Source organism: Halomonas jincaotanensis (genome assembly GCF_018448785.1).
In the GTDB taxonomy this organism is placed as follows: domain Bacteria; phylum Pseudomonadota; class Gammaproteobacteria; order Pseudomonadales; family Halomonadaceae; genus Halomonas; species Halomonas jincaotanensis.
In genome coordinates this window covers 56315-112594 of sequence record NZ_JAHCLU010000014.1, presented here as the reverse complement: position 1 = coordinate 112594, position 56280 = coordinate 56315, and the positions used below count along the sequence as shown (strand labels likewise).

56 protein-coding genes and 1 pseudogene (3 of these 57 cut by a window edge) are annotated in these 56280 nt (G+C 64.1%); 30 read left to right on the top strand and 27 right to left on the bottom strand.

All coding sequences use genetic code 11. The features are described from left to right. Positions 1 to 103 carry the 3' portion of a 5-deoxy-glucuronate isomerase gene (gene iolB / locus KG088_RS13720; protein WP_213826228.1) on the top strand. Its footprint begins 701 nt before the window's first position, so 103 of the gene's 804 nt are visible here — the last part of the coding sequence; its start codon lies beyond the left edge, outside the window; its stop codon occupies positions 101 to 103. An 83-nt stretch (positions 104 to 186) separates the two neighbouring features. On the opposite strand, the gene KG088_RS13715 is transcribed toward iolB, so the two are convergent. Next, entirely contained in the window at positions 187 to 930 is a 744-nt protein-coding gene (locus tag KG088_RS13715) for a sulfite exporter TauE/SafE family protein (protein WP_213826226.1), read from the bottom strand. Positions 931 to 1054: 124 nt separating this feature from the next. Further along, positions 1055 to 2056 (bottom strand): type I glyceraldehyde-3-phosphate dehydrogenase, encoded by a 1002-nt coding sequence (gap, locus tag KG088_RS13710; protein WP_213826224.1) that lies wholly within the window; start codon positions 2054 to 2056, stop codon positions 1055 to 1057. Positions 2057 to 2409: 353 nt separating this feature from the next. On the opposite strand from gap, the gene pyk reads away from it, so the two are divergent. Beyond that, on the top strand, positions 2410 to 3882 hold the full coding sequence (gene pyk / locus KG088_RS13705) for a pyruvate kinase (protein ID WP_213826222.1): 1473 nt from the start codon (positions 2410 to 2412) through the stop codon (positions 3880 to 3882). Continuing rightward, positions 3875 to 4351 (top strand): methylglyoxal synthase, encoded by a 477-nt coding sequence (locus tag KG088_RS13700; protein ID WP_213826220.1) that lies wholly within the window; start codon positions 3875 to 3877, stop codon positions 4349 to 4351. The genes pyk and KG088_RS13700 overlap by 8 nt, the downstream gene beginning before the upstream one ends. A 19-nt stretch (positions 4352 to 4370) precedes the next feature. On the opposite strand, the gene KG088_RS13695 is transcribed toward KG088_RS13700, so the two are convergent. Continuing rightward, entirely contained in the window at positions 4371 to 4763 is a 393-nt protein-coding gene (locus KG088_RS13695; RefSeq protein ID WP_213826218.1) for a fluoride efflux transporter FluC, read from the bottom strand. Further along, complete coding sequence (locus KG088_RS13690; RefSeq protein ID WP_213826216.1) at positions 4760 to 5152, bottom strand: fluoride efflux transporter FluC; 393 nt, start codon at positions 5150 to 5152, stop codon at positions 4760 to 4762. The genes KG088_RS13695 and KG088_RS13690 overlap by 4 nt, the downstream gene beginning before the upstream one ends. Before the next feature lie 218 nt (positions 5153 to 5370). On the opposite strand from KG088_RS13690, the gene ybiO reads away from it, so the two are divergent. Continuing rightward, a complete protein-coding gene (ybiO, locus tag KG088_RS13685) occupies positions 5371 to 7701 on the top strand; it encodes a mechanosensitive channel protein (RefSeq protein WP_213826214.1) in 2331 nt (776 codons plus the stop codon). A gap of 115 nt (positions 7702 to 7816) precedes the next feature. Here the strand turns inward: ybiO and KG088_RS13680 are convergent, their stop codons facing one another. From KG088_RS13680 to hemC, 4 genes are read right to left on the bottom strand one after another with little or no spacing between them, the layout of a single operon-like run. Then, the gene (locus KG088_RS13680; RefSeq protein WP_213826212.1) at positions 7817 to 9058 is read right to left on the bottom strand and encodes a heme biosynthesis HemY N-terminal domain-containing protein; all 1242 of its coding nucleotides are present in this window, start codon (positions 9056 to 9058) and stop codon (positions 7817 to 7819) included. Next, the gene (locus tag KG088_RS13675) at positions 9055 to 10728 is read right to left on the bottom strand and encodes a uroporphyrinogen-III C-methyltransferase (protein WP_213826210.1); all 1674 of its coding nucleotides are present in this window, start codon (positions 10726 to 10728) and stop codon (positions 9055 to 9057) included. The genes KG088_RS13680 and KG088_RS13675 overlap by 4 nt, the downstream gene beginning before the upstream one ends. A 6-nt stretch (positions 10729 to 10734) precedes the next feature. Beyond that, positions 10735 to 11529: a uroporphyrinogen-III synthase gene (locus KG088_RS13670; RefSeq protein WP_213826208.1), complete on the bottom strand. Its 795-nt coding sequence runs from the start codon at positions 11527 to 11529 to the stop codon at positions 10735 to 10737. Further along, positions 11529 to 12470, bottom strand: coding sequence for a hydroxymethylbilane synthase (gene hemC, locus KG088_RS13665; RefSeq protein ID WP_213826206.1), 942 nt, complete (start codon positions 12468 to 12470; stop codon positions 11529 to 11531). The genes KG088_RS13670 and hemC overlap by 1 nt, the downstream gene beginning before the upstream one ends. A gap of 245 nt (positions 12471 to 12715) precedes the next feature. On the opposite strand from hemC, the gene argH reads away from it, so the two are divergent. The 7 genes and pseudogenes from argH (at position 12716) to KG088_RS13630 (ending at position 18922) form a co-directional block, all read left to right on the top strand. Beyond that, positions 12716 to 14146, top strand: coding sequence for an argininosuccinate lyase (gene argH, locus KG088_RS13660; protein WP_213826204.1), 1431 nt, complete (start codon positions 12716 to 12718; stop codon positions 14144 to 14146). Continuing rightward, positions 14146 to 14256, top strand: a pseudogene (gene lptM / locus KG088_RS19625) (LPS translocon maturation chaperone LptM); the annotation flags it as partial. The gene argH and the pseudogene lptM, both read left to right, overlap by 1 nt. An 80-nt stretch (positions 14257 to 14336) precedes the next feature. Then, positions 14337 to 15620, top strand: a complete 1284-nt coding sequence (gene lysA / locus KG088_RS13650; RefSeq protein WP_213826200.1) for a diaminopimelate decarboxylase — start codon at positions 14337 to 14339, stop codon at positions 15618 to 15620. After that, positions 15620 to 16453 (top strand): diaminopimelate epimerase, encoded by an 834-nt coding sequence (gene dapF, locus KG088_RS13645; RefSeq protein WP_213826198.1) that lies wholly within the window; start codon positions 15620 to 15622, stop codon positions 16451 to 16453. The genes lysA and dapF overlap by 1 nt, the downstream gene beginning before the upstream one ends. Positions 16454 to 16492: 39 nt before the next feature. Beyond that, positions 16493 to 17212, top strand: coding sequence for a DUF484 family protein (locus tag KG088_RS13640; protein ID WP_213826197.1), 720 nt, complete (start codon positions 16493 to 16495; stop codon positions 17210 to 17212). Beyond that, positions 17205 to 18185, top strand: a complete 981-nt coding sequence (locus KG088_RS13635; protein WP_213826195.1) for a tyrosine recombinase XerC — start codon at positions 17205 to 17207, stop codon at positions 18183 to 18185. Before KG088_RS13640 ends, KG088_RS13635 begins: the two co-directional genes overlap by 8 nt. Next, positions 18182 to 18922 carry an HAD family hydrolase gene (locus tag KG088_RS13630; RefSeq protein ID WP_213826193.1) on the top strand — a complete coding sequence of 247 codons (741 nt, stop codon included), beginning with the start codon at positions 18182 to 18184 and terminating at the stop codon, positions 18920 to 18922. Before KG088_RS13635 ends, KG088_RS13630 begins: the two co-directional genes overlap by 4 nt. Here the strand turns inward: KG088_RS13630 and yihA are convergent. Continuing rightward, positions 18919 to 19563 (bottom strand): ribosome biogenesis GTP-binding protein YihA/YsxC, encoded by a 645-nt coding sequence (gene yihA, locus KG088_RS13625; protein ID WP_213826191.1) that lies wholly within the window; start codon positions 19561 to 19563, stop codon positions 18919 to 18921. The genes KG088_RS13630 and yihA overlap by 4 nt on opposite strands. Positions 19564 to 19813: 250 nt before the next feature. Here yihA and KG088_RS13620 point away from each other — a divergent pair, with 250 nt between their 5' ends. The 6 genes from KG088_RS13620 (at position 19814) to KG088_RS13595 (ending at position 25470) form a co-directional block, all read left to right on the top strand. After that, the gene (locus KG088_RS13620; protein WP_213826189.1) at positions 19814 to 20434 is read left to right on the top strand and encodes a c-type cytochrome; all 621 of its coding nucleotides are present in this window, start codon (positions 19814 to 19816) and stop codon (positions 20432 to 20434) included. 159 nt (positions 20435 to 20593) lie between these two features. Then, on the top strand, positions 20594 to 21226 hold the full coding sequence (locus KG088_RS13615; RefSeq protein WP_213826187.1) for a thiol:disulfide interchange protein DsbA/DsbL: 633 nt from the start codon (positions 20594 to 20596) through the stop codon (positions 21224 to 21226). 1 nt (position 21227) lies between these two features. Next, positions 21228 to 22034, top strand: a complete 807-nt coding sequence (locus KG088_RS13610; RefSeq protein ID WP_213826185.1) for an endonuclease/exonuclease/phosphatase family protein — start codon at positions 21228 to 21230, stop codon at positions 22032 to 22034. A 166-nt stretch (positions 22035 to 22200) separates the two neighbouring features. Beyond that, on the top strand, positions 22201 to 22764 hold the full coding sequence (locus KG088_RS13605) for a TRAP transporter small permease subunit (protein WP_213826183.1): 564 nt from the start codon (positions 22201 to 22203) through the stop codon (positions 22762 to 22764). Beyond that, the gene (locus tag KG088_RS13600) at positions 22764 to 24167 is read left to right on the top strand and encodes a TRAP transporter large permease (protein ID WP_213826181.1); all 1404 of its coding nucleotides are present in this window, start codon (positions 22764 to 22766) and stop codon (positions 24165 to 24167) included. The genes KG088_RS13605 and KG088_RS13600 overlap by 1 nt, the downstream gene beginning before the upstream one ends. Positions 24168 to 24363: 196 nt before the next feature. Further along, a complete protein-coding gene (locus tag KG088_RS13595) occupies positions 24364 to 25470 on the top strand; it encodes a TRAP transporter substrate-binding protein (protein WP_213826179.1) in 1107 nt (368 codons plus the stop codon). A 164-nt stretch (positions 25471 to 25634) separates the two neighbouring features. On the opposite strand, the gene nuoN is transcribed toward KG088_RS13595, so the two are convergent. The 13 genes from nuoN to ndhC form a co-directional block, all read right to left on the bottom strand. After that, positions 25635 to 27071, bottom strand: a complete 1437-nt coding sequence (gene nuoN, locus KG088_RS13590) for an NADH-quinone oxidoreductase subunit NuoN (RefSeq protein WP_213826177.1) — start codon at positions 27069 to 27071, stop codon at positions 25635 to 25637. Continuing rightward, positions 27071 to 28630 carry an NADH-quinone oxidoreductase subunit M gene (gene nuoM, locus KG088_RS13585; RefSeq protein ID WP_213826176.1) on the bottom strand — a complete coding sequence of 520 codons (1560 nt, stop codon included), beginning with the start codon at positions 28628 to 28630 and terminating at the stop codon, positions 27071 to 27073. Before nuoM ends, nuoN begins: the two co-directional genes overlap by 1 nt. An 86-nt stretch (positions 28631 to 28716) precedes the next feature. Next, complete coding sequence (nuoL, locus tag KG088_RS13580; RefSeq protein WP_213826174.1) at positions 28717 to 30570, bottom strand: NADH-quinone oxidoreductase subunit L; 1854 nt, start codon at positions 30568 to 30570, stop codon at positions 28717 to 28719. A 10-nt stretch (positions 30571 to 30580) separates the two neighbouring features. Further along, a complete protein-coding gene (nuoK, locus tag KG088_RS13575) occupies positions 30581 to 30889 on the bottom strand; it encodes an NADH-quinone oxidoreductase subunit NuoK (protein ID WP_213826172.1) in 309 nt (102 codons plus the stop codon). Next, the gene (gene nuoJ / locus KG088_RS13570) at positions 30886 to 31419 is read right to left on the bottom strand and encodes an NADH-quinone oxidoreductase subunit J (protein ID WP_213826170.1); all 534 of its coding nucleotides are present in this window, start codon (positions 31417 to 31419) and stop codon (positions 30886 to 30888) included. Before nuoJ ends, nuoK begins: the two co-directional genes overlap by 4 nt. A 16-nt stretch (positions 31420 to 31435) precedes the next feature. Then, positions 31436 to 31975: an NADH-quinone oxidoreductase subunit NuoI gene (gene nuoI, locus KG088_RS13565; RefSeq protein WP_213826168.1), complete on the bottom strand. Its 540-nt coding sequence runs from the start codon at positions 31973 to 31975 to the stop codon at positions 31436 to 31438. A gap of 14 nt (positions 31976 to 31989) precedes the next feature. Further along, on the bottom strand, positions 31990 to 32976 hold the full coding sequence (gene nuoH, locus KG088_RS13560; protein WP_213826167.1) for an NADH-quinone oxidoreductase subunit NuoH: 987 nt from the start codon (positions 32974 to 32976) through the stop codon (positions 31990 to 31992). After that, positions 32973 to 35762, bottom strand: coding sequence for an NADH-quinone oxidoreductase subunit NuoG (gene nuoG, locus KG088_RS13555; protein ID WP_213826165.1), 2790 nt, complete (start codon positions 35760 to 35762; stop codon positions 32973 to 32975). The genes nuoH and nuoG overlap by 4 nt, the downstream gene beginning before the upstream one ends. Before the next feature lie 20 nt (positions 35763 to 35782). Then, a complete protein-coding gene (gene nuoF, locus KG088_RS13550; protein WP_213826161.1) occupies positions 35783 to 37108 on the bottom strand; it encodes an NADH-quinone oxidoreductase subunit NuoF in 1326 nt (441 codons plus the stop codon). Next, positions 37105 to 37614, bottom strand: coding sequence for an NADH-quinone oxidoreductase subunit NuoE (nuoE, locus tag KG088_RS13545; protein WP_213826159.1), 510 nt, complete (start codon positions 37612 to 37614; stop codon positions 37105 to 37107). The genes nuoF and nuoE overlap by 4 nt, the downstream gene beginning before the upstream one ends. Position 37615: 1 nt before the next feature. Then, complete coding sequence (gene nuoC / locus KG088_RS13540) at positions 37616 to 39397, bottom strand: NADH-quinone oxidoreductase subunit C/D (protein WP_213826157.1); 1782 nt, start codon at positions 39395 to 39397, stop codon at positions 37616 to 37618. A gap of 48 nt (positions 39398 to 39445) precedes the next feature. Then, a complete protein-coding gene (locus KG088_RS13535) occupies positions 39446 to 40132 on the bottom strand; it encodes an NADH-quinone oxidoreductase subunit B (protein ID WP_213826155.1) in 687 nt (228 codons plus the stop codon). A gap of 59 nt (positions 40133 to 40191) precedes the next feature. Beyond that, entirely contained in the window at positions 40192 to 40599 is a 408-nt protein-coding gene (ndhC, locus tag KG088_RS13530) for an NADH-quinone oxidoreductase subunit A (RefSeq protein ID WP_213826153.1), read from the bottom strand. Positions 40600 to 40854: 255 nt separating this feature from the next. On the opposite strand from ndhC, the gene thiD reads away from it, so the two are divergent. The 4 genes from thiD to dtd all read left to right on the top strand — a co-directional run bounded on the left by thiD (position 40855) and on the right by dtd (position 43731). Next, positions 40855 to 41667: a bifunctional hydroxymethylpyrimidine kinase/phosphomethylpyrimidine kinase gene (gene thiD / locus KG088_RS13525; RefSeq protein WP_213826151.1), complete on the top strand. Its 813-nt coding sequence runs from the start codon at positions 40855 to 40857 to the stop codon at positions 41665 to 41667. Positions 41668 to 41764: 97 nt separating this feature from the next. After that, on the top strand, positions 41765 to 42610 hold the full coding sequence (locus KG088_RS13520) for a universal stress protein (protein ID WP_213826149.1): 846 nt from the start codon (positions 41765 to 41767) through the stop codon (positions 42608 to 42610). Positions 42611 to 42687: 77 nt separating this feature from the next. Continuing rightward, positions 42688 to 43257: a chalcone isomerase family protein gene (locus KG088_RS13515; protein WP_213826147.1), complete on the top strand. Its 570-nt coding sequence runs from the start codon at positions 42688 to 42690 to the stop codon at positions 43255 to 43257. A 36-nt stretch (positions 43258 to 43293) separates the two neighbouring features. Then, entirely contained in the window at positions 43294 to 43731 is a 438-nt protein-coding gene (gene dtd / locus KG088_RS13510) for a D-aminoacyl-tRNA deacylase (RefSeq protein WP_213826145.1), read from the top strand. A 31-nt stretch (positions 43732 to 43762) separates the two neighbouring features. Here the strand turns inward: dtd and KG088_RS13505 are convergent, their stop codons facing one another. Continuing rightward, positions 43763 to 45706, bottom strand: coding sequence for an ATP-binding cassette domain-containing protein (locus KG088_RS13505; protein WP_213826143.1), 1944 nt, complete (start codon positions 45704 to 45706; stop codon positions 43763 to 43765). A gap of 62 nt (positions 45707 to 45768) precedes the next feature. On the opposite strand from KG088_RS13505, the gene KG088_RS13500 reads away from it, so the two are divergent. The 7 genes from KG088_RS13500 to KG088_RS13470 all read left to right on the top strand — a co-directional run bounded on the left by KG088_RS13500 (position 45769) and on the right by KG088_RS13470 (position 51888). After that, positions 45769 to 46299: a TIGR02444 family protein gene (locus tag KG088_RS13500; protein WP_213826140.1), complete on the top strand. Its 531-nt coding sequence runs from the start codon at positions 45769 to 45771 to the stop codon at positions 46297 to 46299. 91 nt (positions 46300 to 46390) lie between these two features. Further along, a complete protein-coding gene (locus KG088_RS13495) occupies positions 46391 to 47407 on the top strand; it encodes a TRAP transporter substrate-binding protein (protein WP_213826138.1) in 1017 nt (338 codons plus the stop codon). A 211-nt stretch (positions 47408 to 47618) separates the two neighbouring features. After that, positions 47619 to 48197, top strand: a complete 579-nt coding sequence (locus KG088_RS13490; RefSeq protein ID WP_213826136.1) for a TRAP transporter small permease — start codon at positions 47619 to 47621, stop codon at positions 48195 to 48197. 30 nt (positions 48198 to 48227) lie between these two features. Continuing rightward, on the top strand, positions 48228 to 49511 hold the full coding sequence (locus KG088_RS13485) for a TRAP transporter large permease (RefSeq protein ID WP_213826134.1): 1284 nt from the start codon (positions 48228 to 48230) through the stop codon (positions 49509 to 49511). 34 nt (positions 49512 to 49545) lie between these two features. Further along, positions 49546 to 49989, top strand: a complete 444-nt coding sequence (locus KG088_RS13480; protein WP_213826256.1) for a universal stress protein — start codon at positions 49546 to 49548, stop codon at positions 49987 to 49989. Between the two features lie 142 nt (positions 49990 to 50131). Further along, complete coding sequence (locus KG088_RS13475) at positions 50132 to 50818, top strand: FKBP-type peptidyl-prolyl cis-trans isomerase (protein ID WP_213826132.1); 687 nt, start codon at positions 50132 to 50134, stop codon at positions 50816 to 50818. Positions 50819 to 50826: 8 nt separating this feature from the next. Beyond that, positions 50827 to 51888, top strand: a complete 1062-nt coding sequence (locus KG088_RS13470) for a prolyl oligopeptidase family serine peptidase (protein ID WP_319941438.1) — start codon at positions 50827 to 50829, stop codon at positions 51886 to 51888. Positions 51889 to 51926: 38 nt separating this feature from the next. On the opposite strand, the gene KG088_RS13465 is transcribed toward KG088_RS13470, so the two are convergent. Then, complete coding sequence (locus tag KG088_RS13465) at positions 51927 to 52532, bottom strand: SCO family protein (RefSeq protein WP_213826129.1); 606 nt, start codon at positions 52530 to 52532, stop codon at positions 51927 to 51929. Further along, positions 52532 to 53038, bottom strand: a complete 507-nt coding sequence (locus tag KG088_RS13460; protein ID WP_213826127.1) for a hypothetical protein — start codon at positions 53036 to 53038, stop codon at positions 52532 to 52534. The genes KG088_RS13465 and KG088_RS13460 overlap by 1 nt, the downstream gene beginning before the upstream one ends. A gap of 112 nt (positions 53039 to 53150) precedes the next feature. On the opposite strand from KG088_RS13460, the gene KG088_RS13455 reads away from it, so the two are divergent. Then, positions 53151 to 54065, top strand: coding sequence for an AEC family transporter (locus tag KG088_RS13455; RefSeq protein WP_213826125.1), 915 nt, complete (start codon positions 53151 to 53153; stop codon positions 54063 to 54065). Positions 54066 to 54297: 232 nt separating this feature from the next. Here the strand turns inward: KG088_RS13455 and KG088_RS13450 are convergent, their stop codons facing one another. Continuing rightward, entirely contained in the window at positions 54298 to 55182 is an 885-nt protein-coding gene (locus tag KG088_RS13450; RefSeq protein WP_213826123.1) for a LysR substrate-binding domain-containing protein, read from the bottom strand. A gap of 92 nt (positions 55183 to 55274) precedes the next feature. Here KG088_RS13450 and KG088_RS13445 point away from each other — a divergent pair, with 92 nt between their 5' ends. Beyond that, a protein-coding gene (locus KG088_RS13445; RefSeq protein WP_213826121.1) for a DMT family transporter crosses the window boundary here: on the top strand, positions 55275 to 56280 show its 5' portion. 56 nt of this gene lie beyond the right edge of the window; 1006 of the gene's 1062 nt are visible here — the first part of the coding sequence; it begins with the start codon at positions 55275 to 55277; its stop codon lies beyond the right edge, outside the window. Next, positions 56263 to 56280 carry the 3' portion of a tRNA (guanosine(46)-N7)-methyltransferase TrmB gene (gene trmB, locus KG088_RS13440; protein WP_213826118.1) on the bottom strand. The gene runs 726 nt beyond the window's last position, so only the last 18 of its 744 coding nucleotides appear in the window; its start codon lies off the right edge, out of view; it ends in the stop codon at positions 56263 to 56265. The genes KG088_RS13445 and trmB overlap by 74 nt on opposite strands.

Here is a 56280-nt window from a genome sequence, read left to right as displayed (position 1 = left end):
CCCCCACGGCTACGAGCTCTACTATCTAAATGTGATGGCCGGCCCCAAACGGATCTGGAAATTCAGCAACGACCCGGACCACGAATGGATCACCCAGCAGTGAACGAGGTATTCCCTCCCCGCTGAATTCAGTCACGACGCCTCTTCGCCCCGCCACCAGCGGGGCTTTTTGTTCTGCAAGTCGGTCTACCCCAGCGACTTCACGATCAACTGCACGCCCACTACGGCCATCGCCGCCGTCACCAGGCGATAGAAGAGCGCTTCGCTGACCCGGTGCTGCAGCCACAAGCCACTGCGCACGCCGAACCAGGCCAGCGGTACCAGCAGCAGCGAGGCCCAGGCGCTGGTCAGGTTGATCTCACCGAGCCAGAGGTAAGGGCCGAGCTTCATCAGATTGACGGTCGCAAAGACGATCGCCACGGTGGCGATGAAGGCTTCCTTGCTCAGCCGCCGAGGGATCAGATAAAGATTGACCGGTGGCGCCCCAGCGTGGGCCAAAAAGCTGGTAAAGCCGCAGCCGATACCGGCGGGCAGCGACCACCAGGCAGAGATTGGTCGCGATACCGCTGGACGCAACAGCATGTAGACAGCGAAGACCAGCGACAGCACTCCAAGCAGGAAGCGCACGCCATCCTCGTTCAGACTGCCGATCAGTAATGTTCCCAACAGCACGCCGACCGCCAGGCCAGGAATCAATCGCCGCACCTCGGCGGCATCGTGATGCCCCCACCAGGCCTTGACGGTGAAGACATCCATGACCAGCAGCAGGGGTAACAACAGGCCAGCCGCCTCGACAGGTCCGATGGCCAGCGCCATCAGCGGTACCGAGAGCGTGCCGAAACCGCCGGCGAAACCTCCCTTGGAGACCCCAGTCAGATAGGTGGAAAGGGCGATCAGTGCCCAGGCGGACCAGGCATACTCGGGTAGCATGGTAGCTTTCCTGTAGCGAACATGAAGACACCGGAGCGGTTTCCCACTCCGGTGTCCATGCATCTGAGACCCGATACATCTCGAGGTCAAGCCGTCCGCTCGGCCCGGACGGCTAAACGGCTCGTCATTTGGCGGTGTGCATTGCCAGGCCGGTATCCAACATGCGATTGGAAAAGCCCCATTCGTTGTCATACCAGGCCATTATCTTGACCAGACGCCCATTTACGCGGGTGTGATTGGCATCGAAGGTCGAGGAGTTGGCATCATGGTTGAAATCGATGGACACCAGCGGCTCGGCATTGACCGCCAGCACTGGGGAATCGGCAGCGGCCTTCTCGACGATGGCGTTGATCTCTTCCCTGGTGGTGTCACGCCCGGCGGTAAAGGTCAGGTCCACCAGCGACACGTTGATCACTGGTACGCGAATGGCCAGGCCATCGAACTTGCCGGCCAGCTCCGGCAGCACCAGGCCCACCGCCGCCGCGGCGCCGGTCTTGGTCGGGATCATCGACTGCGTCGCGCTGCGCGCCCGGTAGGGGTCCTTGTGGTAGACGTCGGAGAGGTGCTGGTCATTGGTGTAGGCATGCACGGTTGTCATCAGGCCGTTCTCGATGCCCACACTGTCGTTGAGCGCCTTGGCCACCGGCGCCAGGCAGTTGGTGGTGCAGGACGCGCAGGAGACCACCGTATGGTCGGCGGTCAGCGACTGGTCGTTGACGCCATAGACCACAGTGGCATCGGCGTCGGGGCTCGGCGCGGAGATCAACACGCGAGCGGCGCCGGAAGTGATGTGCTGAGCCGCGGCCTCGCGCTTGGTAAACAGTCCGGTACACTCCATGACGAGATCGACGCCCAACGTTTCCCAGGGCAGCTGGCTGGGGTCGCGCTCCGAGAGAATGGCGATACGGTCGCCATCCACCGTCAGGCTCTCGTCATCGTGCTCGACGGCAAAAGGAAAATGACCATGCACGGAATCGTGACGAAGAAGGTGTGAGTTAAGCGCAGGGTCGCCGAGGTCATTGATGGCAACCACCTGCACGCGATCCCGGTAACCGTTCTCGTAAAGCGCGCGCAGTACGTTGCGACCGATGCGGCCAAAGCCGTTGATAGCTATCTTGAGCATCATGACGTGGTGTCTCCTCGTTCCAGTGAAATTTTTAGCGGCACTGATCGAGCCGTCGATAGGTTACAAGCATTGTAGATCACTGCGGTCGTACGCCTGCGGCTCTGTGCATGAGCACAATGTGACGCAGGAGCGCCACGGACTCAAGAATTTTTTAGTAACTTTACAACATATTAGCCAGATGCCCAGTTCCTTACGGTACAACATTTATGCCATTTTCGATTCATTGGCCTCGAAAACACATGTTGCGTGCGGCATCGCAGCAAGATAGGTACAATCAAACTATGTAGTAAAATTACGTCAAAAGCACTAATGTGACCTTATAACAAACCCTTGCTAAAACGAAGGAGATCAACATGCCGACCAATTCCTCGCACATGCCCATCCGCCGCACCAAGATCGTCGCCACCTTGGGCCCGGCCAGCGACCGCGAAGGTGTACTCGAAGCGATGCTGAAAGCCGGCGTCGATGTGGTGCGCCTTAATTTTTCGCATGGCTCGGCGGACGACCATCGCCAGCGCCTGACGCGCGTGCGCGAGATCGCCGATCGCCTGGGCCGCAGCGTCGCTGCCCTGGGCGATTTGCAGGGGCCCAAGATTCGCATTGCGCGTTTTAAGAACGGCGCGGAGGTGCTGGCGGAAGGTCAGGCCTTCGTACTCGACATGGCGATGGACGGCGACGCCGGCACCAGGGAGCGGGTCGGCTGCGATTACAAGACGCTGGCCGACGACGTCACCTCCGGCGACCGCCTGCTGCTCGATGATGGCCGTCTGGTGCTTGACGTTACCCGCGTGGTGGGCAAGGAGATCCACACCAGCGTGGCCGTGGGCGGCAAGCTCTCCAACAACAAGGGTATCAACAAGCAGGGCGGCGGCCTGTCGGCGCCGGCACTGACCGACAAGGACAAGGCGGACCTCAAGACTGCGGTGGACATCGGCGTGGACTATCTGGCCGTCTCCTTTCCCCGTAGCGCCGCCGACATGCAGGAAGCCCGCGACCTGCTCGGCGAGGCCGGCGCCGAGATTGGCCTGGTCGCCAAGCTCGAGCGCGCCGAAGCCGTCGCCGACAACGCCACGCTGGATGGCATTATTGAGGCCTCTGAGGCGGTCATGGTGGCACGCGGCGATCTGGGCGTAGAGATTGGCGACGCCCAGTTGATCGGCACCCAGAAGCGCATCATCAAGCAGGCCCGTACGCTGAACCGCGCGGTTATCACCGCCACGCAGATGATGGAATCGATGATCGAGTCGCCCCTGCCCACCCGCGCCGAGGTGTTCGACGTGGCTAACGCCGTGCTCGACGGCACCGACGCGGTCATGCTCTCCGCGGAAACCGCTGCCGGCGACTTCCCGGTGGAGACCATCGAAGCCATGGACCGCGTCTGCCTCGGCGCCGAGCGTGAGCGGGTCATCCAGGAGTCCGGCCACCGCATCCATGAGGGCTTCAGCCAGATTGACGAGACGATTGCCCTGTCGGCCATGTACGCCGCCAACCACCTCACGGGAGTGGGCGCCATCGCCTGCATGACGGCCTCGGGCTATACGCCGCTGATCGCCTCGCGCATCAGCTCCGGGTTGCCCATCGTCGGCCTCGCGCACAATCCGGTCGCCCAGCGGCGAATGGCGCTGTATCGCGGCGTGGTGTCGTTGCCCTTCGATACCAGCGACATGGCCGCGAACGATCTCAACGACCATGCCCTGGCACGACTGGTCACCCACGGGATCGTCAAGCCCGGCGATCACGTCATCCTGACCCGCGGCGACCACATGAACGCCCATGGCGGCACCAACACCCTGAAAATACTGGATGTGAGTCACGACCATGAATGACCTCCGACCGCGGCGGGACGTCCGTCGCACCCTGCCGGCTCGCAAGCGCATCGCGCTGATTGCCCACGACGGCAAGAAGGATGAAATGCTCGAATGGGCCGAGCGCTGGCAGGCCACCCTGGCCGAGCACATCCTGATCGGCACTGGCACCACGGCGAGCCGTATCTCGCGCCAGCTCGGCCTGACGGTCGAGGGGTTGATGAGCGGGCCATTGGGCGGCGATCAACAGATCGGCGCACGCATCGCCGAACAGCGCCTCGACCTGCTGGTCTTCTTCTGGGACCCCTTTGCACCACAGCCCCACGACCCCGACGTGAAGGCCTTGCTGCGTCTGGCCGCGCTGTGGAATATTCCCGTGGCCTGCAATGCGGCCAGCGCCGACTTCCTGATCAGCTCGCCCTGGCTCGATCAAGACTACGAGATGACAATACCCGACGCCGGCGCCTGGATATCCGCTCGCGCCGAGTGAGGGCGTGCCGGCCGTATTCTCACCGCCTGGCTAACGCCAGGCGGCGACCCCAGCGATCCCCATGCCAGGCACCCGCCAACCAGAGCGTTACGCTGATCCCCACATAGATCGGTGCCAGCCAGTAGCGCTCCTGATCGAACAGGTACAGCGTCTCCAGGCCAAAGAGCGAAAAGGTAGTAAAGCCGCCGCAGAAACCCGCCAGGAGAAACGGCTGCCAGCGCGCCACACGGCCATCGAGCCGCCGGCTCGCATAAGCCGCGAAGGCCGCGATCAACCAGGAACCCAGGATATTGACCAGCAAGGTTGCCCAGGGGAACGTGCTACCGAGCAGCCACAATGACGTCAGGTAACGCAGCGAAGCGCCAAGCGCACTACCCAGCCCCACGGCCGCATGGTGTTGCCAGATATTCATGTGAGACCACCTGCCAGCCACACGCCGAGGCCCAGCGCGGCGAAACCCGCCAGCAAGGTAGCCAGCACATTGACCAGGGCGGCGCCTGTGCGGCCCTGATGCCAAAGCAGCAGTGTCTGCAGGCTGAACGAGGAGACCGTCGTGTAGCCGCCCAACAGCCCGACCGCCAGAAGCGCCCAGCCGGGACTCGGACCTTCGGGCCCCGGCAGCCCCACCGCGCCCGCCAGCAACCCCATCAAGAACGCACCACTGAGATTGACCGCTAGGGTACCCCAGGGAAAGCCGGCGCCAAGCCATTTTGCCACGCCGTTACCTACCGCCAGGCGACTCATGCCGCCCACAGCACCGCCGGCTGCCACCATCAGCAGGCTCATCAGCTCAATGTCCATGCATTCTCATTCTTGATGCTTGCCTGTTCCCGGCCCTGACGGCCCAGGACGACACTGCAAACGTGTCGTGACATTCACGAAGGTATTAGCAAGTATGTCATGCCGTATCGTCAGTAAGAGCATGCATAGTCGTGATCCATTCCTAAAATCCGTATCATGCTGATGCTTGACTCCCCCTGACACGCACTATCCACACGCCAAGAGACGGAGGTCACCGCGTGAACCCGAAGCGATCCCTTGCCCTGATACTGGGTTGGCTGCTGCTGGCTTTAACGGCATTCGCCATACCCGCTCAGGCCCAGCAGGAGCCTAGTGGAGAAGCGCCACCGGCCTACTCCACCCTGGCCGACCTGCTCGAGAACGAACAGACCCGGCAGCAACTGATCGACCAGTTGCGTAGCTTGGCCGATGACCCGGCGAGCGCCGAAACCGCCGCGGAGGATCCTATTCGGCTCGATCTCTCGCTGCCGCGTCAGCTGGCACAGGCCACCAGTCGCATTGCCGGCGATGTCGGCGACCAGTTCGAGAATCTTATCGGCGTGGTCTCATCGCTGGTGACCGGTGGGCTTGCGAGTCAGGACAGCGTCTTCGATATGGCAGCCTTCTCCACGGCGGCCATTAACCTCGGTCTGGTGATCGTGGCGACCTTCCTGCTGTTCGCAGTCGTACGCCGCCTGGCCAAGCCGCTGTTTACGCGTATCAGTCAGTGGTCACTCAATGGCAATGGTCTCACACCGATCCTGCGCCTGGTCATCTGTGTCGCTATCGCGGCGCTCATCGACGTTCTGATCGTGGCGCTTTCCTATATTGGCGGCAACCTGACCGCCACCTTCGCCATCGGTGAAACCGGCGAACTGACCACCCAGGCCTCGCTGTTCCTCAACGCCTTCCTGGTGATCGAGTTGATCAAGGCCGCCATTCGCATGCTCTTTTCGTCTCGCTATGAAGGCCTGCGCCTGCTGCCGATCACTCCCGAGGAAGCCTCTTACTGGAACCGCTTTCTCGCCCGTCTGATCGGCCTGGTCGGCTATGGCCTGATGGCCGTCGTGCCACTGATCAGCGCCAATGTGTCACCGACCCTGAGCCAGAGCATCGGCACGCTGATCATGTTCGCTGCCTTCATCTACGCGGTCATCGTGGTGCTCAAGAATCGCCAGCGCCTGCGTGATGCCCTCAACGTCAGAGCGCAACAGACCACCATGGCGGCTAGCCGCGTCTCGCTGCAGATGTTCGCGCGCACCTGGCATCTGTTCGCCTTGGCGTATTTCCTGATGGTGCTGGTACTGACGTTGACGCGGCCTGTGGATGCCCTGCCCTTCGTGCTCTTCGCGACGCTCAAGACGCTTGCCGCGGTGGTCATCGGCATGCTCGCCTCAAGCCTGCTGACCCAGACCATCGGGAGGCGCATCCGGCTTTCCGACGACCTGCGGCGTAAGCTGCCCCTGCTGGAACCGCGCCTGAACAGCTATGTGCCCAACGCTCTGCGGGTCATTCGCACGCTGATCCTGATTGTTGTCGTGATGATCGTCTTCAATGCCTGGGGCGCCTTCGACCTGGCCGGCTGGTACAACTCCGAGGCGGGTCGCGGCCTGGTCGGCAAGTTGATCAGCGTGGCGGTGATCCTGGTGGTCGCCATTGGCGTGTGGCTGGGCCTGGCCAGCCTGATCGAGCACAAGCTCAATCCCGAGACCGGCAAGGGAGAACCCTCGTCGCGGGCCAAGACGCTGCTGGCACTGTTTCGTAACGCCCTGGCCATTGCCCTGATCACCATGACAATGATGATCTTGCTTGCCGAAATCGGCATCAATATCGGGCCGCTGATCGCTGGTGCCGGTGTGCTGGGCCTGGCCATCGGCTTTGGTTCCCAGAAACTGGTACAGGACATCATCACCGGCGTGTTCATCCAGATCGAAAATGCCATGAATACCGGCGATGTCGTCACCGTGGGCAACGTTACTGGGGTGGCCGAAAAACTCAGTATCCGCTCGGTGGGTATCCGCGACCTAAACGGTACCTACCATCTCGTACCGTTCTCCAGCGTGGATACCGTCTCCAACTATATGCGCGAGTTCGCCTATCACGTCGGTGAATATGGCATCGCCTATCGCGAGAGCATCGATGAAGCCATCGTGGCACTGCGAGAAGCGTTCGACGAACTCTCCCAGGATGACGAGCACAAGATGAACCTGCTCGCGCCGCTGGAAGTGGCCGGGGTCATCGCCCTGGCCGACAGCTCGGTCAACATCCGGGTGCGCATCAAGACCGCGCCGGGCACCCAATGGGCCACCGGCCGCGCCTACAACCGCCTGGTCAAGCTGCACTTCGACGCCAAGGGCATCGAGATTCCCTTCCCGCACACCACCCTGTACTTCGGGGTCGGCAAGGAAGCCGAAGCGCCGCCCGCCAACCTGCGGGTCATGCAGCAACACTTCGATATCAACGGACGCCCGGGAGGCCAGCCAAGCTCCGGTGAGCAGAGCCGCGAAGGGGAGGACGATCCTCGCTCACGGCCCAACCCCGCCCACAATGGCGACTTCGACGAAGACTGACTGAGCCAATCGAAGCATTGCAAAAAAACAGCGGGGCTGCCCATCATGGGCAGCCCCGCTGTTTTGTGGCGCCTGACAATGCCAAGCTTTGCTTCGGTTCAGTTCGTGCTTTCGCTCACTTCTTGACGCTCTTGTCTTCGCTGGTTTCGGTGGGTTGCGGCAGCGAGGGCAACGACTTGTCGAGCAGCTCGACGCTCTGGCGATAATAGAGCTGACTCTTGTTGTGCTCGCCGAGGTTGGCGAAAAGCCTGGCTAGCTCGGCACAGACCACCCCGCTGGACCGCTGGCGCTGGCTGGCCTCGAAATACTCCTGCGCCTTGCCCCAGTAAGCATTGCGTAGCGACAACCGCCCCAGGGTGAGCAGCAGGTCAGGATCGTTGGGGCGCTCCTGAAGCCACTTCTCGGCGTATACCAGCTGGCGGGAAGCGTCGACATCAAGCAGCCCGTAACGCAGCACCAGCCGGCTGTCCCAGTGCTCCTTGAGAGAATGACGCAACAGCCGCTCGGCGATTGCTTCCTGGCCACCCCGGACCAGCGACTCGGCATAGAGCACGATCAAATCGGTATTGGTGCGCAGATGATCGGGCATATCAGCCCAGAGGCTGCGCACCCGTTCGATATCGCCTCCCTCGCGTGCCTCATGAACAATCAGCTCACGATAGGCACGCTGCTCTAGCTCCTCACGCTCCTCACGGGCGATCAGCTGCTGGGCGCCCAATCGCGGCATCAGGCGACGCAGCCCATCCCAGTCACTGAGACTGATATAGGCCTGCTTGAGTTGCTTGAGCACCTGGGGATGGTTAGGCAACTGCCGATCAAGGCGGGTGAGGATGGCTAGCGCCTCCTCGTACTGCTGGCGATCCAGCATCAGCTGGGCCTGCATCATTCCCACTGCGGTATCGGCTCCCTCGGTGCTCAGGTGGGCCCGCTTGAGCAGGGTATCTGCCTGCTCATAACGTCCCTGGTAATGGGCGGCGAGCGCCGCGGAGAGGTAGTTGACCAGCGGGGCGCTAGAGTCGTCGGCGGCCTTGACCAGCGACTTCTCGGCACGCTTCCAGCGGCCTTCGGCCAAGGCGACCAGGCCGCGCACCGTCCGCTTCATGGCGTTGCGGTTGCGGGTGCGGCTGTTCCATACCTTGTAGCGGCTTACCGGGCTGCTCAGGCGTATCAGCAACCGCAAGACGAAATGCAGCACGATGAAGGCCGCGAGCAGCAGGACCAGGCCAAACCAGAAGGAGGTCTGGAAGGACGTGTCGCCCACTCGCACCAGCCAATAGCCGGGCACCGACATCATCAGCTGGCCGAACAGCGCGCCGATCGCCAGGCCGAGGACGATGATCAGGATCAGCTTTCTCATGCGTCATCCCCCTCATCACCGCGCGACGCGTATCGATTGTCGATGAATTCAGCCAAGGCCTGCTGAGAGCCACTGATATCGGGCAGTTCGGGACGAATGCTGCGCTGCTTGAGCTCCTCGAGACGCGAGATCACCGACTGCACACCGCTGTCGTCGGTATCGTAGTAGCCCTCGATCAGCGTCAACACCTTGTCAAGGCTGGCGTCATAGAGCTCCTGCTCCTCCTTGAGCAGCGCCAGCTGGGCCTGTTCGAGCACCAGGCGCACACTCTGGCGCAGATAGGATTCCTGCTCGGGCGAGATCAATGCTTCAAGGGCTTGGTCGTGCTGGCGCACGGTCACCAGATCCTTGAGCTCCTGGCCGAAGCGTGACAATTGATTCTGCCAGCTGCCGGTAGGCGCCTCCTCAATCTGGCTGTTGGCGGCGATCTGCTCGATATCCTGAGCCAGGGGCTGGCTCGCGAGTTGGTCCTGCTGGGCGTTGAGCGCCAGGTAAAGACCGGTGCGGTCGACATTGGGCACCGAATCCAGCGCAGCAAGCTCGTCGGCGATCTCGCGGCGCACAGGCACCAGCGCCGGGTTGTCGGCCTCCTTCAGACGCTGGTCGGCAGTGCGCAGCAGGGCGGCGGCGCCTTCCACATCACGCTCGAGTTGCAGGCGCTGGTTGGCCAGGCGCAGCAGGTAGGCGGCTTCGGCATGCAGCCATTCGCGCTCGTCGGTATCCTGCTCGCGGGAAAGCTCGGCCAGCACCTGATCCAGCGTCTCGTCGACACTGCTGCGATAGTCGTTGAATTCGCTGCGCAGCTCGCTCAGGGCCTCATCCAGCGAGGCCTGGCGCTCCTGCTCCCCCGCATCGAGCCGTGACTCGAGTTCGGCTAACTGATCGGCTGTGGCGGCTTGGTCACTGCGCGCCTCCACGGCGGCCAGCCGCTGCTGCTGCGCGTCGAGCTTCTGCCAGGCCTGCCAGCCGAACAGTGCCACGCCGATCGCCAGCAGGATCACCAGCAGCAGCGCCACGACACCGGCCTTGCCACCCCCTTTACCGCGACCGTCACCGGAGGAAGGCCGTGCCGTGGAAGCGCCTCCTCCACCCCCCGTGGCAGTCTTCGCCGTGGTAGTGGCTGGCCCCGAAGTGTTTGTCGAGCCTGCCTGGGCAGAAGATGGCTTGTCAGGCTTGCCGGCACTCTCCTTGCCAACCCCATCCTTGCCAACCCCATCCTTGCCGACCCCATCCTTGCCAGGGCCTTCTTTCTTACCGGCCTTACCGGCGTCTTCTGTGCCGGTTACCGGCTTTTCAGCGCCAGTCGGAGTCGTCCCCGAGACGGCGTCAGGCGTCTGGCTGGCGCCCTGGTCGACACCCTTGCCAACGCCGTCGCCGGGTGGCGTGCCGGCCGAGCCACTTGCTACCTGTGTCGTTGCGGTCTTGTCGTTTCCGGCAGGCGCGTCGCTAGCGGCGGACGGGGCTGTCGATGCCGGCTTGGCGGTATCTGTCGTCGATGCCGTGGTCGAGGCCGCCGTCTGGCCACCCTTGCCACGCCTTCGCGATGTCCTGCCCTTGGCGGTCGAGCCACCCTTGGCGGTATCGTCACCCGGAGTCGCCGATGCCGGTCCAGCCTTGGCCGCGCCGGCGGGCGTCTGCTGTTCGTCCTGATCGTGTGGTTGCTTGCTCATCTGTCGCTAGCCCTTTTCGAAATCGTCTTGGTCGACATCGGCATCCTCCGGGTCGCAGGCATCGGCCACCGCAGCTGCCAACGCGATAGGCGTGGCTCCAGACGCCACGACGGGGGCATGAAACCCCAACTTGCCAGCCAGTGTAGCCAATCGGCTACTGGATACGATTAACGGTTGGTGGAAGGCGGCTTCCCCGCACCATCTTGCCAGATGTTCGAGGATTTCTCCGCTACTGACCACCAACGCTCGATACTCTCCGCTCATTAACCGCTGCTGCATGAGCAAGGAAGGCGTTCGCAGGCCGCGACGGTACACGGCCAGCCGCGTGAGGCGAGCGCCCCGCTCGGCAAGGGTTTCGGCAATCAACGTCCGCCCCCCTTCACCGGCCACCAGCAGCACACGCTGCGCCTCCACACGGTTCAGCGACGCGAGCCGTAACAGCGCCTCGCTGGTATCCTCCCCCGCTTGCACTGGCGGTAGATGGGCGCGAACGCCGAGCCGCTCGTGCAGCACACCCGCCGTGGCCGCTCCTACAGCATAGTAGGCAATGCCTATCGGTAACTGCGGCCAATAGCGGTCCAGCGCCTCCGCCAGGCGTTCAGCGGCGAAGGGACTGATTACAACCACCTTGGCAAAATGATCAATATCCATCCAGGTACGGCGCATCAACGGCGTTTCCGCCAGCGGCTCGAGTTGCATCGCCGTCAGGCGCGCCACGCGGTAGCCGCTGGCCTCAATGGACGCCGCCAGCACCTCGCCTCGGTCGCCGGGACGGCAGACCAGTACCGGAAGGTTCGTCATCAGTCGGCGCCGTACACCTCGGCGAGAATGTCGCCGGCCCCTTGGTCCAGCAGGTCCTCGGCAACGCGAAGCCCCAGCAACTCGGGCTCATGGATCGACCCCCGCCCCTCGGCGCGCAATACCCACGAGCCATCCGGGTTGCCCACCAGAGCGCGCAGCCAGAGAGTCTGACCGTCGTTCTCGAGCACCGCATGGCCGCCAATGGGCACTTGGCAGCCGCCCTCCAGGCGAGTGTTCATGGCGCGTTCGGCGCGCACCCGAGTGGCGGTATTGGTGTCGTCCAACGGCGCCAGCAGCGAGATCAACTCGGCATCGTGAATGCGGCACTCGATGCCTAGTGCCCCTTGCCCGCAGGCCGGCAGGCAGGTTTCCGGCGGCAGCTCCAGGGTGATGCGCGACGCGAGGCCCAAGCGCTTGAGGCCGGAGGTCGCCAGCAGGATGGCGTCAAACTCGCCGTTATCGAGCTTGCCCAGACGCGTCTGCACGTTGCCGCGCAGGCTCGCCACCTCGAGATCCGGACGCGCCTCGCGCATCTGCAGGCCGCGACGCAGGCTGGAAGTGCCAATGCGCGAGCCCTTGGGCAACGCCTCGATGGAAGGGTAGTGATTGGAAATGAAGGCATCGGTGGGCTCGGCGCCCTCGAGAATCACCGAGAGCCCCAGGCCCTCGGGGAAGTGCATGGGAACATCCTTCATGGAATGCACGGCAATATCGGCGCGGCCATCGAGTATCGCCTCCTCAAGTTCCTTCACGAACAGAGCCTTGCCGCCAACCTTGGCCAGCGGCACATCAAGGATCTTGTCACCACGGGTCGACATGGCGACCAGTTCGACCTCAAGGCCAGGATGGGTGGCCATCAAGCGATCGCGGACATGCTCAGCTTGCCACATGGCCAGTTGGCTCTTGCGGGTGGCAATACGCACGGTAGTGATGGGTTGCACGTGAGTCTCCAGATCCGGTTCGGTGCGCGTGGTGCTCAGTGCGACTCCGGTAGTGATGGCAGTTGCCCTCATCATAAAGCACCGGAGACAGCAGGAAAAATCCATCCCGATTGGACAAGGTAGGGCAAGGCGCGCCACTCGCCAGCCTCGTCGACTCTGGTACACTTCCGAGCATGTCCCGGCAGCGACTGTGCGCTGCGTCAGACACCTTACCCACCGCAATGCCATGCAGGATGTTCAGCCCGATGAGCACAAGTCCGCCAAGCAATCGAACCAACCAGTCCTGGGGCGGTCGCTTCACCGAACCCACCGACGCCTTCGTCGAACGCTTTACCGCCTCGGTCGACTTCGACCAGCGCCTCGCCCTCCACGATATCCAGGGCTCCGTCGCCCACGCCACTATGCTGGCGCGGGTCGGCGTGCTCACCGATGACGAGCGCGACGCCATCATCGCGGGGCTCGGCGAGATCCGCGGCGAGATCGAGCGCGGCGAGTTCGTCTGGTCGGTGGCGCTGGAAGACGTGCACATGAACATCGAGGCGCGACTCACCGACAAGATCGGCATCACCGGCAAGAAGCTGCATACCGGCCGCTCGCGCAATGACCAGGTAGCCACCGACATCCGGCTCCACCTGCGCGAGGAGATCGACGTGATCGCCGCCGAGCTCGGCCGCCTGCGCGCCGGCCTGATCGAGCTTGCCGACCGCGAGGCCGGTACTATCATGCCCGGCTTCACGCACCTGCAGACGGCCCAGCCAGTGACGTTCGGCCACCACCTGCTGGCTTGGCAGGAGATGGTCGCTCGCGACCACGAACGGCTGCTCGACTGCCGTGGCCGAGTCAACGTGCTCCCGCTGGGCGCGGCGGCGCTGGCCGGCACCACCTACCCCATCGACCGCCACGTCACCGCCGAGCTACTGGGTTTTGCGAGTCCCGCCGAAAACAGCCTCGACGCGGTCAGCGATCGCGACTTTGCCATCGAGTTCGTGAGTTTCGCCAGCATTCTGCTGATGCACTTGTCGCGGATGAGCGAAGAGCTAGTGTTATGGACCAGCGCGCAGTTCGACTTCATCGATCTACCCGATCGCTTCTGCACCGGTTCCTCGATCATGCCGCAGAAGAAGAACCCCGACGTGCCGGAACTCGTGCGCGGCAAGACGGGGCGTGTCTATGGCCATCTGATGGGCCTGCTGACGCTGATGAAGTCGCAGCCGCTGGCCTACAACAAGGACAATCAGGAGGACAAGGAGCCGCTGTTCGACACCCTCGACACCGTCAAGGGTTGCCTGCGCGCCTTCGCCGACATGGTGCCGGCGCTCGAGGCGAAGCAGGACAGCATGTATGAGGCCGCACGGCGCGGGTTTTCCACCGCCACCGATCTCGCCGATTACCTGGTGCGCCAGGGCGTGGCCTTCCGCGATGCCCACGAGATCGTCGGCCAGTCGGTCGCCTTCGGCCTGCGCGAAGGCAAGGACCTCTCGGAGATGCGCCTCGAGGAGCTTCGGCAGTTCTCCGCCGCCATCGAGGCGGACGTCTTCGACGTGCTGACCCTCGAGGGCTCGGTCGCCGCGCGCAATCACATTGGCGGCACCGCGCCCGACCAGGTTCGCGCCGCCGCCCAGCGCGCCCGCGACGCCCTGGCGGCTCTGTCCCCGCAAGCGGGAGGGGAGAACTAATGCGCCGGCTGGCCTGCACCCTGCTCGCCCTGACGCTCGCCGCCGCCCTCGCGGGATGCGGCCAGAAGGGCCCGCTGTATATGCCCGACGACGAACGCGCCGCCGAGCGCTACGACCCTACCGGCCAAGAAGATTCCTCCGAGGGTGCCGGCCAGGACGACGCCACTGCCAGCGACGACGAGACCTAGGCATGGATCATTTCGACTATCGCGACGGCGTGCTCTACGCGGAAGATGTGCCCTTGACGCGCATTGCCGACGAGTTCGGCACACCCTGCTACGTCTACTCCAGGGCCACTCTGGCCCGGCACTTCCGCGCCTATACCGAGGCGCTGGGAAGCCATCCGCACCTGATCTGCTATGCGGTGAAGGCCAACTCCAACCTGGCGGTGCTGGGACTGTTGGCCCAGTCGGGGGCGGGTTTCGATATCGTGTCGGTAGGCGAGCTCGAGCGTGTACTGGCCGCCGGCGGTGACCCCGCCAAGGTCGTGTTCTCCGGCGTCGCCAAACAGGAAGCCGAGATGGCCCGCGCCCTGGAGGTGGGCATCAAGTGCTTCAACGTCGAGTCACGCCCCGAGCTCGAGCGCCTCGACGCCGTGGCCCGTCGGCTCGGCAAGGTGGCACCGGTCTCGCTGCGGGTCAACCCGGACGTCGACGCCGGCACCCACCCCTATATCTCCACCGGACTCAAGGACAACAAGTTCGGCATTCCGGTGGATGAGGCACTGGCCGTCTACGAACTGGCCGCTTCGCTGCCCAATCTGACGATCGTCGGCCTGGATTGTCATATCGGTTCGCAGCTCACCGAGCTCTCGCCCTTCCTGGATGCGCTGGATCGCCTGCTGGCACTGCTCGCGCGGCTGCGTGAGCGTGGCATCGAGATCGAGCATCTGGACCTCGGCGGCGGGCTCGGGGTGCCCTATCACCATGAGCGCCCACCGCAGCCCTTCGACTACGTCACCGCGCTGCTCGAGCGTCTCGCCGATTGGCCGGGCAGCGAGCGCCTGACCCTGCTGTTCGAGCCGGGCCGGTCGATTGCGGCCAACGCCGGAGTGCTGCTGACGCGCGTGGAGTTCCTCAAGCCCGGCGAGACCAAGCACTTCGCCATCGTCGATGCCGGCATGAATGACCTGATCCGCCCTGCCCTCTATCAAGCCTGGCAGACCATCTTGCCGGTGGATACCCGCCATGTACGCGATACCGCCACCTTCGACGTGGTCGGCCCGGTCTGCGAGACCGGCGACTTCCTCGGCAAGGACCGTGAACTCGCGATCACTGCGGGCGATCTGCTGGCGGTACGCTCCGCCGGTGCCTACGGCTTTGTGATGGCGTCGAACTACAATAGCCGGCCGCGACCCGCCGAGGTAATGGTCGCGGGCGATCAGGCTCATCTGGTGCGGCGGCGCGAGCGCCTCGAGGACCTCTGGGCCGGTGAAGCCCTGCTCCCGAACGACGCCGACGGGGAGGCCAGCTGATGCTGCTGCACTTCACCAAGATGCATGGCCTCGGCAACGACTTCATGGTGGTCGACCTGGTCACCCAGCGCGCCCACCTGTTCGACGAGCAGATTCGCCACCTGGCGGATCGCCGTTTCGGCATCGGCTTCGACCAGCTGTTGATCGTCGAGCCGCCCCGTGACCCGGAGATGGACTTCCGCTATCGCATCTACAATGCCGATGGCAGTGAGGTGGAAAACTGCGGCAATGGCGCGCGCTGCTTCGCACGCTTCGTGCGCGAACATCGGCTGACCCATAAGCGCGAGATCCGGGTGGAAACCGCCGGCGGCCCGCTCACTCTCGTCATCGAAGACCTCGATCGGGTCCGGGTCGACATGGGCACGCCGCGCTTTGCGCCGCATGCCCTGCCCTTCGATGCCGCTGAAGATTGCCTGCTGCATCCGCTCGAGGTGGGCGATGAGCGAGTCGAGGTCGGGATCGTATCCATGGGCAATCCCCACGCGGTGCTCGAGGTCGACAATGTCGATACCGCGCCGGTCGAGCGCCTGGGGCCCGCCATCGAGGCGCACCCGCGTTTCGCGAACCGCGTCAACGTCGGCTTCATGCAGGTCGTCTCGCCCCACGGGATTCGCTTGCGAGTGTATGAGCGCGGCAGCGGCGAGACGCTGGCCTGCGGTACCGGCGCCTGCGCCGCCGTGGCCAGTGGCATCCGTCGCGGTCGGCTGGAAAGCCCGGTCACCGTACATCTTCCCGGCGGCGACCTACAGATCGAATGGGCCGGCGACGATGCGCACCTGAGCATGATAGGGCCGGCCGTGCGTGTCTTCGATGGCCGCGTCGCGCTGCCCTGATCGTATCGGGCTGACGCCCCACCCTTAAAGGAGTTCGTCATGACTCGCGCCGCCCCCGAACCCCGCAAGACGCTGGACCCGGATCGAGTGGCTCAATGGCTGGCTCGCCATCCCGATTTCTTCGTCGGCCGTGAAGGCCTGCTTCAGCAGTTGCGTATTCCGCACCCGGAGGCCCATGGCACGACCTCACTGCTCGAGCGCCTGGTGCATGACCTGCGTTCGCGCGCCGAACAGACCGAATGGCGCCTCGAACAGCTGCTGGAGTCGGCGCGTCACAACGAGACCCAGTACCGGCGTACCCGCGAGCTGGTGCTGGCGCTGCTCGAAGCGGAGAACAACGATGCCCTGGGACAAGCGCTGGCCACGCAACTCAGCGAACGCTTCAATACGCCATCTATCGCTCTCTGGTGTCCGGCCAGCCTCACCGACGAGGAACCACGACCGCCACAGCCGCCCCGGCATGTGCTCGACGACCATGCCGGCCAGCGTCTCTCTGCACTGCTCGACAGCCGCGTCAGCCGCTGCACGCGCTTGACGCCCACCGACTGGAAGCGACTGCTGCCCCACGCGCCGGCCCCGCGCACGGCCGGCTCCTGTGTGCTGACCCGGCTGACGCATGGCGAACCCTTGGGCTATCTGGTGCTGGCGAGTCACGACCCCGACCACTTTCGCGCCAGCATGGATACGCTGTTCACGGAATATGTCGGCGACGTGGTGGCTCGTTTATTGGTCGGCCTGGCGCGCCATCCCCATGAATGATCATGCGCCACCGCCTCGAGGGCCGCTGAAAAGTGAGCTGCGGGCGTTCCTGGACGCCCTGGCACGCACCGCCAGTCCGGCGACGGTGAGCGCATATCGACGCGACCTGGACGCCTTGGCCGCGTTCCTCGATGCGCGCGAGATCGACACCTGGACGCGCCTCGATGTCGGACTGCTACGCCGCTTTCTCGGCGCCGAGCGCAGCCGGGGACTTGCACCACGCAGTCTCGCCCGCCGTCGCGCGGCGATCTCGCGCTTCGCCGCCCATCTTGTCCAGGCCGGCCTGCTCGCCCATAACCCCATGGCCCTGGTACAGGCGCCGCGCCAGCCCAAACATCTTCCCAAGCCACTGGACGTTGATCAGCTGGCGGGCTTTCTCGACACTCCCCACGACGGCTCACCCCTGGCGCTGCGCGACCAGGCGATGCTCGAGTTGTTCTACTCCAGCGGGCTGCGCCTCGCCGAACTGGCCGCGCTGGACCTCGGCCATCTGCAGCCTCAGCGCGTCCGTGTGCTCGGCAAGGGCGGCAAGCCTCGACAGGTGCCGGTCGGGCGGCGGGCGCGACAGGCGCTGGATGCCTGGCTCGCCGTGCGCGGCCAGCTGACCGGCAGCGACGAGGCGGCACTGTTCGTCGGGCTCCGGGGCGCTCGGCTGGGGCATCGTGCCATCCAGAAACGCCTCGATGAGCTCGCCCGACGTCGCGGGCTCGCCGAGTCGCTGCACCCTCACCGGCTACGCCACTCCTTCGCCAGCCATCTGCTGGAATCGAGCCAGGATCTGCGCGCCGTGCAGGAGCTGCTCGGCCACGCCGATCTCGCGACGACCCAGGTCTACACTCACCTCGACTGGCAACACCTGGCGGCCAGCTACGATGCCGCGCATCCCCGTGCCCTTCGACGCGGGAGCCAATGGGACAAGTCAGTACCCGCGAATACCTTCGACGACCCCCACGTCCCGGGTGACCTGCCATGACAGCCGCCAAACTGAGAGCCATTACCTTCGATCTGGACGATACGCTTTGGGACAACCATGGCGTGATGGAGCGCACCGAAACCGGTCACTACGTATGGCTCGACGCGGCACTTGCCGATTGGCTGGAACAATCAGGCGACACACCGACCGAGCGCTTCGCCGAACGCTTTCCTCTGGCGGCCTATCAGGAACGTCGGCTCAAACTAGCTCAGCGGCATCCCGAGCGGCGCAGTGACTTTACCTGGCTTCGCGAACACGCCCTCGCCTCGCTGCTGCGAGACTACGCCCTGTCCGAGCACGACGCGGCGCGCTGGGCCGGCCTCGGCATGCAGCGCTTCCTGGAGCTTCGACACGACGTGACGCCCCACGCCGAGGTGGAAGCCATGCTCGAGACACTGGCGCTGCGCTATCGTCTGGCGAGCATAACCAACGGCAATGTCGATATCGCCCGACTGGGCTGGCAGCGCCACTTTCCAATCGCCATCGCGGCAGGCGAGCTCTGCACGCCCAAACCCGACCCGCGCCCTTTCCTGACCGCACTGTCGCGGCTGGAGACGCAGCCCTCAGAGACCTTGCACGTAGGGGATTCGTGGCAGGAGGATGCCCTGCCGGCGTGGCGGCTGGGCATGCCGGTGGCCTGGATCGCCAGTGCCGATACCGGCCTGCCGACGGGCATTCACCGGCTATCGCATGTCAGGGAGCTGCCCGAGCTGCTGGCCTGGCTGGAAAAACGCTAGCTTTCGACGGCCTCGCCGAGCAGCCACTGGTTCAGGCGCGCATGTGCCTCCTCGATGCCCTGTTTCTTCAGCGCGGAAAACAGCTGAATCGACACCAGATCGTCCCATTCGCGCAGACGGCTACGCACCTGCTGCAGCGCACTCTTGGCCGCGCCGCTCTTCAGCTTGTCGGCCTTGGTCAGCAGGATGTGCACCGGCATGCTCTTGTCGTCGGCCCAGCCAAGCAGAGTCTGGTCGAACTCCGTCAGCGGATGGCGCACGTCCATTACCAGTACCAGGCCACGCAAGGAGTTTCGCCGCTGCAGGTATTCGGAAAGATGGCGCTGCCACTCCAGCTTGACCGACTCGGGCACCTTGGCATAACCGTAACCGGGCAGGTCGACCAGGCGCCGATCGCTGGCATTCTCCAGCGTAAAGAAGTTGATCAGCTGGGTACGCCCCGGCGTCTTGGAGATCCGCGCCAAGGCTCTCTGGTGGGTCAAGGTGTTGATAGCACTGGACTTACCGGCATTGGAACGCCCGGCGAATGCCACCTCGGCACCTTCGTCGGGCGGGCAGCCGGCAAGGGTCGGGGCACTGGTGAGAAAACTCGCGGTCTGGTAGTTGAGTGACGCGTTGAGCGAATGGCTATGTGACGGCATGCGGGCGGGTCCTGACGATGGTCGGGGGTGGCAGGGCCGCAGCTTGCATTCCCGCGGCCGGGGTGATTCGTTATACTGCACTATCTTCTGTCTGCGACCCGGGACACACTAGTGTATCACCGCGTCTTCGATGACCGCGAACCATCGCACCATCAAGGCAGCAGACACGCCCGGCTTGGCCTGACTTCGCAAGGTGGGCGGCACTCAGGGTAGATACCGGTCAATAACATAACGGCATAGTGGATCAGCGATGAGAAAGTTACTGGCAAGCCTGGCAATCACCATGGGCGCCGTTGGCGCCGCCCACGCGGATTTAGCCGCCGACGCGGATGCCGCGGCCGGCAGCGAGAAAGCACAGACCTGTGTCGCCTGTCACGGTCAGGAAGGCATCAGCCCATCACCGGCCTTCCCTCACCTGGCCGGCCAGCAGGCCTCCTACCTGGCCAAGCAGATCATGGACATTCGTGACGGCGAACGCGTCGTGGCGCAGATGGCCGGCCTCGTGGACGACTTCTCCGATCAGGATGCCTGGGACGTGGCCGCCTACTACGCCGATCAAGACGCCAATCTGGGCCAGGCCGACTCCGACGAGATGCTCGTCGAGCGCGGCCGCGAGCTCTACCGAGCCGGCGATGCGTCCAAGGGTATTCCGGCCTGTGCCGCCTGCCACACCCCGACGGGTGTCGGCATCGGTTCCGCTGTCTACCCGGCGCTGTCTGGCCAGGTCGACGACTATACCCTCTCCACGCTGCAGGCGTTCGCCGCCGGCGAACGGAACAATGATCCGGCCAACATGATGGGCGATATCGCGTCCAAGATGAGCGATGAAGACATGGAGGCTGTCGCCAACTATGTGCTCGGCCTCCACTGACGCCGACGCCGGTTATCGCAATGCCCGCCATAAGGGTGGCCCGACGGCCGCCCTTGTCGTTTCCGGGCCGCGCGGGGAACCCCTGGCGCGCCGGGGGTTCCAAGCCAGCGAGTTTCCTGCTCTGCTATTTTTCACGTTCCTCCGAGGAGAAATAAAACGATGATCAAGTCTTTATTGGTCGCCATCGCTGGCCTGGGTCTGTCGACGCCTGCCTTTGCTTCTACGCCGGTCGAAGGCGAACATTACACGGTCCTCGATGAGCCGGTGGAAACTCGCGTCGGGGATGATCGCATCGAAGTGACCGAGGCTTTCTGGTATGGCTGCCCACACTGCTACAACCTGGAAGATCCCCTCAACGCCTGGGTCGCTGAGCAACCCGAGGATGTGGCCTTCCAACGCATGCCCGCCACCATGGGCGGTGACTGGAACCAGCATGCCCTGGCGTTCTACGCGGCGCAGGAACTCGACATCCTCGATGCCGTCCATGAGGACTTCTTTCATGCCATCCACGAGGAAGGAGAAAGTCTCACCGACGCCGACGACATCGCGGCTTTCTTCAGTGATTACGGCGTCAGCGAGGAAGAGGCCCAGGAAGCCTTGAGCTCTTTCGGCGTCAAGAGCCAGGTCAATCAGGCCCATTCCCGCATGCGCGCCATGCAGCTCAGGGGCGTGCCGGCGCTCATCATCGATGGTCGCTACGTCGTCACGCCGGGGCAGGCAGGTAGCCTCGACAACATGCCGCAGATTGCTGGCGCCCTAGTGGAGCAGGTCCGCGAGGAGCGAGCTGACTGAGATGGCACACCGTCTGGCCAACGCTCGGACTCCTGTGCTCAAGGACGGCCACCTGAAGTTGCTCACTTTCAATCTTCAGGTAGGTATCCAGACCTCGGCGTATCACCATTACCTGACGCGCAGTTGGCAACATCTGCTGCCGCATCCCAAGCGGCAGCGCCGCCTGGACCTGATGGGCGAAGTGATGGGTCGCTTCGACATCGTCGGCCTGCAGGAGGTCGATGGAGGCAGTTTCCGTTCGGGGCACGTCAACCAGGTCGAATACCTGGCCACCCGTGCCGGCTTTCCTCATCATTTCCAACAGCTGAATCGCAATCTGGGGCGTATCGCCCAGCACAGCAACGGCCTGTTGTCGCGACTCGCGCCGGCGCATATCATTGAGCACCGACTGCCGGGCACCCTGCCCGGCCGTGGCGCCATTCACGCTCGCTTCGGCGAAGGCCCCGATGCCCTGCACCTCTTCGTGGCCCATCTGGCGCTCAGCCATCGCGGTCGCGTGCGCCAGCTCAATTATCTCAGTGAGATCATTCAACCCCTGCGCCATGTGGTGGTGATGGGGGATCTGAACTGCACACCCGAACAACTCCACGGCCATGATCGCTTCTGTGCTTCTCTGCCACTGCACCCGGTCCGCCAGATGCTCAGCTATCCCTCCTGGCAACCCAGTCGGGCTCTGGATCACATCCTGCTCTCCGATTCGCTGGAAGCCGACGAGGTACGCGTCCTCGATCACCTCTTCTCCGATCATCTGCCGATCGCCGTGGACGTGCGGCTCCCCGAGGCGTGCCTGGCCGCCTGTCTTGCATGACGCCGTCCTGACTTTTTTGCATCATCATGCACCATGGTCCTACCGTCCCAGCGCATCGGCGGTACTATCGTGTAGACAACGTTAAACAGGCCGACCCGCCTCCCGCATGTGGATATGCCACCATGGCGGCCCTTATCGACCGGACACCCACAACGAGACCCCCTCCATGGCCGACTCTCGCGAGCTGCCGGGTTTGATCGCCTGGCTCGACAGCGCTTCGGAACGGCTCGGCAAAAGCCTCTCCTGGCTGGTGCTGGCGATGATGCTGATCCAGTTCCTGATCGTGGTGCTGCGCTATGTGTTCAGCTTCAACAGCATCCCCATGCAGGAATCGGTGATGTACATGCATGCGGTGGTCTTCATGCTCGCCGCCGCCTGGACCCTCAAGCACGACGGTCATGTGCGGGTAGACATCTTCTATCGCGCCATGTCGCCGCGCCGCAAGGCGCTGGTCGACCTGCTCGGCACCATCTTCCTCTTGCTGCCGGTGATGATCTTCGTGATCCTCACCAGCCTTGGGTACGTGGGCAAGTCCTGGCGAATCTTCGAGGGCTCGCCAGACACCGGCGGCATCCAGGCGGTCTTCCTGCTCAAGACGCTGATTCCTCTATTTGGTGGCTTGATGATCCTGCAGGGCCTGGTGGAGGCCACCCGAAAATTCATGATCCTCACCGGGCGCATCTCGCCACCCGCGGATGACGACGACCCCCACCTCGAGGAGCGCCTCTGATGCTGGAGCTCATGCCACTGGTGCTCTTCGCCGTCATCTGTATCGTATTGATGTTCGGCTATCCGGTTGCCCTGTCGCTGGCCGGCACCGCGCTGGCCTTTGCCGGTCTGGGTCTGGGTCTCGAGTCTCTGGGCATCGATGCCAATTTCGATGGCGGGTATCTCGGCGCCTTCCCCAACCGCCTCTATGGCATCATGACCAACCAGACGCTGCTGGCGGTGCCGCTCTTCGTCCTGATGGGCGTGCTGCTGGAAAAGTCCAAGGTCGCCGAAAATCTGCTCGATGCCATGGCGCTGCTGTTCGGTTCGCTGCGCGGGGGTCTGGGCATTTCGGTCACCCTCGTGGGCATGCTGCTGGCCGCCTCTACCGGCATCGTCGGCGCCACCGTGGTTACCATGGGCCTGATGTCGCTGCCCACCATGCTCAAGCGCGGCTACAGCATGCCCCTGGCCACCGGCACGATCTGTGCCACCGGCACCCTGGGTCAGATCATTCCGCCTTCCATCGCCCTGGTGCTACTGGGTGACGTGCTGTCCTCCGCCTATCAGCAGGCCCAGCTCTCCATGGGCATCTTCAGCCCCAAGACGGTATCGGTGGGTGACCTGTTCATGGGCGCCCTGGTCCCCGGCCTGATCCTGGTGGCGTTCTATATCGCCTATGTCGCCCTGGTGGCCTGGCTTCGTCCGGCCTCGGCACCCGCCGCCGATCGTCAGGAACTGATGGACGAGCTGGGTCATCAAGGCGGCCTGGGGCTCTTGTTGCTCAAGGGGCTGGTCCCGCCCATCGTGCTGATCGTAATCGTGCTCGGCTCGATTCTCGGCGGCTTCGCCACCCCCACTGAGGCGGCGGGTGTCGGTGCCTTTGGCGCCTTTATCCTGTCACTCGCCTATCGCCGCCTGAACCTCGCCACGCTCAAGGAGGTCCTGCAATCGACGGTTCACGTGACCACCATGGTGTTCCTGATCCTGATCGGGGCGGCGTTGTTCTCACTGGTGTTCCGCGCCTACGGTGGCGAGGAATTGGTCACCGAGCTCTTCGAGGGCATGCCCGGCGGCGTCGTGGGCGCCACGCTGATCGTGATGCTGGTGATCTTCCTGCTCGGCTTCATTCTCGATTTCATCGAAATCACCTTCGTGGTCGTGCCCATCGTCGGCCCGATCCTGCTGGCCATGGGGCTGGATCCGATCTGGCTGGGCATCATGATCGCCATCAATCTGCAGACATCGTTTCTGACCCCGCCCTTCGGCTTCGCACTCTTCTACCTGCGCGGCGTGGCGCCGGAGTCGGTGCCCACCTCGGCGATCTACAAGGGGGTCGTGCCCTTCATCATCTTGCAGTTGTGCATGTTGCTCGCGCTTGCCTGGTTTCCGGGGCTTGCCACCTGGCTTCCGACGCAGTTCTGAACGGCATGCGTGAGATCAGTCGCTGGCTGCCTACCGCCAGCAACGCTAATGTGGCAAGAGAAAGCGTGGCACAGAGGAGCAACTGGCGTTCTCGGCACCGCTGGCGGTGCTGCTCAGGCGGCCCTGGTCGCTTCCACTCGCCAGCCCGCCCCGATCGGGGCGCTCATAACAACACCCCATACCCAGAGGGAATTCCATGAAACTCAGATCACTCGCCATTGCCGTGGCCATGACCGGCGCCTCCGCCGGCCTGCTGCTCGTCTCAAGCGTCGACAACACTGCCCAGGCCCAAGAGACCTTCGAATGGAAGATGGTCACTTCCTGGCCGAAGAACTTTCCGGGCGTCGGCCAAGGGCCGGAGCGCCTCTCCCAACTCGTCGATGAGATGTCCGATGGCCGCCTGACCATCGAGGTCTTCGGTGCCGGCCAGCTGGTGCCGGGCTTCGAGGTGTTTGACGCCGTTGCCGAGGGCACGGCCGAGCTCGGCCACTCCGCCTCCTACTACTGGAAGGGCAAGGCGCCGGCCGCGCAGTTCTTCGCCGCCGTCCCCTTCGGCATGAACGCTCAGGAAATGAACGCCTGGCTACACTACGGTGGCGGCATGGAACTCTGGAACGAGCTCTATGACGACTTCGGTGTCGACGTGCTGGTCGCTGGCGCCTCCGGCGTGCAGATGGGCGGCTGGTACAACAAGGAAATCAACTCGGTCGATGACCTGGATGGCCTCAAGATGCGCATGCCGGGCCTCGGCGGCGAGGTGATGGACCGCATGGGCGTGGCGATCGTCAACATGCCGGGCGGTGAGATCTTCACCTCGCTGCAATCGGGTGCCATCGATGCCACCGAGTGGATCGGGCCCTACAACGATCTGGCCTTCGGCCTGCACCAGGCCGCCGACTATTACTATTATCCCGGCTGGCACGAGCCGACCGTGATGTTCGAGGCGATCATCAACGAGGAGGCCATGGCGTCATTGCCAGCGGATCTACAGGCGATCCTGAAGACAGCCGTGCGCGACATCAACGCCGACGTCCTCGACGAGTACACCGCTCGCAACAATGACGCGCTGCAAACGCTGGTCGACGAGCACGACGTGGAACTGCGCCGCCTGCCTGACGACGTCCTGGCCCAGGCCCAGGAGCATTCCGCCGACGTGGTGGCCGAGCTTGCCGAGTCCAGCGAACTGGCCGGTCGCATCCACGAGTCCTATCGCACCTTCCAGGACAAGGTCGTCAATTACCACACCATCTCGGAGCAGGCCTACTACAACGCCCGCAATCCCGACGAAGCCACCAGCAACTGAGTGAGTGGCGGCACGACGTACGCTAGAGAAAAGGGCCACCTTCGGGTGGCCCTTCGCGTTGTATGGCTTCATTCAGCGGCACACCATCGCCAGCCAACACAGGATGTCCGATGCGACGCTCGCCAGGTCTCCGATACTTGTTTCAGCCACAGGAACGCGTGCTTTCAAGCGCGCTTCATCGCCATGACCCATTCCAGAGATTCAATGAGAGGGATGGGATACACCCCCAGCAACAGCACCAGCAGCGCCAGGCCGACCACCACCAGGCCGCCGGCACGGCGATGCCAGTCTTCAGGTGCATCGAATCTTGGCATGCGCGGCCCAGGCAGATATAGCGTGACCAGCACGCGCAGGTAGTAATAGAGTCCGATGGCACTGCCCAGGACGATACCCGCTACCAGCCACCAGCGCTCGGCCTCGACACCCAGCGCGATGATGTAGAACTTGCCGATAAACCCGATCGTCGGGGGGATGCCGGCCAGCGACAGCAGGCAGACGGTGAGCACACCTGCCAGGAAGGGACGCCGCCAGAAGAGGCCACGATACTCATGGAGGGCCGTCGCCTCTTCTCCCCGCCAGGGAGTGGACATCAGGGTGATCACGCCTAAAGCCCCAAGGGTCGCCACCAGATAGGTAACCAGATAGACCATTCCGGTCTCGAGAGTCGCGCCATTGACCACCGCCAGCGCCACCAGCAGATAGCCGAAATGGGCGATCGACGAATAGGCGAGCAGGCGCTTGAGGTTCGACTGGGCCAGCGCCAGCAGGTTACCCACCAGCATGCTGATCAACGCCAGCGCACCCATCACGCCCTCCAACCCCTGGAATGCCGGCACGGCCAGTACCAGTCGCAGCAGGACGACGAATACCGCCAGCTTGCTGACCGAGGCCAGAAACATCACCGCAGGGGCCGGCCCCCCTTCGTAGACATCCGGGGTCCAGAGATGGAAGGGCACGATGGACAACTTGAAGCCCAGGCCGACCAGCATCAGGGCGGCGCCGGACAGCGCCCAGACGCCCGGCTCGACGAGTGATGCGGCGAGTCCCGCCAGGTCGAGTCGCCCGCTCTGGGCATACAGCAGGGCCATGCCGAACAGCAGGAAGGCCGTTCCCGCCGCCGACAGCACCAGATACTTGATGCCCGCCTCCAGGGAGCGTCGCTCGTGGAATGCATAGGCAAGCATGCCGTAGAGCGGCATCGATAGCAGTTCCAGGCCGAGGAAGAGGGTCGCCAGGTGGCGGCTGGCCACCAGCACCATGGCCCCCGTCGTGGCACTCAGCAGCAGCAGGTAGAATTCTTCGCGTGGACCGGCAAAACCGCCAAGGTAGGCATGCGCCAAGCCGATGCTGGCCAGTGCAGCGAGCAGGATCCAGGTCATCGCGAATAGCGCCAGGCCATCGATGACCATCAGCGGCGTCTCGATCGGCGCCATCGGCGAGACAAGCAGCAACGCCAACAGCGACAGCCCGAGGCCCGCCGCGGTAACCAGCGCCGCGGGTGTATGCCGCCGCCGCCAGGCGATGCCCAGCATCACCACCAGAACCGTGGCGGCGACCAGGATCACCGGCATAAGGGCCAACAGGTGCGTTGCGGTCAACATCAGCGGCCCTCCACCGGAGCTTGTGCCCTCGACGAGTCGTCACGGCCCGTATCGGTTTCACCGAATAGCCGCTCGATATCCGCCACGGTGTCAGCGGAGGTGTCCAGCAATGGCTGGGGATAGAGCCCCAGCCATAGCACTAACAGCAGCAAGCCCAGCATCATGGCAGTTTCACGTCGGTCGGGGCCGGCGAGCCGTCCCTCCTCCCGAGCGCGCCCGAAATGTACCCGCTGCATCAGCAGCAAGGAATAGATGGCCGCCAGCAACATACCCACGGTAGCGATGGCGACGATCCACGGCACCGCCGGGAAACTGCCGAACAGGATCATGAACTCACCGACGAAGTTCGCCGTTCCCGGCATCCCAAGTGAGGCAACAACAAAGCAGAGGGTGAAGGCGGGTATGACCGGAAGCCGGTCCCAGAGCCCGCCCATTTCGCGCATGTCACGGGTATGTAGACGCTCAAAGAGCTGACCGCTGAGGAGAAAGAGGCCGGCACTGGACAGGGCATGCGCCACGAGCAGCATGACTACCCCCTGCAACGCCAGTTCGGTGCCGGCATAGACCCCCACCAGCACGAAGCCCATGTGCGAAATGCTGGTGTAGGCGATCAATCGCTTGATGTCCTGCTGGCCGCAGGCCAACAGGGCACCGTAGAAGATACCCAGCAGTCCCAACCCCATGGCCACCGGCGCGAGTGCCTGGGAGGCCTCGGGAAACAGCGGCAGAGCGAAACGCAGCAGTCCGTAGGCGGAAGTCTTGAGCAGGATACCGGCCAGCAGCACACTGCCCGCCGTGGGTGCCTGCGCATGGGCATCGGGAAGCCAGCCATGCAGGGGAACCACCGGCAGCTTGACGGCGAAGGCAATGAAGAAGCCCAGCATGAGCCACATCGCCGTAGTGTCTGAAAGCGGCGTCTCGCGCAGCACCGCATAATCAAAGGAATAAACACCGCCAGAGGCATGGTGCGCGAAGACCAGGCCGAGGATCGCCACCAGCATCAACAGGCCGCTGGCCTGGGTATAGAGAAAGAACTTGGTCGCCGCCCGGATGCGCGTCCTCCCGGCTGGGCCGCTGTGGCCCCACAGCGCGATCAGGAAAAACATCGGGACCAGCATGACTTCCCAGAACAGGAAGAACAGGAACAGATCGATGGCCAGGAAGACCCCGATCACACCAGCCAGGATCCACAACAAGTTGAGATGGAAGAAGCCCACCCCGTGGTCAATCTCCCGCCACGAGCAGAGCACCGCGAGCACCCCGAGCAGGCCGGTCAGCGCAACCAGTACCAGCGACAAGCCGTCAAGCGCCAGGTGAAACTCGATCCCGAAGCGCGGAATCCAGGCGAGACGCCACTCCATCGCCCAGCGTGGGGCCGCCGCCTCGTCAGCAACCAGCGGCCGGTAATCGCCGACCCACCACAGGCCCAGACAGACCAGCAATACCAGCAACATGCTGGCCAGCGCCGTCCAGCGCGGGGCACTGTCGCTCCAGGTCTCCCCACGCCAGGCGAGCAGTCCGCCGAGGAACGGGATCAGGATCAGCCAGACCAGCATCATGAAGCTTGCACTCCCGGTAATGGGCCTCTTGTCATGTCGATGTCGCTCTCTCGCATTCGCGCCTCCCGCCCTTCACGCATCGCGCTTCACACGCCGACAGCCAGCACCAGCAGTATCAGCACGACGCCCAGCGACAGGATGACCAGGTACAGACGCAGCTGGCCCGTCTGGGTCCGAGCCAGACCAAGATGCGACCACCAGGCCAGTCGCGCGACACCCGTGACGAGCGAATCGATGGCATCATCGCGCAGCCACCCCACCAGCTGGCGATAGGGCTGCACCAGCAGCCGGTCATATAGGGCATCGCTTCCCCAGTCGTGGTACCAGAGCCGCCACAGGGCCGCGCCAGGGCCTTGCGCCGAGGGGCCCTCGAGCCAGTTGCCCCGGCGCCACAGGAGCCAGCCCCCCAGGGCCAAGCCCGAGAGGACGATGCTGATGGCGCCGACTTCGAGCAGCGTATGCCCGAGCGACGATCCTTCGTCTGGTTCGGGAAACACCCCCGCCAGGGGCGGCTCGACCCAGGCCCCGAAGAAGGTTGACAGCAGTACCAGCAGTATCAGCGGCACGGCGTGGGCCCAGCCATGCCCCGGACGGGCCTGGCGGGCATTCTCGCTGCGCGGCTCCCCGTGGAAGGTATGCACGATGAGTCGCAGGGTGTAGAGCGAGGTCAGAAAGGTCCCGAGCAGCCCGGCCGCCAGCAGTTCCACCTGACCGGAAACCAGCGCCCGCCACAGGATTTCGTCCTTGCTGTAGAAGCCGGCGGATACCAGCGGCAAGGCCACCAAGGCTGCGCCACCGGCGATGAAGCCGGCATAGGCCAGTGGCAGGCGCCGCCACAGCCCGCCCAGCCGCCGCATGTCCTGCTCGTGGTGGCAACCGACGATCACCGCGCCGGCAGACAGGAACAGCAGCGCCTTGAAGAACGCATGGGTCATCAGATGCACGACCGCCGCCTCGAAGGCGCCGACCCCCAGGGCGAGGAACATGTAGCCGATCTGGCTCATCGTCGAATAGGCCAGGACGCGCTTGATATCGGTCTGCGCCAGGGCGGCGCAACCGGCCGAGAGCAGCGTCAGGGCCCCGATCACACCGGTCAGGTAGAGCACACCCGGGGCCAGCAAGAAAACCTCGTGCATCCGGGCGATCAGGTAGACACCGGCGGTGACCATGGTCGCTGCATGGATCAGCGCCGAGACCGGTGTCGGGCCGGCCATGGCATCGGCCAGCCAGGTATGCAGCGGCAGCTGCGCCGACTTGCCCAGCGCCCCGGCCAGCAACAGCAACGCTGCCAGCTCGACCATGGGATCGCCCTCGGCCCATAACGCCGGGACGCGCTCGAGGGCCAGGGCGATATTCAGGGTGCCCAACTGGTGGAACAGCAGGAAGAGGCCAATGGCCAGGAAGACATCCCCGGTGCGTGTGACGATGAAGGCCTTGAAGGCGGCCCGACCGTTAGCCTCAACCTGATGATAGTGGCCGATCAACAGGTAGCTGCACAGGCCGACACCCTCCCAGCCGAGGAACAGCAACAGCAGGTTATCCCCCAACACCAGCAATACCATGCTGGCGACGAAGAGATTCAGGTAGGCATAGAAGCGCCGTACGCCCGGCTCATCGTGCATGTACCAGGCCGCGAACAGGTGGATCAGGAACCCCACACCGGTGATGACACCCAGCAGGGTCAGCGACAGACCATCAAGCGCCAGGCCAATGGTGGGTCGGAAGTTGCCCACCGCGATCCAGGTCCACAAGGTGACCGTGTGGGGTTCGGGTGTGGCGAGAAACTGCGTCACAATGAACGCCGTAACCAGCGCGGCCCCTCCGGCACTGCCCACACCGATCGCGACGCAAAGGCGTCTGCCCGGGTCGCCTCTCCACAGCACCAGGGCGAGCATGCCGCCAAGCGGCAGCAGAAACGTCAACGGCAGTAGCCAGCTCATCGGGACTCCCTCATCCGCGCATCCTGCTGATGGCGTCGATATCCAGCGTCCGGAAGCGGCGGTGCAACTGAAGCAGCAACGCCAGTCCCACACTGGCCTCCGCCGCCGCCAGGGTGATCACCAGCAGGAACATTACCTGCCCTTCGGGTTGCCCCCAGGCCGTGCCGGCGACAATGAAGGCCAGCCCGGTCGCATTGAGCATGATCTCCAGGCTCATCAGCATGAACAGCATATTGCGGCGGATCATCAGCCCTGCCAGACCCAGCGCGAACAGCACCATCGCCAGGACCAGGCCATGCTCTATGGGGACGCCGCTCATGACTCCTCCCTCGCGGTGGTCGGGTCCGGCTCCCGGCTCGACCCCGCCTGGCCCAGGTGTGAGGCCGTGACCAGCGCGGCCAGTAGCAGGAAGGCGGACAATTCGACGACGATCAGCCAGGGTCCAAACAGCGTCGTGCCCACCGCCCTGGCAGTCAGCATCTCGCCCTCGACGACCGGCCCCGGATCGCCGCGCCACAGGGTGGCAAGAAGCACCGCCAGAAGCACCGCCGCGAGCACCGAGGGTCCCAGCCAGATACGCGGCCGCAGCCAGGCCCGCTCTCTGGCCTTCGCCAGCGGTCCGGGATTGAGCATCATCACCACGAACACGAACAGCACCATGATCGCGCCTGCATAGACAATGATCTCCAACACGCCGGCGAAGGGCGCCCCGAGGGCAAAGAACACCATCGCCACGGCAATCAGCGAAACGATCAGGTAGAGCAGTGCATGCACCGGGTGAAGGCTGGTGATGACTCCCAGTGTCGCCAACACGGCGACCCCACCGCTCAGATAGAAGGCAATTTCCATATTCTGTCCCTCTCGACTAGGGCATCAGCGTCCTCACATCGACCGGCGCCTTCTCGTCCTTGGCCTGGCCCTTGTCCTTGCCGGCGATCGCCAGCCCGGCCACCGCATAGAAGCGATACTCGGGATCCTTGCCGGGGCCATCGATCAACAGGTCATGCTTCTCGTAGACCAGCTCCTGGCGGCGGTACTCGCTCATCTCGAAATCCGGCGTGAGCTGGATCGCCGAGGTCGGGCAGGCCTCCTCGCACAGGCCGCAATAGATGCAGCGCGAGAAATTGATGCGGAAGAAGCCTGGATACCAGCGTCCGTCCTGCGCCTCGGCCTTTTCCAGGGCAATGCAGTCGACCGGACAGGCCACCGCGCAGAGATTGCAGGCCACGCAGCGTTCCTCCCCGTCGGGGTCCCGCGTCAGCACGATGCGGCCCCGATAGCGCGGCGGCAGGTAGACGTCCTCCTCGGGGTAGCAAACCGTCTCGCGCCGCCGAAAGGCATGCGCAAACACTATGCCCAGGGTGCGCAGTTGCGACCCGATGGCGGAGAACAGCGACAGGCGCATACTCGTCTCCTCGTTCAGTTGCCCGCGGGTGCGATCAACAGGATGGCCGCACCGGTCAGGAGTAGATTGATCAGGGTCAGCGGCAAACAGACCTTCCAGCCGAACTGCATCACCCGGTCATAGCGCGGCCTAGGCAAGGCGGCGCGCAAGAGTATGAACAGCACGAGCAGGGCCGCGGTCTTGATCGCGAACCACAGGAAGGGCGGCAACCAGGGGCCGTGCCACCCACCGAGAAAGAGGGTCACGATCAGCATCGATACCAGCAGCATGCCGAGGTATTCGCCGAGGAAGAACATGCCGAACTTCAGACTCGAATATTCGATGTGATACCCATCGGCCAGCTCCTGCTCGGCCTCGGGCTGGTCGAAGGGAGCACGATGGGTCACCGCGACCCCGGCGAACAGGAAGGTACAGAAACCGAGAAACTGCGGCACGATAAACCATAGGTTCTGCTGGGCGGCGACGATGTCGCGCATGTTGAAGGAACCGGCCATCGCCACCACGCCCATCAGCGACAATCCCATGAAGACTTCGTAGGAGAGCGTCTGCGCCGATACGCGCATGGCGCCCAGCAGGGCATACTTGTTGCCGCTCGCCCAGCCGCCAAACAGCACGGCATAGACGCTGATCCCGGCCATGGCGAAGAAGAAGAGGATGCCGACATGCAGGTCCGCCACGCCCCACGCGGGGGTGAAAGGCACGATCATGAACGACAGCAGCAGCGATGCCATGGCGATGGCCGGCGCCAGCACGAACAGGAAGCGATCGGCGAAGGGCGGGATCCAGTCCTCCTTGAACAGCATCTTGATCAGGTCGGCGACTACCTGCAGCGAGCCGAAGGGCCCTACCCGATTGGGGCCATAGCGATCCTGCCAGAGCCCCAGCAGGCGACGCTCGACCACCGTCAAAATCGCCGCCATCACCATCACGCCGAGCAGGATGGCCAGGACATGGCGCATGGCGTCAAGGGCCTCCAGGGCCGCTGGCGTCAGCATACTCATGGGGTCTCTACTCCCATCGAGTCGGGTAACGCGAGCCGGGCCGAGTCTCCCGAGGCCAGCGCCGGATCGACACCCGCCGGCACCGCCACCAGGCCCGGTGGCAACAATGGATCGACCCGCAAGGGCAGGTTCCTCCGTGTGTCTGCGGTCTCCAGCGACAGGGAATCCCCTTCCGTCACGCCGAGTCGGCGGGCATCGTCGGCCGCCAGGGTGAGGGTCGATGCGCCAGCCCGCGCCGCGATCGCTGCCGACAGCGATGAGGTCTCTTCCCCGCCGAAGAGCCTCGGCAGGATCACTACCCGCCATTCGCCATCACGGGCAGCGAAGGCCGCGGGAACCTCCGTGGCATACCCGCTTTCACTCGATCTTTCGTGCGACCTTCCATGTGACCTTTCATGGGACCTTTCACGGGACCCAGGCTCGAGCACCCTGACGCCGGGGTCGCCGCCACGCAGATGCCCACCCACCTCGTCGGTGAACTTGTTCCAGGCCTGGGGCGAGTTCCAGCCCGGTGCCCAGGCAAAAGCGACCAGACTGCGGGGGCGGTCGCTGCCGCTGTAGCCCTCCATGGAGAAGACGAAGGGTGTATCGGCGTCCGACGGGGGTCGCGGTTCGCTGACATCGAGATGAGCACGCATCGCCGTTCGCCCGCTGTAGCGATGCGGCGCCCGGGCCAGCTCGAGCCCCTCAATGCGGTAGTCGTTTCCCGGTGCGGCGTCGATGATGGCCGCCAGGGCGGGATGACGGTCGGCACAGGCGCGGATCACCGTCTCCAGTCCGACGTCACTGGCCTGGCGGTGCTCCAGCGTGGCCTCAAGCGCATGCAGCCAGCGCCAACTGGAATGAATGCGCGACTCGGGCCGGTGGTAACGCGGCTCGTGCACAGCGAAGAAGCGTTGCGCGCGGCCCTCGAGGCTGACCAGGGTGCCGCTGGCCTCGGCAAAGCTCGCCGCCGGCAGCCCCAGGTGGGCGCGTTGCCAGGTCGGTGTGCGCTGGTGATCGAGTACCACCACCAGCGCCGACGCCTCCAGCGCTCGATCCACCGGCGCGCGAGGAAGCCGCTGGTAGAGATCGTTCTCGAGCACCACCAGGGCATCGGCAGCGCCTCGGCTCAGCTCATCCAGGGCCCACTCCAGGGGGTGACCGCCCAGCAACTCGACGCCGGTGCTGTTGGCTTCGCGGCGCACCAGCGTCAGGCCGCCGCGACGCCGCCTGCCGGCCAAGGCGCGGGCGATATTGCCGGCGGCATCGAGGATCGCCGGCGACGCTAGCGAGCCGCCGCTGACCACCAGCGGGCGTTGCGCATCCAGCAGGGCCTCGGCGATGCGTCTGGCCGCCTCGCGCGTGGACTCGTCGAGGTCGTCGACGGCCGGCGCCCGGTCATCGATGGCGTGGGCCACGGCGAACCCCAGGCGCGCAATATTCTCCTCCGCCAGGGCCAGGTGATGCTCGGCGAGGGAATCAAGACCGGTGGCCGCAGGATAGGCGATGAACAGCGGATGGCGAGCCCCCTGGGCCAGCGTCATCACCGCCTCGGCATTCCAGGCAGGAATGTCGCGTGCTTCGGCCAGCACCTCACCCCGGGCAAGTACCGCCCGACGCAGCGCCAGCCCCAGCCGCGCCGCACTCTGTAGGGGATCCTCGCCGAGCACCAGGATGGCATCGTGGGCCTCGACCTCGCGCAGGCTCGGCGCCGGCAGGCCGCTCTCGCGGGCGAGCCGGGCCATGCGTGACAGGCAGGCCTGCTCGGCCGCGACGACACCGCTGGAAAAGTTGGCCTCCCCAACGAGCTCGCGTAGCTGATGGTTGCTCTCCAGACTGGCGCGCGGGGAGCCGATGCCGATGATCCGGCGAGCGCGACGCAGGGCATCTGCCCCACGGTCGAGCGCCGCATCGACCTCCAGGGGGGTGGCCGACGCCTCTCCCACGTTTCGCCACTCGGGACGGCGAGGCCGGTCGTCTCGATTGACATAGCCATGACCGAAGCGCCCGCGATCGCAAAGGAAATAGCCGTTGACCTCTCCATGGTAGCGATTCTCGATGCGCCGGATGTCACCGTAACGCTCGCCCGGGCTGGTGTTGCAGCCCACCGCACACTGATGGCAGATACTGGGGGCGAACTGCAGGTCCCACTTGCGGACATAGTGGTCGGAATGGGTGCGATCGGTGAACACACCCGTGGGACAGACCTCGGTCAGGTTGCCGGAAAACGCGCTTTCCAGCGCACCCTCACGGTAACGGCCGAAGTAGACGTTATCGTTGCTGCCAAAGGCCCCGAGGTCCTCGCCACCGGCGTAGTCGCGATAGAAACGCACGCAGCGGTAGCAGGTGATGCAGCGATTCATCTCGTGGGCGATGAAGGGGCCCAGGTCCTGGTTGCGGTGCGTACGCTTGCGGAAACGGTAGCGGCGCCGGGCATGACCGGTCATCACCGTCATGTCCTGGAGGTGGCAATGCCCTCCCTCCTCGCACACCGGGCAGTCATGCGGATGATTGGCCATCAGCCACTCGATGACGCTGCGGCGAAACTCGTACGCCTCCTCGTCGTCGATCGAGACCCGCATGGCCTCCTCGACGGGGGCCATGCACGACATCACCAGCATGCCCTGGGTGTCATCCTCGTCCTTGTACTGCTTGACCGCGCACTGACGGCACGCGCCCACGCTGCCCATGGCGGGATGCCAACAAAAGTAGGGCACATCGAGACCCAGCGACAGGCAGGCCTGGAGCAGATTGTGGGATCCCACCACCTCGTAGGCCCGGCCGTCCACATGTATCGTCGCCATGGCGTCACCTCGTCTGTGGCTCAGGCCCCGTCCGGGCGGGCGATGCCCGCCTCGAACTCGTCGCGGAAATACTGGATCGCCGAGACCAGCGGCATCGATGCGCCGGGCGCATGGGCGCAGAAGGTCTTGCTCGGCCCCAGGCCGCTGGCCAGTTCCTGGAGCAGCTCGATATCCCCCGGTTTCCCCTCGCCGACTTCCAGGGCTCGCAACAGTTTCTCTACCCATGGCAGGCCATCGCGACACGGCGTGCACCAGCCGCAGGATTCACGGGCGAAGAAGCCCTCCATATTGCGCACCAGCGTGACCAGGCTCTGGCCCTCGGCGACGACCGTCATCAACCCGGTTCCCAGGCGGCTGCCGGCCTCGCCGATGGTGTCGTAGTCCAAGGCCAGGTCGAGGTGCTCGGGCATCAGGAAGCCAGTGCTGGAGCCCCCCGGCTGCCAGGCCTTGAGCCTGAGGCCATCGCGCATGCCGCCGGCCAGCTCGAAGAGCGACTCGCCACGGGTCCCGATGGGCAATTCCCACAACCCGGGCCGGGCGACCCGGCCGGACATGCCGTAAAGCTTGGTGCCGCCATCGTCGCTGAGATTGCCCGAGAGTCCCTGATACCACTCGGCGCCGTGGCGTAGCGCTGCGGGCACATTGCACAGCGTCTCGACGTTGTTGACCACGGTCGGCTTGCCCCAGGCCCCCGACTGGCCGGGGAAGGGCGGCTTGGTGCGCGGGTTGGCGCGGCGCCCCTCCAGGGAATTGAGCAGAGCGGTCTCCTCGCCACAGATGTAGCGACCTGCCCCGGTATGCAGCACGATGTCGAAATCGAAGCCGCTGCCGGCGATATCATCGCCCAGCCAGCCTGCGGCCCGTGCCTCCTCGAGCGCACGGGTCAATGCCCTTGCCGCGGTGACGTACTCGACGCGTAGGAAGATGTAGCCAAAGGCGGAATCGTTGGCATAGGCCGCCAGGATCATGCCTTCGATCAGCAGGTGCGGCAGCTGTTCGAGGAGCACGCGATCCTTGAAGGTACCGGGCTCCATCTCGTCGGCGTTGCAGACCAGATAGCCACGGGGCAGATCCTCGCCCTTCAGGGTCAGGCTCCACTTGACGCCCGCCGAGAAGCCGCCGCCCCCGCGACCCCGCAGATTGGCGGACTTCATGGTCTCGATCACGTCCTCCGGCGACTGCCGACCGAGCACCTGTCGCACGGCCGCGTAGCCGTCCTTCGCCGTGTAGTCTTCCAGATCGACCCGGGTGCCGTCCTCGTGCAGCCGCCAGGTCAGTGGATGCGTGTCGGCATGACGTTCCCGAGCCGTCTGGTGCAGCCGGGAATGATAGCGAGTGGCGGTCATGGGTAGCCCTCCAGCAGCTCGCCCACTTCCTCGGGCGCGACGGGACCCAGCGTATCCTCATCGATCATCAGCGCCGGGCCCCCGTCGCAGGCGCCCAGACAACAGATCGGCAACAGGGTGAAGCGGCCGTCGGCGGTGGTCTGGCCGAAACCGATACCCAACGCGCCGGAGAGCGCATCGCGTAACGCCTCGAATCCCGTGAGCAGGCAGGAGCTACTGTCGCAGACCAGGATCACGTGGCGCCCCACCGGCTGACGGAAGATCAGGCTGTAGAAGGTTGCCACCCCCTCCACGTCGGCGGCTCCGACGCCCAGGACCCGCGCGATGACGGGAATCGCCCCGTCGGGCACCCAGCCATGGCGACGCTGGACGATCTTCAATGCCTCGATACAGGCCGCCTGCGGCTGCTCGTAGCAGGCGAGTTCCCGCTCCATGGCAAGTCGATCCTCAGGATCGAGCACGAAGCCGTCACCATCCGAGGCGATACGCGCTGCGTTTGCTGTCATTTCATCGATCCACATCCGCCATCACGAAATCGATACTGCCCAGATGGGCGATCAGGTCCGGCACAAAGCCGCCGCGCATCACCGCCGGAATCTGCTGGAGATGCGGGAAGCTCGGGGTCCGGATCCGGGTTCGATAGCTCATGGTGCTGCCGTCGCTGGTCAGGTAATAGCTGTTGATGCCCTTGGTGGCCTCGATCATCGCGAGCGATTCGTCGGGCGGCAGCACCGGTCCCCAGGAGACCTGGAGGAAATGGGTGATCAGCGTCTCGATATGTTCGAGCATTCGCTCACGCGGCGGGGGCGTGGTCAGCGGATGATCGGCCTTGTAGTCGCCGGCGGGCATGTGATCGACGCACTGCTGGATGATGCGCAGGCTCTGGCGCATCTCCTCCAGGCGCAGTTGGCCGCGGTCGAAGGCATCGCCGTTGGCGCCCAGAGGGACCTCGAAGTCGAAGTGCTGATAGCCGGAATAGGGGCGCTTCTTGCGCAGGTCGAAGTCGAGTCCGGTGGCACGCAGGCAGGGGCCGGTCACCCCCCAGGCGAGAGCCTCGCGTGTCGTGTAGGCGGCGATGTGCCGGGTGCGATCGCGCACGATGGCGTTTTCCATCATCGCCCGCTCGTATTCGCGAAGGCGTGCGGGCATCCAGTCGAGGAACTCCTGCATCAGGCGATCCCAGCCACGGGGAAGGTCCTGGGCGACGCCACCGATGCGGTACCAGGCCGGATGCATGCGAAAGCCGGTGATCGCCTCGATGACGCGATAGGCCCGCTGTCGGTCGGAGAAAGTGTAGAAGACCGGCGTCAGTGCGCCGAGGTCCTGCAAGTAGGTGCCGAGGAACAGCAGATGACTGGTGATGCGGAACAGTTCCGCCATCATGACCCGGATGGTCTCGACCCGTTGCGGCACCTCGATGCCGGCGAGGGCCTCCGCCGCCAGCACATAGGGAAGGTTATTCATCACCCCGCCGGTGTAATCGATGCGGTCGGTGTAGGGGATATAGCTGTGCCACGTCTGGCGCTCGGCCATCTTCTCGGCACCGCGATGGTGGTAGCCGATGTCCGGCACGCAGTCGATGATCGTCTCGCCGTCGAGTTGCAGCACCAGGCGAAAGACCCCGTGGGTCGAGGGATGATTGGGGCCGAGATTGAGAAACATGAACTCGACATCTTCGCGCTCGCGGCGCATGCCCCAGGCCTCCGGGTCGAACTTCAACGCCTGCTGCGCTTGCTCTTGGCCCGCCACGGTCAGGGTATAAGGGTCGAATTCGGTGGCCCGGGCCGGATAGTCCTTGCGCAATGGATGCCCGTGCCAGGTCGGCGGCATAAGTATCCGCTTGAGGCGCGGATGACCGCGGAAGTCGATGCCGAACATGTCCCAGACTTCGCGTTCGTACCAGTCGGCATTGGGGTAGACGCCAATACAGCTGGGCACCTCGAGATCTGTCTCGGCGAGGCCCACCTTGAGCATCACGTCACGATTCCGCGAGACCGACAGCAGATGGTAGAAGACCGTGAAGTCTGCTTCGGGCTGCTCCCGCCGGTGCTCGCGCAGGCGTTCATCGATCGCCGACAGGTCATAGAGCATCTCGAAGGGCTCGGGCATGTCGCGCAGGAAGGCCAGCATTTCCTGGAGGTGCGTCCGGGCGACCCAGACCACGGGCATCTTCGTCAGGGTGGCCTGCTCGCGCACGGCGGTCTCGCCGAAGCGTTGCCGAAGCGCCACGATAATGGGATCCGACGAGATATCGCGTGACGTTCCACAGGTCGACGACGCCTGTTTCATGCATTCTCCCTTATCGATCGTGTGGCCAACAGGGCAATACGCGACGATTCAGACATCGTCGGGGGACCGCAACTCAGTCGCCTGGATGCGCCGCTCCCTGAGCGTCTCGCGCTGTGACGGCATCTCGGTACGATAGACGCCCTGGTCGCCGACCACCCAGGAGAGGGGGCGGCGCTCCTCCTGGATAGCGTCCTGCAACAGACGCAGCCCCTGTAGGAGGGCCTCGGGGCGTGGCGGACAGCCCGGTACGTAGACATCCACTGGCAGGAACTTGTCGACGCCCTGCACCACCGAGTAGATGTCGTACATGCCGCCTGAATTGGCACAGGAACCCATCGATATCACCCACTTGGGCTCGAGCATCTGGTCATGAAGTTGCTGGATCACCGGCGCCATCTTGATGAAGCAGGTGCCTGAAATGACCATCACGTCGGCCTGTCGAGGTGAGGCACGCAGCACTTCCGCCCCGAAGCGGGCGATGTCATGGGGTGCGGTGAAGGCCGAGGTCATCTCGACGTAACAGCAGGAAAGCCCGAAATTGTAGGGCCACAGCGAATGCTTGCGCCCCCAGTTGGTCACCCCCTGGAGAATCTCCTCGAGCTTGCCGGTGAAGATGCTGCGGTGGAGATGCTGGCGCATCGGGTCATCGGGGGACTGGCGTGCCTCGAGGGGATAGCGGGAGTCCCTCGCCACTGCATCAACGGCATCATCGGCACGCGTCAGGGTGTAAGGCATTAGGTTCCTCCCGCTTGGAATAAGACAAGGTTTTTACCGGCCTACCACTACGGCCATTATCACTGTCCGGCATCACGTCGCGTGCTCTTCGGCGCCCAGTCCAGAGCACCAACGCGGCTGTCGTAGACCAGCCCGGCAAGCAGGATGAAGATGAACAGTGCTGCTCCCCAGAAGCCCGGCCAGCCCACCTCTCGAACGGCGATGGCCCAGCCGAAGAGAAAAACGGCCTCGATATCGAAGATCACGAACAGCATCGCGACCAGATAGAACCTGACGGAGAAGCGCTGGCGGGCTGTCCCGGCACCGAGAATGCCGGATTCGAATGGCTCATCCCTGGCGCGACCGCGACTACGCCCACCCAGCAGGGTGGTAGCCCCGATCATGAAGGTGCAGAGGACGATGACGGCGATGATGAAAAGTCCCATCGCCCAGGACTCTGCGATCCCTACAGTGGCATTCTGGCCCATGCCGTCCCTCGTGAAACCAAGCGCCTGTCACGTGCATCCCGCACAACGATCAACTGAGCGACATTCCAGAGTTACTCTATTTCAGAGTTACACTTCAAGACATCAAGAATGTCTTCGCCACAACATCGCTACTCATTGAGCCTAGGTAATCATATGACGTTTGTCAGCAACGAAGCCTTCGTCGGCCGCATGGCGTAGTACACTGCCTTTGCAGTAGGCTGTTCCCTCACCGCGGATAACAACGACGCACAGGCGATGGCAGCTTCTCGAATGATCCCCAATACCCTGACCATCGCCGGCTCCGACCCCAGTGGCGGCGCCGGCATCCAGGCCGATCTCAAGACCTTTTCGGCGCTGCAGACCTATGGGGCCAGCGTGATCACCGCCCTGACGGCACAGAACACCCGTGGCGTGACCGGCGTGCATCCGGTGCCCACCGATTTCATCGCCGCTCAGCTCGAGGCAGTGCTCGACGATATTCACATCGATGCGGTGAAGATCGGCATGGTGGCCGATCGAGACGTCGCCAACACGATACGCAAAGCGCTGGAGCGACGCCGCCCCCGCTGGATCGTGCTGGACCCAGTCATGGTGGCCAAGAGCGGCGATATCCTCGTCGACGCCGCCGGGATCAAGGCAGTACGCGAGGTGCTCGTGCCGCTGGCCGACCTGATCACCCCCAATCTGCCGGAAGCCGCGGTACTGCTGGACTGCCCGGTACCGCACGACCGAGCCGGCATGCAGGCGCTGGTTCCAGGCCTGCGGGCCTTGGGCGCCCGGTCGGTGCTGCTCAAGGGGGGACACCTGCAAGACGAGGCCTGCCCGGACCTGCTGATCACCGAAGAGGCCATCCACTGGCTAGAGGGGCCGCGTATCGCGACCTCCCGTCTGCATGGCACCGGCTGCACGCTATCCTCGGCGATTACCGCCCGTCTCGCCCAAGGCGACAGCCTCGCCGGCGCCGTAGCGGCGGCCAAGACCTGGCTCACTCGCGCCCTCGCCGAGGGCCACCACCTTGACGTGGGTCAGGGGCAAGGCCCGGTCCATCACTTCCATGCCTGGTGGTAAGCGATTCAGCTTGCGGGCGCTGCGTGTGCCACCCATCCTGACGGGTATCGGCCGCCGCAAAAGGCGCTACGAGAGCTTTCGATCGGGAGGATGCGTCATGACCCAAACCCTACTGTTCGCTTGTGACCTCTCGGCCGAGAACCGCACCGCCTACGCTCGCGCCGTACGCCTGGCGGTGGAAAGTGGCGCCCGGCTGGATGTCCTCCACGTGCTGGATCCCTACCTGCCGCGACGCGTGGTGCATGACCTGGAAGCGGCCGTGGTGGCCGATATGCAGGCGCTGCTCACCGACATCCGCGAGGATTACGCCCTGCCTGAGCCAGCGACCTTGATGCAGACGGTGACGGGCTCGCCCTATGCCGAGATCGTCCGTGAGGCACACGAACGCAAGGTCGACCTCATCATCCTCGGGACACACCGCAAACGCGGCCAGCCGGACCTGGTCGCCGGCACTACCCTCGCCCGGGTACTGCGCAGCGCCCCCTGCCCGGTACTCTCTGTGAGTCATCTGGCAAACCAGGACTGGGACGACATCCTGGTGCCCATTGACTTCTCACTGACTTCGCGTCACACCCTGCGCGAGACGCTCAAGCGTTTTCCCGAGGCGCGTCTCACCCTGCTGCATGCCTGGCAGTTGCCCGGCGAACGGGAGCTGGGCTCCTATAAGGGGTATGCCAACTGGCGGGATCGCGAGCTCGAGCAGCTGCGTCACCAGCTTCAGCGCGAGGTCGATCAGTTGATGAACGAGTTGGACAACGTGCCCGACATCGAACTGGTACTGGAACAGGGCGACCCGCTCGATATCCTGATGTACCGGCTGCGTCACCAACCCCCCGACCTGCTCGCCCTGGGCAGCCGAGGACAGCTTGGCCGTCATGGCCAGATCATCGAATCCCTTCTGACCGAGCCCCACTGCGACATCATGCTCTGTCGCGCCTGGTAGGCGTGAGAATATTTTACAGAACTTACACGATATGACGGTGTCTGTAGAGAATTAACTGCCTTCTTGAGAGAGTCATCATGCACCCTCCCCTCGCCTGGACCGCCGGCCCCCGGCTGGTTCTGCTTACCCTCCTATCCACCGCCGCTGCCGCCGACAGCGTGGAGGTCAAGGATGTCAGTTTTCCCACCTCGTTCGAGGCCCACGATCAGACCTTTACCCTGATCGGCCACGGTCTCTTCGAGTACCTGATCTGGGACGCCTATGCGGGCGCCTACTACCAGGCCGAAGCAGCCCCGGAACCGGCACCGCTCAGCGACATCCCGAGGCATCTGGAACTGGCCTACTTCCACGGCATCGACGCCGAGGATTTCGCTGAGGCGACGCGCGACACCGTGCGCGACAATCTCGACCGGGCCAGCTATAGCCGCCTAGAAGCTGCCTTGGAGGACTTCAACGGCCACTATCGCGACGTCGTACCCGGCGACCGCTACGCGCTGAGCTGGGATGGTGATCAGATGCGCATGGCACTCAACGACGAGACGCTCTATCAGGACGACGACCTGGCACTGGCCAATGCCCTCTTCAGCATCTGGCTCGGCGAGAAGCCACTTAACCAGGCGTTTCGCGATGCCTTGCTGGATCGTTGAGCCGAGCCGATAAGCAGCGCGCCAGGAGAGCCCGTTATGAAAGCCCTGATCCAGCGGGTACGCCACGCCAGCGTGACAGTGAATGACCGAGAAGTGGGGGCTATCCACCACGGTCTGCTGGCGCTGGTAGGCATCGAAAGAGGCGATGACGAGGCCGCCGCCGACAAGCTGCTGCACCGGCTGTTGCATTACCGTGTGTTCGCGGATGACGCCGGCAGGATGAACCTGAATCTGCAGCAGGCCGGAGGTGGGCTTCTTCTGGTTTCCCAGTTCACCCTCGTCGCCGACACCCGCAAGGGGCTGAGGCCCGGCTTTTCGAGCGCCGCCCCACCTACCGAGGGCGAGCGCCTGTTCCATTACCTGCTCGAGCGCGCCCGGACCGCCTGGCCTAACGTCGCCACCGGCGAGTACGGCGCCGATATGCAGGTCGCGCTGGTCAACGACGGCCCGGTCACCTTTCTGCTGGAAAGCTGAACGCGGCGCGAGGGCTTGGCGGCATAGTAGCTCACGCCTGCAATTCGGCCTCCAACGCCTCCAGCGCCTCCTCGGCGGCAAGCCACTCCTGCTCGAGCTGCTCCAGGCGCGACGTTAGCTCGCCCTGGCGAGCCAGTTGATCGGTGAGTTCGCTCTTGCGCGCGGCATCGGTATAGAGTTCGGTCTCGGCCAGCGCAGCTTCCACGACGGCTAGATCGGCCTGAACCTTTTCCATGGCCTTTTCGGTGCGATCGCGATCGCGCTTGAGCGGACGCAGCTTCTCGCGTAGCTCGGCGGCGGCACGCCGTGTCGCCTTGCGATCCTCCTTGGGGGCGACGCTATCCGCCTGGCGCTCGGCCTTATCGGCTCGCGCATCGCGCCGCTCGTCTTCAAGGCGTGCTTTCAGCCAGGCGCGATAATCCTCAAGATCACCATCGAACGGCTCGACGCCGTGATCGGCAACCCGCCAGAACTCGTCGACCGTGGCACGCAGCAGATGCCGGTCGTGGGAGACGATAATCACCGTACCCTCGAAACTCGCCAGCGCCTCGGTCAGCGCCTCGCGCATCTCCAGGTCCAGGTGGTTGGTGGGCTCGTCGAGCAGCAACAGGTTAGGCTTCTGCCAGGCCACCAAGGACAGCGCCAGGCGCGCCTTCTCGCCGCCGGAGAACCGCCCTACCTCGGCAAAGACGTCATCGCCGTGAAAGCCGAAGCCCCCCAGGAACTTGCGGATTTCCAGGTCCGCCGCGGTCGGCGAGAGACGCTGAACGTGCATGAACGGAGTCGCGGTCAGGTCCAGGCCCTCGAGCTGGTGCTGGGCAAAGTAACCGATGGCCAGATGCTCGCCCGGTACACGTTTGCCGGACAGCAGGGGCAAATCGCCAGTCAACGACTTGATCAGCGTGGACTTGCCGGCGCCGTTAGGTCCCAGCAGGCCGATGCGCTGGCCGGGTAGCAGCGACAGCTTGATGCCGTCGAGCTGGACGGTTTCGCTGCCATCTTCGCCACGGTAGCCCAGTCGTGCGCGGTCGAGTATCAACAGCGGATGGGAGGTCTTGTCGGCGGCGGGAATGGTGAAGTGGAAGGGCGAGTCGGCATGGGCCAGGGCGATGTCGCCCATGCGCTCCAGGGTCTTCAGGCGGCTCTGCGCCGCGCGCGCCTTGGTGGCCTGATAGCGGAAGCGGGCCACGAACCGCTCGATCTCCTCCTTGCGGGCCTGCTGCTTGGCGGCCTCGGCCTGCTGCAGGGCCAGCTTCTCGGCGCGGGTACGCTCGAAGAGGGAATAGTTGCCACGGTAGAGGACCAGGCGATGGCGCTCGAAGTGCACGATGTGGTCACAGACGGCATCGAGGAAGTCGCGGTCGTGGGAGATCAGCAGCAGCGTGCCGGGGTAGCGAACGAGCCACTGCTCGAGCCACAGCAGTGCATCCAGATCCAGGTGGTTGGTGGGCTCGTCGAGCAGCAACAGGTCCGAGGGCACGAACAGGGTACGCGCCAGGTTCACGCGCATCCGCCAGCCGCCCGAGAAGGCCGACAGAGGGTGGTCGAGTTCCTTCTGAGTAAAGCCCAGGCCTACCAGCAGCTGGGCCGCCTTGGCCGGGGCACTGTAGCCCTCCAGGGCCTCGATGGTGCCGTGTAGTTCGGCCTCGCGATGGTTGTGGCCCTGCTCGCGAGCCGTCTCCAGGGCCACTTCGGTGCGGCGCAGCTCGTGATGACCATCCAGCACGTACTCCACGATGGCGCGATCCAACGCCTCCACTTCCTGGGCCATGTGAGCGATGCGCTGGCCACCGCTCATTTCCACCTCGCCCTTGTCCGGTGCCAGCTCACCGAGCAGCAACTTGAACAGGCTCGACTTGCCGGCACCGTTGGGCCCGACGATCCCTGCCTTGTGGCCGGCGTGCAGGGTCAGTTCAGCATCCTCGAGCAGGCGCTGAGGGCCGCGTTGCAGGGAAACTTGGCGCAGTGCGATCATTCAGGCTCCACTCGGCGGTAATAAAGGGCCGCCACCCCAGGGGCGACGACAGTACAGCGACAATGAACGATTCTACCGAATTGCAGCCGGTTCTGCGGGCCCACCTGCAGGTCATGCCCTTATGGGACTTCGCCTTGGCCCTGTACGTCCGAGAGGGCATCGAAGATGCCTGCCTGACGCTTCAGGACGACGCTGGCGTGGATGTCTGCGAGCTGCTGTGGCACTGCTGGTTGTTCCATGCCGGGGTCATGTTCGAGGCCGAACCCGCAGGACTCGCCGAGGTGCGCCGCTGGCAGGCCGAGGTCACCCGGCCGCTGCGTCGCTTGCGCCGAACACTCAAGGGCGAAGCGACAAGGCGACCAGGGGTCGCCGAGCTGCGCCAAACGCTCAAGCAAGCCGAGCTCGAGGCCGAACGCGACACCCTGGCCAGGCTCGAACAGCTGACGTTCAACGCTAACCTGAGGCGGCTGCCAACGCCGCGACCCACGCTAGTCAGCCACCTTGCGCACATCCTGAAACTGCAACGAAAACCTCATCTTCGGGCACTGCATAGCGTGGAAAGCGCGCTTGACCCCTCCTTGCGCCCACGCTAGCCTGAAGCGAGACATGCAGGATTTTCACCTGTGTCTCGACTGGCAATATCGCAAGAGCTTGTCCAGTCCTCATCGCAAGGAGAATACAAGAATGACGTCACATAAGCTGTTGACCACGGCCGGTATCGGCGCGCTGATGTTCGGCATGTCCACCGCTGCCTTCGCCGAGAATTGGCGCTACGCACACGAAGAATACGAGGGCGACGTTCAGGATGTTTTCGCCTATGCCTTCAAGGAATATGTCGAGGACAACTCCGACCATACGGTCCAGGTTTTCCGCTTCGGCGAGCTCGGCGAATCCGACGACCTCCTCGAGCAGACGCAGAACGGCATCCTGCAATTCGTCAACCAATCGCCCGGCTTTACCGGCGCAACGATTCCCGAAGCGCAGATCTTCTTCATTCCTTATCTGCTGCCGACCGACGAAGAGACCGTTCTCGAATTCTTCGACGAGAGCAAGGCCATCAACGAGATGTTCCCCGAGCTCTACGCCGAGCAAGGGCTCGAGCTGCTCAAGATGTATCCGGAAGGCGAGATGGTCATCACCACCGATGAGCCGATCTCCTCACCCGAGGATCTCGACAACAAGAAGATCCGCGTGATGACCAATCCGCTGCTCTCCGAGACCTACGACGCCTTCGGCGCCACCCCGACACCGCTACCTTGGGGCGAGGTCTATGGGGGCCTGCAGACCGGTATTCTCGACGGTCAGGAAAACCCGATCTTCTGGATCGAGTCCGGTGGTCTCTATGAGGTCTCCCCGCACCTGACCTTCACCGGCCACGGCTGGTTCACCACTGCCATGATGGCCAACCAGGACTTCTTCGAGGGCCTCTCCGAGGAGGACCAGCAACTGGTTCAGGACGCCTCCGACGCGGCCTACGACCACACCATCGAGCACATCCAGGGGCTCGCCGAGGAGTCACTGGAGAAAATCCAGGAAGCGTCCGACGAAGTCACCGTGACGCGTCTCGACGAGGAGCAGATCCAGGCGTTCCGAGAACGCGCTCCGCAGGTCGAGGAAGCCTATGTCGAAATGGCCGGTGAAAGAGGTCAGGAATTGCTGGAGCAGTTCAAGGCCGACCTGGAAGCCGTGACCGAAGAATAATCTCGGGGGCTTTCCAGTCGCAAGGGGGCAGCAACGGCTGCCCCCTTGTTATTTCTGGCTAGTGGTTTCTGGTTGGCGCCTCGCCGACACCTGCGTGCATCCAGCGTTGAGGACAGGCTCAGTTGCATCGCCGACGAGCGAGTAGGCTAATGGCAGGATGGCTAGTTGTGGCAGGTCAGGCAAGGCTTCGCATGCCAAGGGGAGTGCAACGATGAGCGATGAAGAATCCGAATTGAATTACCGATCCGGCCTGCCGGGCTTTCTGGGCACCGTTGACACCTTCATCAGCAAGCTTGAGGCCGTGATACTCGCGGCAGGGGTCCTGCTGATGGCGGTGAACACCGTCGCCAACGTGATCGGTCGCTTCGTGCTGGGCGAGAGCATCATGGTTTCCGGTGAGGTCAACCGCATCCTGATCATCATGATCACCTTCGCCGGTATCGGTTACGCTGCCCGTCATGGGCGCCACATCCGCATGTCGGCAATTTACGATGCCTTACCGGTGGGAGGGCGCAAGGCGCTGATGATCTTCATCTCGCTGTTCACCTCGCTGATCATGTTCTTCCTGCTCTATTACTCGATCATCTATATCGTTGATCTCTATTCCAAGGGTAGGGTGTTGCCGGCGCTGGGGTTTCCCATCTGGATCATCTATATCTGGGTCCCGCTGGGCTTTCTGATCACGGGCATTCAGTACCTGCTGACCGCCATCAAGAACCTGACGTCGCGGGATGTGTATCTCTCGACGGGGGTGGTTGACGGTTACAAGGATACGGAAACGGAAGTCTAACGCAGGGCCTCGCGCCCGGGGGATAACAAGATGACGACAATAATGGTAGCGACCATGATAGGCCTGCTGTTGCTGGGCTTTCCGATGATGGTTCCGTTGATCACCGCGGCCATCATCGGTTTTTTCATGATGTTCGATGGCTTTGGCCAGATGGGCACCCTGATCCAGCAGATGATGGCCGGCATCCGCCCGGCGTCGCTGATTGCGGTGCCCATGTTCATTCTCGCCGCGGATATCATGACGCGCGGCCAGTCGGCGGACCGTCTGATCGCCATGGTGATGGCCTTCATCGGTCATGTTAAGGGCGGCCTGGCGGTCAGTACTGCCGCCTCCTGCACCCTCTTCGGTGCGGTTTCGGGCTCCACTCAGGCCACGGTGGTTGCCGTCGGCTCACCCCTGCGGCCCAAGATGCTCAAGGCTGGTTACTCCGATTCCTTCACCCTTGCCCTGATCATCAATGCCAGCGATATTGCCTTCCTGATTCCTCCCAGCATCGGCATGATCATCTATGGCGTGATCTCTGGCACCTCCATCGGCGAGCTATTCATCGCCGGCATCGGCCCCGGCATCATGATCCTGCTGATGTTCTCGGCTTACTCCGTGCTCTATGCCGTGATCCGCAACGTACCCACGGAGCCGAAATCCAACTGGGGGGAGCGTCTGACCGCCGTGCGTATGGCGCTCTGGCCACTGGGCTTCCCGGTGATCATCGTGGGGGGCATCTATGGCGGCATCTTCAGTCCCACGGAAGCCGCGGCGGCCTGCGTGCTCTACGCCGTCTTCCTGGAATTCGTCGTCTTCCGGTCGTTGAAACTGCATCACATCTACGCGATCGCCAAATCCACCGGCCTGATCACCGCCGTGGTGTTCATCCTGGTCGCGGTGGGTAACGGTTTTTCCTGGATCATCTCCTTCGCCCAGATTCCCCAGGCGCTGCTGGGCGCCGCGGGCATCAACGAAGCCGGCCCGACGGGCGTGCTGATCGCGATCTGCGTTTCCTTCTTCGTGGCCTGCATGTTCGTCGATCCCATCGTGGTAATCCTGGTGCTGACGCCGATCTTCGCACCCGCCATCGCGGCCACAGGTCTCGATCCGGTGCTGGTCGGCATCCTGATCACTCTGCAGGTGGCCATCGGGTCGGCGACGCCACCCTTCGGTTGCGATATCTTCACTGCCATCGCCATCTTCAAGCGCCCCTACTGGGATGTTATCAAGGGCACACCACCCTTCGTGATCATGCTCATCCTGGCCGCGGCTTTGCTGATCATGTTCCCGCAGATTGCCCTTTTCCTGCGCGACGTGGCGTTCCGTTGAGAGCCGCTGACCGGACCCTAGGAGTGACATGACGATGTTCAATCGAATCATGGTGCCGGTAGACGGCTCCAAAGGCGCCCTCAAGGCGCTAAAGAAAGCGGTGGGTCTGCAGCTGCTGACCGGCGCCGAGCTGTATATCCTCTGCGTGTTCAAGCATCACAGCCTGCTCGAGGCATCGCTTTCGATGGTCAGACCCGAACAGCTCGACCTGCCCGACGATGCGCTCAAGGAATACGCCACCGAGATCGCTGTGCATGCCAAGTCGCATGCCGTCGAGCTGGGGGTGCCGCCCGAAAAGGTGCGCTCCTTCGTCAAGGGTGGCCGGCCCTCGCGTACCATCGTGCGCTTTGCGCGCAAACGCGAGTGCGATCTGGTGGTGATCGGCGCCCAGGGTACCAATGGCGACAAGAGCTTGATGCTGGGCAGCGTGGCTCAGCGCGTGGCCGGCTCGTCGCACTGCCCCACTCTCGTCGTTTAGCGGGGCCAACGCCCTTGCGGTTTTTCCTGCCGGTTTCGCCACCTCGCGGAACCGGCAGGCGCTTGTTGGAGTCACATTACGCGCGATTGACGTTTTCATTTTCTTGTTACGGCGCTGCAGCGCCCCATCATAAGGTTTGTTCATGAAACGACTGCTGACCACCGCCTCTCTCACCGCCCTGCTGGGCGCCGCGCCGCTAGCATTGGCCGATCTGGAAACTGACGAGGAGCGTCTTGGCTACAGCCTGGGGGTCACCCTTGGCCAGAGCATCCAGCAGGATGTCGACAACCTGAATGTCGATGCATTCACCCAGGCCATTCGCGACGTCTTTGCCGGCGACGAGCTGGAAATGAGCGACGAGGAAATGGCTCAGGCCCTGATGCGTTTCCAGCAAGAAGCCACGGCCGCCCGCGAAGCCGAGACCGAGCAGCAATCCGCCTCCAACCGTGAGGCGGGCGAGGCCTACCTCGCCGAGAACGCCGAACGCGACGACGTCGAGACCACCGAATCCGGCCTGCAGTATCGGGAGCTGGAAGCCGGTGATGGCGCCTCTCCACAAGCCGACTCGAGCGTGGAAGTGCATTACGAAGGCACGCTGATCGACGGCACCGTCTTCGACAGTTCCTTCGATCGCGGTGAGCCGGTGAGTTTCCGCGTCGACCAAGTGATCGAAGGCTGGCAGGAAGCTCTGCAGATGATGAATGTAGGCGATACTTGGGAAATCGTCATCCCCTCCGAGCTGGCTTACGGGGACCAGGGTCAAGGACCGATTGGTCCCCATGAGACGCTGGTCTTCAAGGTCGAATTGCTTGGCGTAGACGACAACTGATCCGCCCCGTGCGCCTTCTGCGAACCTCGGTCGCCAGCCTCGCCCTCATGGGGCTGGCACTGCCGTCCGTGGCCCAGGAGTCTGTGGCCCAGGAATCGCCGCCCGACCTGCCGCGCCTGGCGATCGATGCCGAGAATGTCAGTGTCATCGGCGTATCCTCCGGGGGTTACATGGCCACGCAGTTGGCAGTGGCCTGGCCGGAGCGCTTCGTGGGACTTGGCGTGCTGGGCACGGGTCCCTGGGCCTGTGCCCAAGGAGCCTTAAGCCTGGCTCTCGGTCAGTGCATGGGCGATCGCCTCGGCTCGCCCGATCTCGGCCAGCTGTCGCAGCGTCTGCAAGACTTTCGGCGTCGTGACCTTGTGGGAGACGCAGACGAGCTCGCCGAAATGCGCGTCTTCATCTGGCATGGAGAGGAGGACGAGACCGTCTTGCCATCACTTGGCAAGGCACTCGTCGCCCAGTTCGATGAGTGGCTGGCCGACCCCGCGGAACAGCTACGCTTGCTGGTCAGCGAGGACGCCGGCCATGGCTGGCCCGTCGCGGCGCGAAGCGACACCCCGGTCACAGCACTGGCCGAATGCGACGAGGGCGGTGGTACCCACCTGCTGGGCTGCAATCTGGACATCGCGGGCCGCATGCTGAACTGGCTGCACGGCGATCTGACTCGACCGACAGGCGATGAACCTGAAGGCCGGTTATTGCGCTTCGACCAGGCGGCGTTCGACACCAAGGGATTTGCCGACAGCGGTTACAGCTTCATTCCCGAGGCATGCCAAGAGGGCGACTGCGGTCTGACCGTGGCGCTGCACGGCTGCGGGATGGGGGCCGAACAGATCGGCGAGGCCTTCGTGCGCCACAGCGGATTGAACGAGTGGGCCGCCGCGAACCATCACGTCGTGCTGTACCCCCAGGCGCAGACCAGCCTCCCCAATCCTCAGGGATGCTGGGATTGGTGGGGCTTCGCCGAGAGCACCTGGCAGCTCAACCCGCTCCATGACAGCCGTCAAGGCACCCAACTGAGCGGCCTGATGGCAATGATTGACCGGCTCCAGCAGACCCCGGAGCGCTGATCCCCACCACCGCTGTTCATGGACCCGGCGATTCGTGTCTAGCCTTCAAGCTCGCTCTCGAGCGCTGACCGAAGGGCATTGGGCACAGGAGAATAAAGGACGCGCCGGCGAATATCGCCCTCATTATCCACCAAATACAGCGATGAACTGTGGTCGATGGTATACGCCATGGCCGAATCCGGCGTTTCCACCTTGCGCCACACCACGCCGTAGCGCTCGGCAATGTCGTCAAGCTGTTGCTGGCTGCCCGTGGCACCGATAATGCCAGCGCCAAAATAGGCGGTATATTCCTCTAGCCGCTCCAGGGTGTCGCGTTCGGGGTCCACGGATACCATCAACGGCACCACTCTCTCGCGCTGCGCCTCGTCGAGTCCTGCCAAGGCCTGGCGCACCACCGAGAGGGTCATCGGGCAGACATCCGGACAGTAGGTATAGCCGAAGAACAGCACCGCCAGCTGATCCTCACCGAGCTCGCTGAGCGAGAAATCGCCCTGAGTCGAGGGTAGCGACACCTCGCCCCCGGGGGGGCCGTCGTCGCGACCGTCCGCCTGCTGCAGATACCAGGCGCCCCCGCCGAACCCGGCAAGCAACAGTATCGTGCCCAGACCCAGCCATAGCCCCTTGTGCTTCTTAACACTCAGCATTATCCGCCTCGCTCCACAATGAAATCGAACCAAGTGCCAAGCCGCCCTTGCGGAGTGTCCACCACGACGTTCGCTCGCCAGGCCATCGCCGCCTGGGTGCACAGTCCGACCTGGCCTTCGCCGCGAAGTGCCCCATCCTCGTGCGACAAGGGAAAGCGATGCAACCCCATCTCCAGGTCACGTCCTACGAATTCGACGACTGCCGACCGGGACGGCAGGCCATCAAGCGTTACGGTCAATGGCAGCACCTCGAGGGCTTGCACAGGGCCTTGGACACCCAGTTCAAAACGAAGGTCATCACCCAAGCCATCGAGCGTCGTCTTGCAGGCACCCTGCTGCAGGTCACAAGCGGACTCAGGCGCAAACCAGCGGATCTCACCGTCGTCGCTCAGGTGGTAGCGGACCAGATACCATACTGCCACGACGATGACGGTCAGGGTGACCAGGATCAAGAAGCGCAGCAACGGAGAATGTGCACTGGTGTCGTTCGAGCAGGGCAGGGACATGGCGGCGAAAGGAACTCTCCACTGAGGACGGGTTAACGATAAGCTTACCAGTATTTTCCCGCGGCAGAGTGCGCGGGGATGTCGCAGGCCAACCACCAGAGAGAGACGTTGCATGCATGACGTGGCGAGTGCGCTCGGCCCGCTGTTCCTGTTGATTCTGCTTGGCGCGCTGCTTGGCTGGGCGCGTCAGCCGGGCGGTGATTTCTGGCCGAGAATGGAGCGGCTGATCTACTTCCTGCTGTTCCCCGCCATGCTGGTCGCCACCCTGGCCAGTGCCGACGTGAGCCAGGTGCCGGTGGCCAGACTGGCCTTGGCGCTGCTCGGCACACTGGCCCTGTTCGCCAGTCTGCTGTGGGGCGTGCGCCACCGGTTAGGCCTCGACGCCGCCGCCTTCACGTCGGTCTTTCAGGGCGCGCTGCGCTTCAATACCTATGTGGGTGTCGCCGGCGCCGCCGCTCTTCACGGCAGTGCCGGGGCGACGGTAGCGGCGGTCGCCGTGGCGCTGATGGTGCCGGTCGTCAACGTGCTGTGCGTGACCAGCTTCATCGCCGCCGGCACCCTGGGATCATCGAGCCTCGCCGGGAGTGTCGCCGCCTTGGTGCGCAATCCGCTGATTCTCGCCTGTGTGGTGGGGATCGGCCTCAACCTGGGGGGTATCGGCCTGCCCGGCTGGAGCGGCGAGGCCGTGGCACTGCTCGGACGCGCCGCGCTGCCGCTGGGGCTGGTGGCGGTCGGTGTCGCGTTGCGTCCCGCCGCACTGATGCGCCTGGACCGAGGCGTCTGGGCTGCCAACCTGGTCAAGCTGGCGCTGGTTCCGGCGACAGTGCTCACGCTCGCCCTGCTGTTGGATCTCGACCCGGTGAGCCGAGATGTGGCGTTACTTTTCGCCGCCCTGCCCACGGCCACCTCGGCCTATATCCTGGCGCGACAGTTGGGCGGAGACGCCGAGTTGATGGCGGCCCTGATTACCGGCCAGACCCTGCTGGCCATGGCAACCCTACCCCTATGGCTGCGGCTGGCCGCGTAAGACGCCTGTCGCCACGAACTAAACAAAAAGCATTCGTATTTTCATTGACAACAGGAATGCGAATGAGTACGCTGCAGATGTGGCGTTGATGAGGCGCCACAGGCCCTGCAGGGGTCCTGCCAGTCACCTGCCAGGGTATCTCCCACTCATTGCTAGTCACGGTCCTTACCGCCGCTTCCTCGGGAAGCGGCTTTTTTATCTGAGCCTTCGTGAGCTCTTTTGGGTGAGCCGCTCAGCCATGTCGCCCGAGATGCTGTGTCAGCATCTCGCCGAGCGCCTCGACGGCAGGCCAGGAGGCGGCAGAGACACGACGCCCGTAATGCAACTGCGCCTCGCAGCCCTGAAGCACGGGCAGTCCTTCGGCTTCGCCCAGTTCACGCATGGTCGGTGTCAGCCTGTCTCGCTCCAGAATGCTCACCGCCAATCCGGACTCCACTGCCGTTTCCACCGCATGCAGGCTGGTGCTGGTGAAGACGGCATGCCAACTGCGACCGATGGCCGCAAGCGCCTCTACCCCGAGGTGGCGATAGGGGCAGTCCACCGGATGAAGCGCCAGTGGCAACGGCTGCCCCGGGGACAGCCGAAGCTCTCGAGCCCCGGCCCAGACCGGCGTAGTTCGCCATAGCGGCTCGCCACCCATGAGGTGGTGAGGGCGATCCAGGGCGACGATCAGCGACAGCTCACCGCGCTCAAGCCGTCGCGCCAGATCTCCACTGGTCGCCGTCACGGCCTCCAGCACCACGTCGGGGTGGCGCGCCAGGTAGTCGGGCAGCAGGCGCCCGACGATGCGAGAGGCGAAATCCTCGGGCATACCGAAGCGTACTCGCCCTCTCAGCCCGCGTCCGCTGATGCGTGCCACCAGCCCATCGTGCTGGCGCAACAGCTCACGCGCCTCGCCCAATAACGCCTCACCGGTCGGGGTGGTCGTCATTCCCTTGGCACTGCGGACCAGCAGGCGCGCATCGAGGTGCGCCTCCAGGCGCTTGATCTGCATGCTTAGGGCGCTGACCGTACGATGTCGCTCTTCCGCGGCTGCCGCCAGGGTGCCCAGCCTGGCGACCAGCACGAAACTGCGAAGGGCCTCGAGATCCAGCGCCGACGTTGAGACTTCAGCCATATTGAACGCTCAGTGAAAATAGTATCGATTCCCTGAAGACTTTAGACGGACCAGAATGGCGGCACAAGTCACCGACCCGCCAGGAAGTCCCAATGTTCGCTCTCAGCCGCCATTTCTCCTATCAGCTGCCTCACCCGAGCTTGTTGCCATTGGGCTGCCTGGCCGTCGCCATCGGTTTCGTTGTCTGCTGGAGCAGCGGGTTCGTCGGGAGTCGCCTGGGCGTCGAGCTGGACACCCCCGTGCTTGCGCTCTACGCCTGGCGCTTCGCGCTGGCCACCCTGCTGGTAGCAGGCTGGTGGATCCTGCGCGCCCGGCGAAATGGCCGGCAGATCGTAGCGCCTCTCGACCTTGCCGCCGATGCGCTGGTCGGTAGCCTGACGGTGGGGGTTTATCTCCTGGCCATGCTGCTGGCCATCGAGCAGGGAGTCAGCACCGGGTTGGCGTCGCTGATCGGCGCCCTGCAGCCCTTGGCTGCCATCACCCTGGCCGGGTGGTGGCTGGGCGAGCGCTCAAGGCCGCTGCAGTGGTTGGGGATGACGGTCGCGACGTTGGGCGCCGGCCTGAGTGTGCTGGATGATATGCAGGGCGTCGGCGGCGCCCCGGCCTGGAGCTATGGGTTGCCATTACTGGCTGTGGTGGCCGTCACCCTGGGCAGCGTCATGACGGCGCGCCGGCCGACCTCGCTGCCCCTGGAAGCACGCCTGACCGCCCAACTGGCAGCGGCCACGGTCGTCTTCTTCGCCGCTGCATGGGGACTCGACGAAGGACGGGTGGCCCCGCCGCCGCTGACAACGGATAGCGTGATGGCGCTGGTATGGTTGATCGTGCTGGCAACCTTCGGCGGCTACGGCTTCTTCAATGCCAGCCTGCAGCGCTTCGGCGTCGGCCGCAGTGCCGCCCTCATCGCCCTGACCCCGGCCGCCACCCTGGGCTGGACGGCCTTGATGTTCGGTGAACTGCCGGGCTGGCTGGGCACCTTCGGCATGACGCTGGGCTTGCTGGGCGCCATCGTTGCCCTGCTGGCCGGCCGACGCCAGTCACCGTCCGGTCATAAGACGACGACCACAGCCTCGCGTCGCGTCAGGCCGTACGCCGGTA

Bases quoted from the DNA above. Each gene is read 5' to 3' on its own strand.
- yihA (WP_213826191.1), bottom strand. From the start codon at position 19,563: ATGCCGTCACATAGCCATTCGCTCAACGCGTCACTCAACTACCAGACC.
- KG088_RS13500 (WP_213826140.1), top strand. From the start codon at position 45,769: ATGAACGATTCTACCGAATTGCAGCCGGTTCTGCGGGCCCACCTGCAG.
- thiD (WP_213826151.1), top strand. From the start codon at position 40,855: ATGGCAGCTTCTCGAATGATCCCCAATACCCTGACCATCGCCGGCTCC.
- nuoJ (WP_213826170.1), bottom strand. From the start codon at position 31,419: ATGGAAATTGCCTTCTATCTGAGCGGTGGGGTCGCCGTGTTGGCGACA.
- KG088_RS13675 (WP_213826210.1), bottom strand. From the start codon at position 10,728: ATGAGCAAGCAACCACACGATCAGGACGAACAGCAGACGCCCGCCGGC.
- KG088_RS13630 (WP_213826193.1), top strand. From the start codon at position 18,182: ATGACAGCCGCCAAACTGAGAGCCATTACCTTCGATCTGGACGATACG.
- KG088_RS13450 (WP_213826123.1), bottom strand. From the start codon at position 55,182: ATGGCTGAAGTCTCAACGTCGGCGCTGGATCTCGAGGCCCTTCGCAGT.
- KG088_RS13690 (WP_213826216.1), bottom strand. From the start codon at position 5,152: ATGGACATTGAGCTGATGAGCCTGCTGATGGTGGCAGCCGGCGGTGCT.
- nuoH (WP_213826167.1), bottom strand. From the start codon at position 32,976: ATGAGTATGCTGACGCCAGCGGCCCTGGAGGCCCTTGACGCCATGCGC.
- KG088_RS13460 (WP_213826127.1), bottom strand. From the start codon at position 53,038: ATGTCCCTGCCCTGCTCGAACGACACCAGTGCACATTCTCCGTTGCTG.
- KG088_RS13495 (WP_213826138.1), top strand. From the start codon at position 46,391: ATGACGTCACATAAGCTGTTGACCACGGCCGGTATCGGCGCGCTGATG.
- KG088_RS13620 (WP_213826189.1), top strand. From the start codon at position 19,814: ATGAGAAAGTTACTGGCAAGCCTGGCAATCACCATGGGCGCCGTTGGC.
- KG088_RS13465 (WP_213826129.1), bottom strand. From the start codon at position 52,532: ATGCTGAGTGTTAAGAAGCACAAGGGGCTATGGCTGGGTCTGGGCACG.
- nuoN (WP_213826177.1), bottom strand. From the start codon at position 27,071: ATGTTGACCGCAACGCACCTGTTGGCCCTTATGCCGGTGATCCTGGTC.
- KG088_RS13480 (WP_213826256.1), top strand. From the start codon at position 49,546: ATGTTCAATCGAATCATGGTGCCGGTAGACGGCTCCAAAGGCGCCCTC.
- KG088_RS13515 (WP_213826147.1), top strand. From the start codon at position 42,688: ATGCACCCTCCCCTCGCCTGGACCGCCGGCCCCCGGCTGGTTCTGCTT.
- KG088_RS13600 (WP_213826181.1), top strand. From the start codon at position 22,764: ATGCTGGAGCTCATGCCACTGGTGCTCTTCGCCGTCATCTGTATCGTA.
- dapF (WP_213826198.1), top strand. From the start codon at position 15,620: ATGCTGCTGCACTTCACCAAGATGCATGGCCTCGGCAACGACTTCATG.
- nuoM (WP_213826176.1), bottom strand. From the start codon at position 28,630: ATGATGCTGGTCTGGCTGATCCTGATCCCGTTCCTCGGCGGACTGCTC.
- KG088_RS13535 (WP_213826155.1), bottom strand. From the start codon at position 40,132: ATGCCTTACACCCTGACGCGTGCCGATGATGCCGTTGATGCAGTGGCG.
- nuoC (WP_213826157.1), bottom strand. From the start codon at position 39,397: ATGAAACAGGCGTCGTCGACCTGTGGAACGTCACGCGATATCTCGTCG.
- KG088_RS13695 (WP_213826218.1), bottom strand. From the start codon at position 4,763: ATGAATATCTGGCAACACCATGCGGCCGTGGGGCTGGGTAGTGCGCTT.
- KG088_RS13605 (WP_213826183.1), top strand. From the start codon at position 22,201: ATGGCCGACTCTCGCGAGCTGCCGGGTTTGATCGCCTGGCTCGACAGC.
- lysA (WP_213826200.1), top strand. From the start codon at position 14,337: ATGGATCATTTCGACTATCGCGACGGCGTGCTCTACGCGGAAGATGTG.
- KG088_RS13700 (WP_213826220.1), top strand. From the start codon at position 3,875: ATGAATGACCTCCGACCGCGGCGGGACGTCCGTCGCACCCTGCCGGCT.
- KG088_RS13610 (WP_213826185.1), top strand. From the start codon at position 21,228: ATGGCACACCGTCTGGCCAACGCTCGGACTCCTGTGCTCAAGGACGGC.
- KG088_RS13615 (WP_213826187.1), top strand. From the start codon at position 20,594: ATGATCAAGTCTTTATTGGTCGCCATCGCTGGCCTGGGTCTGTCGACG.
- KG088_RS13475 (WP_213826132.1), top strand. From the start codon at position 50,132: ATGAAACGACTGCTGACCACCGCCTCTCTCACCGCCCTGCTGGGCGCC.
- gap (WP_213826224.1), bottom strand. From the start codon at position 2,056: ATGATGCTCAAGATAGCTATCAACGGCTTTGGCCGCATCGGTCGCAAC.
- KG088_RS13485 (WP_213826134.1), top strand. From the start codon at position 48,228: ATGACGACAATAATGGTAGCGACCATGATAGGCCTGCTGTTGCTGGGC.
- pyk (WP_213826222.1), top strand. From the start codon at position 2,410: ATGCCGACCAATTCCTCGCACATGCCCATCCGCCGCACCAAGATCGTC.
- nuoK (WP_213826172.1), bottom strand. From the start codon at position 30,889: ATGAGCGGCGTCCCCATAGAGCATGGCCTGGTCCTGGCGATGGTGCTG.
- nuoE (WP_213826159.1), bottom strand. From the start codon at position 37,614: ATGACAGCAAACGCAGCGCGTATCGCCTCGGATGGTGACGGCTTCGTG.
- nuoF (WP_213826161.1), bottom strand. From the start codon at position 37,108: ATGACCGCCACTCGCTATCATTCCCGGCTGCACCAGACGGCTCGGGAA.
- KG088_RS13635 (WP_213826195.1), top strand. From the start codon at position 17,205: ATGAATGATCATGCGCCACCGCCTCGAGGGCCGCTGAAAAGTGAGCTG.
- KG088_RS13455 (WP_213826125.1), top strand. From the start codon at position 53,151: ATGCATGACGTGGCGAGTGCGCTCGGCCCGCTGTTCCTGTTGATTCTG.
- KG088_RS13520 (WP_213826149.1), top strand. From the start codon at position 41,765: ATGACCCAAACCCTACTGTTCGCTTGTGACCTCTCGGCCGAGAACCGC.
- ndhC (WP_213826153.1), bottom strand. From the start codon at position 40,599: ATGGGCCAGAATGCCACTGTAGGGATCGCAGAGTCCTGGGCGATGGGA.
- nuoG (WP_213826165.1), bottom strand. From the start codon at position 35,762: ATGGCGACGATACATGTGGACGGCCGGGCCTACGAGGTGGTGGGATCC.
- dtd (WP_213826145.1), top strand. From the start codon at position 43,294: ATGAAAGCCCTGATCCAGCGGGTACGCCACGCCAGCGTGACAGTGAAT.
- nuoI (WP_213826168.1), bottom strand. From the start codon at position 31,975: ATGCGCCTGTCGCTGTTCTCCGCCATCGGGTCGCAACTGCGCACCCTG.
- argH (WP_213826204.1), top strand. From the start codon at position 12,716: ATGAGCACAAGTCCGCCAAGCAATCGAACCAACCAGTCCTGGGGCGGT.
- KG088_RS13595 (WP_213826179.1), top strand. From the start codon at position 24,364: ATGAAACTCAGATCACTCGCCATTGCCGTGGCCATGACCGGCGCCTCC.
- KG088_RS13490 (WP_213826136.1), top strand. From the start codon at position 47,619: ATGAGCGATGAAGAATCCGAATTGAATTACCGATCCGGCCTGCCGGGC.
- KG088_RS13680 (WP_213826212.1), bottom strand. From the start codon at position 9,058: ATGAGAAAGCTGATCCTGATCATCGTCCTCGGCCTGGCGATCGGCGCG.
- KG088_RS13505 (WP_213826143.1), bottom strand. From the start codon at position 45,706: ATGATCGCACTGCGCCAAGTTTCCCTGCAACGCGGCCCTCAGCGCCTG.
- KG088_RS13640 (WP_213826197.1), top strand. From the start codon at position 16,493: ATGACTCGCGCCGCCCCCGAACCCCGCAAGACGCTGGACCCGGATCGA.
- nuoL (WP_213826174.1), bottom strand. From the start codon at position 30,570: ATGAGCTGGCTACTGCCGTTGACGTTTCTGCTGCCGCTTGGCGGCATG.
- KG088_RS13715 (WP_213826226.1), bottom strand. From the start codon at position 930: ATGCTACCCGAGTATGCCTGGTCCGCCTGGGCACTGATCGCCCTTTCC.
- KG088_RS13670 (WP_213826208.1), bottom strand. From the start codon at position 11,529: ATGACGAACCTTCCGGTACTGGTCTGCCGTCCCGGCGACCGAGGCGAG.